The organism is Motiliproteus sp. SC1-56 (assembly GCF_017309075.1).
Lineage (GTDB): Bacteria > Pseudomonadota > Gammaproteobacteria > Pseudomonadales > Balneatricaceae > Motiliproteus.
In genome coordinates, this window is record NZ_JAEMGS010000013.1 from 1 (window position 1) to 57,032 (window position 57,032).

A 57,032-nucleotide genomic window follows, 5' to 3' on the forward strand; every position below is an offset into this window, starting at 1 on the left:
AGCTCATCAACAGATTGCCCTTCAGGCGCTCCTCGGCACCCATCTGAAAGAAAGACATCGATCAACCTCCGTGTTGTCGTCAATGCTCAGATTATGCTGAATTTTGGGCAGTTATGCAGGAGTCTTATTCCTGTCCAGTGTTCTTGCACCTCTTCCCAATTCCCTTGGACGGCAAAACCACCGGCATGCAGCAGCCAGATGCAATCTGCCTTGCGGGCCTGGCCGGCATCGTGGGTGGCGTAGAGCACGGTGCCGGGAAAGTCGTTGATAGCCCTGGCCAAGGCGTTGCGACTGGCGGCGTCAAGGTTCGCGTCGGCTTCGTCGAGAAGCAGTACCTCGGGCTCTGCCAGGAGGGCGCGGGCCAGGGCGATGCGGGCCCGTTCCCCTTTGGAGAGGCCGCTCTGGCGCTCGCTGATCCGTTGCTCGAGCCCCCGCGGCAGGCGGCTGACAAGTTCGGCAAGCCCGCAACGATCGATGGTTTCATTCAACTGGCAGTCATCGCGGGGGGGGCTGCCGATACCATAGGTCAGGTTGTAGCGCAGTGAACCGCGGAGCAGGGGCAGATCCGGCGAAACCAAGGCGAAACGCCGGGTCCCCTGCTCCGCAGTAATCTGTTCGACGCAGCTGTCATTGAGGGTGATGCTGCCTTTGCTGGGCGGTACCAGCCCGGCGATCAAGCGCAGCAGGGAGCTTTTCCCCGCGCCGTTCGGCCCCAGAATGGCCACTTTGCTGCCCTGTTGGACCTGGCTGCTGACTCGCTTCAGCCCCGCCGGGGCGTAGTGGACATTGTCCAGGCGCAGGTGCGCTTGTGGCTTGCCCCCGGCGGCTGTTGCGGTTTCAGTAGCGGCTGCCGGCGCCAGCGGGGGGCGGGTTTGCAGTAGCTTCAGCTGCTTTTCACGGGCGATCAAAAACCCGTTCCAGTATTCGTAAACCCGCCCCAGGTCCTGCAGCCGCGGCGTCAGCAGCCCGCTGATCAACATGGCCGCCACGACGCTTCCGGGCGTGCTGCTTCCCTGCTGGACCAGTCCTGCGCCGACCAGCAGGGCGCAGAGCCCTGCCAGGGACGCGCTGGCCTCGGTCAGCCCGCGCAGCAAGCCGACCACTCGGGCGCGCTCCACCAGGCGGTCGCGTACTTCCCGGCTGTGGCGCTTGAAGCGTCGTTGTTCACGCTCTTGCTGGCCGAACGCCTGGATTACATTGAGGTGGCTGATGCGATCGTTCAGGTTCGCGGCCAGCCGTCCCCGGGCCCGTCTTACCTGTCGGGTGCGATCGCGCAAGAGGGGGCCCAGGGTGAGGGAGAGAAGGCAGGCGCAGCCTGCGGCAACCACCACTGCCAACGCCACCAGCGGCTCTACTGCGGCCAGTAACAGCAGGCTCACCCCCAGTGTCAGGCCGCTCACCGTCAGGCGAGCCAGTCCGAGGCTGACCCAGTTGCGGATCGCGCTCAGATCGCCCACGAAGCGCAACATGACAGCCCCGCCGCTAAAATGACGTAACCCTTCTGGGCCCACTCGGGTCAGGTGACGGAACAGGTGCAGGCGAACTGCATGGACATAGCCCTGTCCTAGTCGCTCGGCATCCAGGTGTCCCCGCCAGCGCAACAGGGCGGTAACGGATAAGCCGACGAGCGTGAGGGCTCCAAGCAGCGCCGGGGGCCAAGCACTCGTTGAGCCATTCGGGTTCAGGGCCTGGTCAAAAAATTGCTTGACCAGCAGGGCCATGGCTACCGCCACCAGGGCCTGGGCAAGGCCGTTCGCGACCAGCCGGGCAAAGCGCCAGCGCCGGGGGCCGGTCAGAATGCGTGGCAGGCTAGCGCTGGGCCGGGTCATGTCAGGCCTCCTCGCGTTGGGCCGCCGGGTAATAGGCTTTCAGCCAGGTGCCGGCGCTCAGCGCCTCTTTGGTCAGCACCGGCGGCTCCAGGCGTTGGGCTGCCTCGCGCATGGCCAGGGGTGAGGCGGTCAGGGTGCCGCTGACGCCCAGTACCGGCAAGCCGAGCTGCTGCAGGTGGTCGACGCCAGAGGTCGCACCGAGGGGGTCGGCAGCGGCGAAGAAAACACCCTCGCAGCGCCGGCGGAACAGGGGAGAGGCCAGCAGCGCTGCAGTTTCCGCCTGATAGACCCCGTCGGCCACTTCCACCACGACCGCGTCCATTCCGGCCGAGGCCTGTAGGTCTACCAGTCCGCTGAACAGCGCTTCCACCCGGGCGGCGGGCAGTTGATAGGTGGAAGGCTCGCCCAGATCGGTGAAGTCGAGCACGCTGTCGGCGCCCGCGTCTTCGTAGACCCAGCGATCGCAACCGGCGCCGGTGCCGGTGACTTTGACCGCACCCACCTTCAGGCCGCGGCTACGCAGGCCGCGCAGTACCATGGCCGCGGTGGTGGTTTTGCCGGCATTCATCAGCGAGCCCGCTACGCCGTAGACGAGAGGGCGGCTGGTAGGGGTTGTCACCGGCAGGGCGTAGCGGCTCAGGTTCAACACCTGGCCTGCGGCGTCGGCGAGCAGGCCGATGGGGGCGATGCGGGTGGGGGCTTTGAGGCTGGCGTGTCGCTCCCGGCAGTGGGCGGCGACGCCGCCGGCGGCGACCATGTCGCACTCGCCCAGGTTGTCTGGTGTTACCGCTTCAAACTGGTCGGGCGCGTAGCGGGAGCCGTAACAGAGGATGACTTCGTCGCCCACGTGCAAGTGGGCGCGGCGTCCGCAGGCCAGCTCGATCCGCTTGTGCTGGCCGATACGCTCGATTCGGGCCAGGACCAAGTCTCCGGAACGGGGTTTGAGCTCGCCCACCAGCAGCGCGCAGGCCTCGTCCCAGCGTACCCTGCGGGTGGTATAGGCCGCCTTGGCGCGTTGCACCCGGTGTGGTTTCAGCGGCACCCGGTGGGCTTTTGATAAGGGGGCATCGTGAGTGCTGAGAGGAATAATTGTCATGGTTCTGCTCCTGCGGGCACCGACTGAAGGGATTTGTCAGATGGTGCGATAAGTCAATGTTCCTTTTTCTTGCCTGTAACGATGGCGCAGCGGCAAATCTGTCGCCAGCAACTTAGGGCCGGCGAATTGGAGGGCTTGGGTCTGATTGATTTTCGGACCATGGTCCGAGGCGTAGCGGCGAACGCTTGGCTAAACTTTTTGTAACCCTTTGATGGAATAACGCAATGCAGACAACTGACGTTAGTCTGGCGCCTCGATTGCCGTCCGCTGCTGACCTGAAGTCCCGGTGGTTTGGGCTCAGCCTCATGCAGCAGTTTGCGCTCATGGGGTCGGTGGTCCTGCTGCTGGGGATGCTGGTTATCGGCTTCTGGGTCAGCAAACAGATCGAGAACGGGGTGCTGAGAAACAGCGCGGCGGCCACCGCGCTCTTTATGCGCAGTTTTATCGAGCCGGAGGTGCAGGAGCTCGGCGTGCAGGCGAACCTGGAGCCCGATAGCGAGCAGGCCCTGACGAAACTGCTTAGTGGAACGGAGTTCAGCCGGCGAGTGGTGTCGGTAAAGATCTGGAAGGAAGGGGGGTTGGTGACGTTCAGCTCCCGTAAGAGTGTGGCCGGCGAGCGGTTCCCAGAAACCGACAACCTTAAAGCGGCTTGGCGGGGCGAGGTAGCAGCCGAGTTTGATGCCTTAAAGGATCAGGAAGATGCCCGGGAGCGGGATGCCGGTATTCCGCTGCTTGAGATATACAGCCCGCTGCGGCAAAACGGGACTGGGCGGATTATCGCCGTGGCCGAATTTTACGAGCGGGCTGATCAGTTGAAGGCGCAGCTTAACCGCTCCATCCTGACCAGTTGGTTGGTGGTGGGCAGCGTCACTCTGCTGATGCTAGCGGCCTTGTCCGGCATTGTGGTGCGGGGCAGTCGCACCATCAAGCGCCAGCGGCTGGCACTGGAAGATCAGGTCAGGCACCTGTCGGAACTGCTGGCCCAGAACAAAGACCTGCACTGGCGGTTGCAGCGGGCCTCCAGGCGTACCGTGGAGATCAATGAGCGCTACCTGCGCCGCATCAGCGCCGATCTGCACGACGGCCCGGCGCAACTGTTGGCTTTCGCGCTGCTGCGTCTCGACAGTTTGAAAAAACGGGTGGGCAAGGACGGCGACCCCAAGGCCCAGGAAGAGCTGGACCTGGTCCAGAGCTCGCTCAGCGATGCCCTCGGTGAAGTGCGCAGTCTCTGCAATGGTTTAACCTTGCCTGAGCTGCAGGCGCTCAGTGCCGAAGCACTGGTGCGTGATGTCACGGCCGCCCATGAACGGCGCACGGGCACGGGGGTGGAGGTGGTCGTGGAGGGGACGGCGCCGACCCTGTCGCAGCCCATCAAGATCGGGCTCTACCGCTTCGTGCAGGAAACCCTGAACAACGCCTACCACCATGCCAAGGGGCAGGGGCAGCGGGTGAGGCTTAATTGCCGGGAGAACCGCCTGGAGGTGGAAGTCAGCGACAGGGGGCAGGGTTTTTCCGCGGAGGCGCGACCCAACGCGGATTGTGGCCTGGGGCTTCCGGGGCTGCGCGAGCGCATTGAGAGCTTAGGAGGAGGGGTTCATATCGACTCCCGACCCGGGGAAGGTACTCGGGTCACCATGTACTGTAGCTTGGATAATACCAGTGAGGCATAGACCAGGATGACCCGTATTCGAGTGGTGTTAGCCGATGATCACCCGCTGTTCAGGGACGGGGTGGCCAGAACTATCGCCGATCACGAGGCGTTTGAGGTGGTGGGGCAGGGCGGCAGTGCCGAGGAGGCGGTAAACCTGGTACAGGACCTGTTGCCGGATCTGGCACTGCTGGATGTAAGCATGCCCGGTAGCGGTATCGAAGCCGCCCGTGTCATCAGCCGGACCTGCCCGGTGGTGAAGATTGTGATGTTGACGGTGTCCGAGCAGGACGACGATGTGATGGCTGCCCTCAAGGCGGGCGCACGGGGCTACGTCCTCAAGGGAATTGGCGGGGAGGATCTGACCGAAGTGCTGCAGGCGGTTTATCGAGGTGACTCCTATGTCTCGCCGTCACTGGCCGCACGCTTGCTGGCGGAGATGCAGGCGCCTGCGGACAAGTTGACGAAAACATCCCAGCCGCTGGAGTTGCTGACCGCCCGCGAAGAGCAGATTCTGCGCCTGGTGGCCCAGGGGCAGAGCAACAAGGAGGTGGGGCGGAACCTGAATTTACAGGAGAAAACCATCAAGCATTACATGACCAATATTCTGCAGAAACTGCAGGTGCGCAACCGGGTGGAGGCGGCGCTGCTGGCCCGGGAGCACTTCTCCGACAAGCTGGTTTCCTGATCACCCGCCGACGGCTGCGCGGGCACGAAAAGCGGGTACAAAAACAAAAAAGGAGCACCAAGGTGCTCCTTTTTTACTTCAAAAGCAGGTCCGTGGACTTAGCTCTTGTTCTCCATCTGCGCCTTGATCAGGTCACCGATGGTGGTGGGGCCGGAGACGTCAGCCTGCTGCTGCTTGTTCAGCTGCTGCATGGCGGCCTTCTCCTCGGCGGCGTCCTTGGCCTTGATGGACAGCGCGATCTGACGGTTCTTGCGATCAACGTTGACGATCTTGGCTTCGACGGCCTCACCTTCCTTCAGCACGTCACGAGCGTCTTCGACACGGTCGACGCTCAGTTCGGATACCTTCAGGAAGCCTTCAACACCTTCGGCCAGCTCGACGATGGCGGCGCGCTGCTCAACGGACTTGACGGTGCCGTTGACGATGGTGCCCTTGGCGTTGGCAGCAGCGTAGTCACTGAAGGGGTCGCCGTCCAGCTGCTTGATGCCCAGAGAGATACGCTCTTTCTCGGAATCGATAGACAGGATGACCGCTTCCACCTCTTCGCCTTTCTTGAACTCGCGCAGGGCGGCTTCGTTGTCAGCTTCCCAAGAGATGTCGGACATGTGAACCAGACCGTCCAGGTCGCCTTCCAGACCCACGAAGATACCGAAATCGGTGATGGTCTTGATGGTGCCGGTGACACGGTCGCCTGCGGCGAACTTCTCGGCGAAGGTGACCCAGGGGTTGCCGGTGCACTGCTTGATGCCCAGGGAGATACGGCGACGCTCTTCGTCCACGTCCAGGATCATCACTTCGATCTCTTCACCTACCTGCACAACCTTGGAGGGGTGAATGTTCTTGTTGGTCCAGGACATTTCGGAAACGTGTACCAGACCCTCGACGCCGTCTTCCAGAGAGGCGAAGCAGCCGTAGTCGGTGAGGTTGGTAACGCGTGCCATCACCTTGGTGTTGGCCGGGTAGCGCTGCTTGATATCCTCCCACGGATCTTCCTGCAGCTGCTTGAGGCCCAGGGACAGGCGGCCGCTCTCTTTGTCGAACTTGATGACCTTGACGGTGATCTCGTCGCCGGGGGTGAGCATGTCGCTGGGGTGGTTGATGCGCTTCCAGGCCATGTCGGTGATGTGCAGCAGGCCGTCAACGCCACCCAGGTCTACGAAGGCACCGTAGTTGGTCAGGTTCTTGACGAAGCCCTTGACTTCCATACCTTCCTGGATGGTGGCCAGCAGCTCTTCGCGCTGGGCGCTGTTGGCTTCCTGAAGAACGGCGCGGCGGGAAACAACGATGTTGTTGCGCTTGGGATCCAGCTTGATCAGCTTGAACTCCAGCTCCTTGCCTTCCAGGTGGTCGACGTCGCGCACGGGGCGTACATCCACCAGGGAGCCAGGCAGGAAGCCCTGGATGTTGCTGATTGCAACGGTGAAGCCGCCTTTGACCTTGCCGTTGATGTAACCCTTGACGGTTTCCTCGGCGTCGAAGGCCTTCTGCAGCTGCTGCCAGGTCTCGGCACGCTTGGCCTTCTCGCGGGACAGCTTGGTCTCACCGAAGCCGTCTTCGACCGCTTCCAGAGCCACGGTGACGTCGTCGCCGACCGCGATCTCAAGCTCGCCACCCGAGCCCATGAACTGATGACGGGGAACTACCGCCTCGGACTTGAGGCCGGCGTTTACGGTAACCCAGTCGTCATCGATATCGATTACGGTACCGGTAACCAGGGCACCGGGCTTCATATCGATTTCTTTCAGGGATTCTTCAAAAAGTTCTGCAAAGCTTTCGCTCATGTCATTTCCTATGGGCGCCGGCGCGCAACCGTCCACCCTTTTTTAGCCCATAACCTGCCAGTCGATACGGGTCCGGTTTGCATATCGCCCTGAGCCACAAACTGGCCTGAAGTGAACCCAAGGCGGAAAAAGAGGCAAAATTATACAGAAAAACGGCCGCGTTAAACAGTCATCAAGACCTTTTGCGGCGGTTAATCAGAGCATGGCGTGAACACGCTCGTCGAGCCCCTGCTGACAGGGGGTGGTGATGGTGCGAACATCCTCTTCGAGCCGTTGGCTCAGCAGGGTGACATCCTCGGTGCGCAGGAATTTGAGCAGCAGTTGCTCCTCTTGCCGGTTGTCGGGGATATAGCCGATGCTGTTGCCCACGCAAAAGCCGTAAACCGGCAGGTGCTGGGCGATAATCACGTCCTTCTGCTGATCGTCAAAGCTCAGCCGGTATTTGCGCAGCATCTCCATGTAGGCGTTGGCCGATGCCAGGGTCATGGCCTCGGTCTGGAAGTCGCTGAAACGGCGAGCATCCGGCGACTCCTGGAAAAAGGACTGTAACTGGGTGATCGCGCGGTTGCGCTCTTTCTGCAGGGGCAGGGGAGCAAAGCGCTGGTTGTCGTCGTTGTAGCCGCGCAGTTTGTTGACTTCCTCCTGCAGCTTGGCAATTTTCTCGTTGGCCACGACAAGTTCGGCGACCAGGGCCTGCTTCTCTTCGCTCAGTGAAATGATGATTTTCTCGGTGGCCGAGAGTTTCTTTTCCCGAATGGAGGGCGGGAGCTGCACCTGTCCGCCGGTACCGATGGTCACCCGTTCAGAGGCTGGCCCCTGGCTGATGGGAACCACCTTGCTGCCGAACCCGGAAAGTTGCTCCACGTTCTCTTCGTGCTGCTTATCGACTTTCTCCCAGAGGAAAAAGCCACCGACACTCACAGCCACGAGGAGCAGGGCGGCGATGGCGCTCAAAAGGATCAGTTTGGAGGTTGAGTTCATGAAAGTTGGGTTACGGCTCTGACTGCATTATGACTAAAGAAGCGTTTTACCAAAGGCGCGGACTCCAGCCAAGCACCGATTTCAGCCAGCCCACCTATCAGCAACGTACCGAGGCTCAACAGGGTGGTGGTGTTGAGGCGTTGGAAGCGGTTACGCAACCGGAATCGGTGCGGGCCATCTGCATCAGGTCCAGCAGCATGTGTGTGCCTTCGCGCAACAGGGCGTCCTTGCTCAGGTCGATCTCCCGGTGGCCGCTGCTCTGGGGTTCCTCTTCGATCTCCGAGAGGGATTCTACCAGCGGTTCCTGCTTGGCAGCACGACGCCGGTTCTCCCACTCCAGTTGCCACTGTTCGTCTTCCTCGCGCAGCTGGCGCATGGCGGCCTCTTTGAGCGGCAGGTGCTGACGCTGGCGCTCGCGCACGTAGCTGATGCGCTCTACCAGCGCGGCGAAGTCGGGCTCATGGCTGATTCGCTCCTGGTGCGCCCGGTCCAGAGGCGCCAGGAGGTGATCAAAACCCGGGAAACTGAGGTGAGGGACGGGTTTGACCTGGTCCCAGGGCAGGGCTTCATCCGCGCTGCTCTCGCCCACCTCCTCCGGGTCATACAGGGAGGGCATCTCGATGTGGGGGTAGACCCCTTTGTGCTGTGTGCTGTCGCCTGAAATGCGATAGAACTTGGCCCGGGTCATTTTCAAGTCGCCGAAGCCCAGCGGTTGCATCACCTGTACCGTGCCCTTGCCGAAGGTCTGGCTGCCCAGCACCAGACCCCGGTTGTAGTCCTTGATGGCGCCGGCGAAAATCTCCGAGGCCGAGGCGCTGAGGCGGTTGACCATCACCGCCAGGGGGATTTCGTAGTGCTTGGGATCATGGTCGAACTCCACCCGCACCCGTCCGGATGAGTCTTTGATCTGGACCACCGGTCCCTGGGGAATAAACAGCCCCGCCAGCTCCACGGCTTCGCGCAGCGCGCCGCCGCCGTTGCCGCGCAGGTCAATGATGAGTCCCTCGATGCCCTCGGCCTGCAGCTCCTGCAGCATTTTTTCCACGTCCTTGGTGGTGCTGCGGTAATCAGGGTCGCCTTCACGCAGGGCGTTGAAGTCCACGTAAAAGGTGGGGATGCTGATGATGCCCAGCTTGTGGGTGCGCCCCTCGTGGTTGATCTCTATCAGCTCTTTCTGCGCCGCCTGCTCTTCGAGCTTGATCTCGTTACGTACGATGCGCACTTCCCGTGTCGCATTGGCCTCCGCGCCCGCCGGCTGAACGGCCAGCCGCACAATGGTCTCCTTGGGGCCGCGGATCAGTTGAACCACTTCGTCAAGGCGCCAGCCAATGACGTCCACCATCTCCCCATCATCGCCCTGGGCAACGCCGACGATGATGTCGGACGGGTGCAGCTGGCCGCTCTTCTCGGCGGGGCCGGCGGGAATCAGGCGAACGATCTTGGTGTTTTCGTACTCGCTGGAGAGCACGGCCCCGATTCCCTCGAGAGAGAGACGCATGTCGATGTTGAAATTCTCCGAGCGGCGCGGGGAGTAATACTGTGTGTGCGGGCCATAGAGGCTGGTCAGGGCGTTGGCGTAAACCTGAAAGGCATCGTCGCTGTTGGTCTGCGCAAGGCGCTGGAGCTGGTTGGTGTACCTTTTGCTCAATACTTCGGCGGTCTCGTCGGTGTCCTTGTCGCTCAAGCGGAAATTCAGCACCGTGCTTTTCAGGCGCTTGCGCCACAGGTCGTCCATTTCGGCCTCGGTGTTCACCCAGGGGGCCGAGCTGCGGTCGGTGGCCAGCTGTTCATCGCGGTCAAAGTCCAGGCTGTCCAGCCCCTCCTCGATCCGTCCAAGCAGGTACTGAAGCCGTTCGCTGCGCCGTTGCTGAAAGCGGTTGAAAATTTCAAAGGCGGGCTTCAGGTCGCTCTCGTCAATGGCGTCGTCAAAGCGGTAACGCCAGGTCTCAAACGCCTCGATGTCCGAGGCCAGAAAATAGATGCGGTTGTTGTCGAGCTGGTCGATGTAAGCGTCAAACAGACGCGAGGAAAACTCGTCGTCGAGCCGCAGCTTGCGGTAGTGCCCCAGGCGCAGGCTCTTGGTCAGGGTCTTGAGCGTCTCCTGGTGAACGTCCTTGGGTGCGAGGGTGACCGGCTCGACGTCGGTGAGTCGGGCCTGTGCAGGGGACAGCGGCCAGGCCAGCACGCTGAAGGCGAACAGGCTGAGCAGGGCGCGAGGTGCGAAACGGTGAAATTGGGCAGGCACGGCGTCTCCAGGTTGTTGTCAGTGCGCGGGCGGGTTGCAAAAATGGGACAAATGAAAACCCGTCGGAGTTCCTCTGGCTAAACGGCTGCAGGGAGATAGCTGCACAAGTATAGCGCCCGCGTTATCATTTGTATCCCTCGAAACGTGGCCGCAGGGCCCCGTTTTTTATCGGATAAAGGAAGCAGTGTATTGAATTTAAGCGGTTTTTTTCGGTGGCTGGCGGTGATGATCCTGGCGCTGTCCGGTGTCGTCGCCTGTGACAGCGAACTGGCGCGTCGCGTGGCCGAGCTTGATGCCCAGGCGGCTGCCAACCTGAAGGAAGGTCAGGCGTTTTTGGCCGAGAACGCAGGGCGTGAGGGGGTGCAACAGACCGAAAGCGGTCTGCAGTACCGCGTGGTACGCCCCGGCGAGGGCGGCCGGCCCTCGGCGGACGACCAGGTACGGGTGCATTATCGCGGCTCGCTGCTGGATGGAACCACCTTTGACAGCTCCTATGATCGGGGCAGCCCGGCGGTATTTCCTGTCAACCGCCTGATTCCCGGCTGGACCGAGGCGCTGCAGCTGATGCGTGAGGGCGCCCACTGGACGCTTTATATTCCCTCGCAGCTGGCGTATGGCAAACGCAGCCCCAGCGCCAGTATCCCCCCCAACTCGACCCTGGTGTTTGACCTTGAACTGCTGGGCATCGAAACATCGACCGAGGAGACCCGGTAATGGACAAGACGGCATTCAACCGCGACCTCAAAACCTTTCTGGCCGCATCTCCCACCCCCTTCCACGCGGTGGCGTCGCTTGCCGCGGCGCTGGAGGGGGCGGGCTTCGAGGCTCTGAAGGAAAGCGACGCCTGGGCGCTGAAAGCCGGTGGACGCTACTACGTCACCCGCAACGACTCCTCGTTGATCGCCTTTTCATTGCCGGATACGCAAACGCTGGTGGAGAAGGGGTTGCGACTGGTAGGGGCGCATACCGACAGCCCCTGCCTGAAGCTCAAACCCCGGCCGGATTTGCGGCGCAGTGGCTATTACCAGTTGGGCGTGGAGGTCTACGGCGGCGCCCTGCTCAACCCTTGGTTCGACCGCGACCTTTCGATTGCCGGTCGGGTCCACTTTCTCGATTCCGAAGGGGTGCTGCGCCAGGCGCTGATGGATTTTAAAGACCCCGTCGCGGTGATCCCCAGCCTGGCGATTCACCTCGACCGTGAAGCCAACAACGAGCGCTCCATCAATCCCCAGAAAGACCTGCCGCTGGTTTTGAGCCTGCACCCGGCGGGCGAAGACAAGCCCGACTTCAGGCACTTGCTTCGGGAACGGTTGCAGGCGCAGGGCGAGCCGGTGGCCGAGGTGCTCGATTACGAGCTGTTTTGCTACGACGTGCAGCCCCCCGCGTACGTGGGCCTGCACCAGGAGTTTATCGCCAGCGCCCGGCTGGATAACCTGCTGAGCTGTTACCTGGGTTTGCAGGCGCTGCTGGAGGCCGCGCCCGGGCAGGGCGCAATCCTGGTCTGCAATGATCACGAAGAGGTGGGGAGCCAGTCCAGTTCCGGGGCGGACGGGCCTTTCCTGCTGCAGGTGCTGGAGCGTTTACTGCCTGAAAACGAGCAGCGGATGCGCACCCTGGCCGCCTCCAGGATGATCTCCGCCGACAACGCCCACGGTATCCACCCCAACTACGCCGACCGGCACGACGCCAACCACGGTCCGCTGATCAACGGGGGGCCGGTCATCAAGATCAATGCCAACCAGCGTTACGCCACCAATTCCGAGTCGAGCGCCCACTTTCGCGCCCTGGCGCGCCAGGTTCAGGTGCCGGTGCAGGCCTTTACCGTGCGCAGCGACATGGGTTGTGGCAGTACTATTGGCCCGCTCACCGCGGCCAAACTGGGGGTGTCGACCCTGGACGTGGGGGTGCCCACCTTCGCCATGCACTCGATTCGCGAGCTGGCGGGCAGCGAGGATGCCTATAACCTTTACCGCGTACTGGCGTGTTTCTTCAGCGGCCAGTAGGCGAAGGGTCGGACCGCAGGCTGCGCGACCGACCCTTCGTTGAACCTGTCAGATCAGCAGTCGCCCAGCCGGTCGTCGCGGCTTGAGCCGGTAAAAGGTGAGCCGCGAGACGGATACCGGCTTGTTGAGCCAGTTGGTCAGCTCGCGGGCGATGTTGGCGCGGTCGGCGATAGTGGGCACCTCCTCGGGCGGGATCCGGCGCAAACGATGCCGGTGGTCTTTCAGGGCGCGCTCCCCGTCCGAGGGAATGTAGAGGCGGCCGGCATCAAGGTCGACTGCGAAGGCGAAGCGGTAGCCGATCAGTCCGATCAGCAGGTGCGAGGGGTCGGGCAGCGTGGTCGGGGACACCTGCGGGCCGCGCCGGTCGGGGTAGAGCAAGTAGCTGCAGGCCCCCGTGTTGATCAGAGCCAGTACCAGTAGTGTTCGAAGCCATCCGTGCATCATCTTGTTTCTCTCCTGCCTGGACCTGGACCAAGCCGATATTTATTTGTTGCCGGTCGCGAGCGGACGAAACGGTGCGTCCTTTTCGCGCTCGCGAGAAGGTCTAGCAGGATGTGTGCCTGTGGATATTTGTGCCTTTAAAAACAAATGTTTATTGTGTTTAAAAGGCTTTTTTCTGCGGTTTTGTCCGGTTCAGGGGAGGGAAATGGGAGCTGGCTGTCTGTTTCTGGCGACGGTTATGCAAGGAGAAAAGCGAAGCGGCGGCGGTCAGCGGCCGGCGCCCGTCGCTTAAAGGAGACAGGCGCCGCTGAGAGCAGTCAGTAGACCTTGGCAAGTTTATTGTGGTCCCGGTGCACCACCTGCTCCTGGGTGTCCGTATTCTCCAGGCGAATCTCCTCCTGATAGCTGAGGGTGTTGGCGTCTTCGATCGACAGGGCCATTCGGTAGGAGAGGGTGCGGCAGTTGCGGTTGAGCGATGGCGTAGAGCTGATTCCGTACTGTTCGGCGCCGGCTTCAGCGGCGATTTCAAAGCGCTCGGCGTCAGGAGCACAGGTACCGGCGGCATTGATCGCCACCCCGCTGTGGTTGGTAAAGCAGCGGATGATCCGTTGCTCCTTGGGGCACCAGAACCAATAGCCGAGCTCCTCGTGAATCGGCTCCTCATCGGACTCTCCGTAGGCCCAGGCCAGGGTCGACGAGCGCAGCCCGTACAGCATTTCCGAGCCGGTATCCACAGGACCGATGGCTTCAAAAGTGATGGTCTCCCGGTAGCTGGTTGACCCAGTTTTGGAGCGGGACTCCTCGCTTTCTTCCCCGTAAATGCCTTCCCAGGACCCAACCAGGTGGGCCAGTGGTCCCAGCTGGATGTTCCTTGTCTCCGGGCTTTGCGGTGCATTCATCTTTGGCTCCTCAGGACCCTTCAAAAGTCCTCGCTTAATGGCGTTGACGCGTGGGGCGCCGGTGGCGCCTTTACCCTATGACGGATGCCCCCGACGGGCGGGGAGCTAAAAAAATCATGGTCGCAGGCGGCCCGGTTCGCCAGTTTGTCGAGTAAATTTGTCGGCTGGAAAGGCGTTGGCTGCCCTTTTTCACGGGGGCGCATTTTCGTCTGCTGGCCAGTGACTTATGCCGACGTCGAGGAGGAGAACAAAAAAACCGGCCACGGGGGCCGGTTATAAAAGGGGGATGAAGAATTCGGATCAGGCGTTGCCGTAATCGGCGGCCTTCTCCTCGATATGGATCGGCTCCTCTGGCGCCTCTCCGGCGTGTTCGGCCAATGCCTTTTTGGTGCGCTTCTCGATCAGCACGTAAAGGATGATACCGGCGGCCAGGCCCCAGGCGGCGCCGTAAACGGCCAGGACTACGCCCATGGTGCCCGCAACCCCCATGGAGGTGGCGTTATCTACCTGCTCCACGGCGACGCTGACACAGAGGTAACCGGTGATCAGCAGGGTGATGGAGAGGGCGATGGGCAGCACCGGCTTGAACAGGGTCACCAGCGGCAGGGCGAACAGGGCCAGGAAGCCCACGATCCAGAACACGCCGGCGCCACTGTAGATGGTGTCCATGGCGCTGCGGCCGTAGCGGTAGCGCTCGGCGATGGTGGCCATGGCACCGGTGAACAGCGGGCCGGCCAGGCCGGGATAAGGCGCGAAGAAGCTGTGGATCAGGTTGCGGATGCCGGTGACGATGTGCACCCGGTCGACGTTGACCTCGATCTTCTCGTCGGGACGCAGGTGGTCCACCCGGTCCAGCAGGCTCTGGCCGACGATGATGTCACCGAAGGCGATGATGTAGGCGATGATCGCGGTGGGGATCGCCATCCACAGGATATCGAGGCTGGGGAAGCCGATAGTGAAGGGCAGGTAGTTCCACATGTCGCCAAAGGCGGGCGCGGAGAACCCGAACTCGACCGCGGGCAGGGGATATTCGCCGATGATCCAGCCGATGCCCATGGCGATCAGGGTGCCGGGCACCATGCCGTAGCTGGAGATGATCTTGGCCCAGCGGTGCTTTTCGATCAGGTCGCGGAACGAGAGCGAGAACAGCATGTAGGCGGTGACGGCAAAGCCGATGCTCAGCGCGTAGGGGGTGTTGGCCAGGCGGCCGCCCTCGGAGATCTCACCGGTGACGGCGGCAATGCCGGCGCCCAGCAGAATGCCGGCCTTCATGGAGCTGGGAAAGAGGTCCACCAGCTTGGTGCCAAGGCGCGTGATGCCCAGGAAAAAGAAGATGAAGGTCACCACCAGCTGCAGGCCGACCAGCGCCTTGATGGCATCGGGACCGGGCTCGAACTGGCCGATGAACAGCAGTACCACGGGGATCGCGGGGGTGATCCAGCCCGGGACAAAGGGGGTGCCGAGCAGGTTGGGCAGCATAAAGCCGATGCCGCACACCACCACGTACGCGAGGGCGACGTCGTAGGGAAGCCCGAGGTATTTCTCCAGCAGCGGGATCATGGCCATGGCCACCACGAACATGATCAAAGCCTGAACGGTTTCCGCCGCTTCCCAGCGGTAGTGGATAAAGGGTAAACGGATCTTGAAGGGGCCGGCGCTCCAGTAGGGGTGCTCCTCTCCATGCTTGCGCTCAATCAAAGCCATAGGTCTGTCCTTTGGATAAATAGCGAATAATTTGGGAATTTCGTACAGCGTTCCGCCGCTATTATTTTTGTTTTGAGCGTACAGCCAGAAAGCCTGCCTTAGCCCCTGAATAGGGTGGGCTATGCGCAGTCAGGCAACGTTAGGGGGATGAAGGTCAATTGTCGATGCGTGACAGTGCGACTTTGGTGTTGCTAGCGACCAAAGTATAAGTGGAAACCCCTAGGGGTTTTGCCGCGTAGTATGGGCCAGGGGGGGGCGGGCTCAGCCCGAGGCGGCCCGGGCGTTCGGCACCGGAATCTCCTCCAGCGGGGTGGGCCGGCCGGTGAGAAAGCCCTGGGCCGAGGAGCAGTCCAGGTCGAGCAGGTACTCCAGTTGCGCCTGGGTCTCCACGCCTTCGGCCACCAGATCCAGCCCCAGCCCCCGGGCCATGGAAACGATGGCGGTGACGATGGCGCTGGTATCTCCCGGGCGCTTGATCTGGTGGATAAAGGAGCGGTCGATTTTAAGGGTGTGCAGGGGCAGGCTCTGCAGGTAGCTGAGGGACGAGTAGCCGGTTCCGAAGTCGTCCACCGCAATACGCACCCCGTGCTGGGCCAGCCGCTTGAGCTTGACGACCGCCTGCTCCATATCCTGCATCAATACGTTTTCGGTGATCTCCAGCTCCAGCCGGTGGCCCGCAACCCCAAAGCGCTCAAGATTGTCGAGAATCTGCTCGCAGAAGTTCACTTGCATCAGCTCCCGGGCCGACACGTTCACTGCCAGGGTCAGGTGTTCGCAGCCGCCATCGGCCCACCGGCGCAGGGTCTGGCACGCCGTGGTGACCATCCACTGGCCCAGCTCGTTGATCAGGCCGGTCTCCTCGGCCACGTCGATGAACCTGTCCGGACCCAACAGGCCCTGTTGCGGGTGGGCCCAGCGCACCAGCGCTTCGTAGCCGGTCACCTGGCGGGTCCGAATATCCACCTGGGGCTGCAGGTACATGCGCAGCTGTTCTTCGGCCACCGCCCGACGCAGGTCGCTCTCCAACTGCAGCTGGCGTGAATGGAGGGTCCGCATCTCGCTGCGGTAGAAGGCGAAATCGTTCTTGCCCCGGGCCTTTACGTGGTACATGGCGGTGTCGGCGTGCTTGATCAGGGTGTCCAGGGAGGTGCCGTCCTCGGGGTAGACGGCGATGCCGATACTGAACTTGACGTAAATCTCGATCCCCTCGAACAGCAGCGGCTTTTCCACCGCCTGGAGGATCTTGCCGGCGACCTGTTCGGCGTCGGCCGCTTGGGCGATTTCGGGAAGCAGCAGGGTGAATTCGTCGCCGCCGACCCGGGCCAGGGTGTCGCTTTCGCGCAGGCAGCCCCGCAGCCTGGTGGCGACCGCCTGCAGCAGCTGGTCACCGGTCTGGTGGCCCAGGGAGTCGTTGATCACCTTGAAGCGGTCCATGTCCAGGTACATCACCGCCAGCTGCGAGCGGTGGCGCGCGGCCAGGGCCATGGCCTGCTCCAGGCGGTCCCGGAACAGCGCCCGGTTGGGCAGCTTGGTGAGCAGGTCGTGGTGCAGCTGGAACTGGATCAGCTCCTCGGCCCGCTTGCGCTCGCTGATGTCCCGGGCCACCCCGTAGGTGCCGACGAAGCGACGGGCGTCGGACGCGGAACTGTAAACCCCCATCGCGCTGAGTTCGATGGTCAGGGTGCGGGATTCGAAGTAGCGGGGCGCCAGGTCGCGGTCCTTGGGTTTAAGGCGAAACTCCACGTTGTAGCTGGCACGCTCGCCGGTGCGGCGCTCGGCAAAGGCGTAAAGGGCCTTGTTGAAATCCTCCTCGTGCACGAGCTCCGCGTAGTGCATCCCCAGCAGCTCGTCCCGCGGGTAGCCCAGCAGGGTCTCGGCCCGCTCGTTGACGAAGGTGAGGCGGCCCTGGTCATCGAGCATGTAGATGATGTCGGGCGAGTTGTTGACGATGAAACGGTGACGCTGCTCGGAGCTGCGCAGTTGCTGCTGCATGCGCTTGAGCTGCCGGCGCTGCTCGCGGCGCTGCTGCACGTTGCGCACCGCCCGGACCAGGGCGTCGGGACTGTAAGGCTTGCGGATAAAGTCCTGGGCGCCGTAACGGAGCACCCGGGTGGCGCTGTCAAAGGAGGCTTCGCCACTGACGACGATGACGTCGGTGTCGGGAAAGTGCTGCTGGATCTGCTCCAGCACCTTAAAGCCGCTGACCCTTGGCATTTCCAGGTCCAGCAGCATCAGGTCCACCCGGTGCTGCGCGAGGTAGTCGAGGGCTTCCTGGCCGCCTTCGGCGATCCGGCTGTCAAAGCCGTAAGCGTCCAGGAGCTGCTGGACGCTGTGGGCCATGCGGGGCATATCGTCAACGATCAGAAGGTTGAACGTATCTTCCTGCTCCACCGCCTGCAGGTGGGCTTCTTCGACGTGTGAGCTGTAGTCAGTCCCGAGCCACGACAATTCTCCGTGCATAACGAATTAGGTCCGGTTTCATTGGGATTTCAGTGTACAGGGCAATCGAATAACGAATTCCGCCCCACCTGTTTTCTGGTTGGTACAGCTGATCGATCCCTGAAGCCGGGTAACCAGGCTGGCGACAATGGCCAACCCCAGTCCCGAGTGCTCCTTGCCTTTGGTGCTTTGCACCGGTGTAAATGCGCGGGACAGAATTTCCGGGGGCAACCCGGGGCCGTTGTCCCGAACGTGCAGTTCGATGTGGGGGTGGCCGTCAACGTTGAGGTGACGGCTGGCAACCTCGACCTCGCCCCCGTCGGTGAGGGCCTCCGCTGCGTTTTTCAGCAGGTTGGTGAGGATTTGTTTTAACGCGCCGGTGTCGGTGGAAACCTGCGCCAGGTCCGGCGCCAGGTCCAGGGTCGCCCCGATTCCGCGGCTGGCGAAGAGCGAGGCGCGGTAGAGCGACACCAGGCGCTCAATCAGCGTGTTGACGTCGGTCAGGCTTGCCTCCCCGGAATCAACGTCCACGGGCTCTTTCATCCGCACCAGGATAGATCCCACCCGCTCCATCTCTTCGCGAATAAATCGCAGTTGCTCATCTACCGCCGGATCCGTGCCCAGCTTCAGGCTCAGCACCTGCAGGTAGTTCTGGATCGCCCCCAGGGGGTTAGCGGCTTCGTGAACCAGGCGCCGGTTGCGCGCCAGCCATTGTGCCTGCTCCTCTGCGCGCTGCTGTTGCCGGCTTTCCCGCGCCTCGAGTTGTTCGACCAGGGCCTGGGTGAAGGCCTTTAGCAGCGGCTTCTGGCTCTGCAGGCGTCGGTGGTTGTCGGCGGTCAGCCCGGCAACCAGAGCGCCCAGGGGGCGGGAGCCGGCCTGCAGCCCGAGGCACAGCAGGTGGCTGGCGCTCAGCAGGCGCTTGAGCTGACCATCGACCACCGGTGCGTCGTCAGCGCTCGCTTGCTCCAGACAGACGTTGTCGGGTGTCTCAAAGCCCTGTGTGATCAGGGATGGGCTGCCGTCGAGGTGGATCGCCAAGGCGTCGGCCGCGGGGCTGACGGAGGCGGTGCGGGCGATGCAGGCGAGCTTGCCGTCCCGGGGCTGAAATTCAAAGGCGAGCGCATCGGGCAGGTCGAAGAGGATGTTGAGGTTGCCCAGCAGCTCAGACCAGAGCGCCGCGCCGGGGGGACTGGTAATCTGCACCGTTCGGGTCAGGGCCAGGCCCTGGACCCGAACACCCAGGGCCTGTCGCGCTTCGGACTCGCCAGCCGCCCTGTGGTCCGCCCCCAGAGGGATGCCAAAGGTACGGGCAATCTCGTTTACCTCGGTCGCGCTATCCTCGTGCAGCTGGAGGATAAGATCCTGGTTGAGCCCCAGTAATTGGTCGGCTGCGGCGAGCAGTTGATCGTCCTCAGCCGGGGCCGTACTCATTTTGCGCGCCAGGTTGATCAGCCGCACCAGGTGCGGTGCGTCGCCCAGGGCGTGGGCGGCACGGCGCTGGTAGCGGATCGCATCGCCGATAAAACTGTCCGGCGCCCAGCGTTCGGCCTGCTCGGCCCCCCACTGGGTGCTGGAGAGGCCAAAGCGCTCGCGCTCCCGAGCGTCGAGCTCAGCATCGGCGAGCGGCGTGTGCAGCAGCTCAGCGTAGGCGTCCGGGCTGCCCTGCAGGTATGCCATCTGTCCCAGGTTGTGCAGCAGCCCGGCCAGGTAAGCCTCTTCGGGAGACGGGTAGGCGCTCAGGCGTGCCAGGGTTCGGGCGCTGCAGGCGCAGCTCAGCGAAGCCCTCCAGAGCCGGCGCCGCAGCGCGGAAGCGCCCTGGTTGAACTGGGCGAAAAATTCCTGGACCGCCGCGGTAAAGGCGATGTGCTTGATGGTGTCCAGCCCGAGTACCACCAGAATGCGGTCGAGATCGTGCAGGTGGTTCCACTGTGCCAGGCTCGAGGCGTGGGCGGCGTTGATGACGCGGGCCGCTAGGGCAGCGTCCTGGCGGATAAGGGTGGCGAGGGTGTCAAAACTGACATCGCGCTGCTGGCAGCAATCAATCAGCCTCAGCAGGGCGTGCGGCACGGCCGGCAGGCTTCCGGGGCCGGCGGGTGTCTGGGTTGGGTGCCTTTGGTCAGACGCTGCGGTCATGAAGTGGGAGTCTGTTAATGTTTATTATTATTGATATCGGTCACTTAACCGAGATCTTTAAGCGGGTTCATTAAACCCGATCCCCGCTGTTCTGACCAGCGTGTCTGTTTATTGGGTCAGCCAGCGGAAGGTTATCAGCAGGAACAACAGGTAGGCGACCAGGCTGGAGGGCACCACTTTTTCTGCCAGAGGGTGATTGTGGCGGCGCAGTCGGGCGGCGATGACCAGGGCGCCGGAGACTGCCGCCATCAGGCACAAAATAAACAGGTAGGCATCAAGGCCACGGCCCGCCGGTTGCAGACCCAGGGGCGCGGCCAGCAGCGCCAGGACCGAGGCCCCGAGGGAGCACCAGCCGAAGCCGGCGAGCAGGCGGGGTGCGATCATGGCGATGGGTTCCCCTGGCTGCGCTGGGCCAGCAGGCGGTCGAGCTGGTTGGCAAAGGCTTGGCGATCGGCCTGGCTGAAAGCCGCCGGCCCGCCGGTGTCCACCCCGCTGGCACGCAGACTGTCCATAAAATCGCGCATGTTGAGGCGCTGGCGAATATTGCTCTCGGTATAGAGCTCACCCCTCGGGTTAAGGGCCAGGGCCCCCTTGGCCACCACCTCGGCCGCCAGGGGAATGTCGGCGGTGATCACCAGGTCTTCCGGTTGGCACTGCTGCACGATGTGGTTGTCGGCGATGTCGAATCCGGCCGCCACCCGCACCGAGCGAATGTAGGCCGAGGGCGGTGTCTGCAGGGGCTGGTTGGCCACCAGCAGCAGCGGTACCTTGACCCGCTCGGCGGCGCGGTAGAGAATTTCCTTGATGACGCGGGGGCAGGCGTCGGCATCCACCCAGATCTGCATAACGTACTCCTTCTGATAAGGGCCTTGACCTGCCGGCCGTGAACCCCGGACCGGCCTATGGTAGCCTATGCGGCCCGCGGTTTGGATGCCCCCGACCCGGTTTCACCTTCACCCCGTTTCCCGAACGCTTTGCCGCTACCGAGGACTCTCCCTTGTTTGCCGATTTTTCCCTGCACGAACGCCTGCTCAAAGCCCTTGAGGCCGAGGGGCTCACGCAACCCACCCCGGTCCAGGCCCAGGCGATCCCGCTCGCGCTGTCCGGCCGCGACCTGCTGGTCAGCGCCGAGACCGGCAGCGGTAAGACCGCCGCCTACCTGTTGCCCATGTTGGACCGTTTTCTGCGCGAGAAGGCGCCCGGTTCCGCCACCCGCGGGTTGATACTGGTGCCGACCCGGGAGCTGGCGCGCCAGGTGCTCAAGCAGTTCAAGCTGCTGGCCGGGCTCACCCCGTTGCAGGCCGGCGCCATTACCGGCGGCGCCGAGTTCAAGTACCAGGCGGCGCTGCTGCGCAAGAACCCGGAGGTGCTGGTGGCGACCCCGGGGCGGTTGATCGAGCACCTGGACCGGGGAACGGTGGAGCTGGGCGACCTTGAAGTGCTGGTGATCGACGAAGCCGACCGGATGCTGGACCTGGGGTTCAGCGAGGACGTGCTGAAGCTGGCCGACGCCTGTCGGCGTGAGCGCCAGACCCTGCTGCTTTCCGCGACCCTGGATCGGCGCGGCCTCTCCGACGTGGCGGGGCGCGTTCTGCGCGAGCCGGAGAAGCTGTTGCTTAGCGGCGCCCGGGACCAGCATGAGAACATTCACCAGCAGATCGTGCTGGCCGATGATTTCAAGCACAAGTCGCGGCTGCTGGTGCGCCTGCTGCAGGAGGAGAATTTCGACAAGGCGCTGGTCTTCACCAACACCAAGGCGCAGGCGGACAAGCTCTGCGGTCTGTTGCGTTACCACCAGTGGCGGGCCGGGGTTCTGCACGGGGACCTGACCCAGGACGAGCGCAACCGGGTGATGGACCTGTTGCGGCGCGGCTCCATCCAGGTGCTGGTGGCGACGGATGTCGCGGCCCGGGGTCTGGATGTCAAAGGCATCGACCTGGTCGTCAGTTTCGACATGGCCCGCAGTGGCGACGAACACGTGCACCGGGTGGGGCGCACCGGGCGCGCCGGGGCCCAGGGGTTGGCGATCTGCCTGATCAGCGCCTCGGAATGGAACCTGATGGCCGGGATCGAGCGTTACCTGCGGATCAGCTTCGAGCGGCGCACGGTGGCGGGGCTCACCGGCAAGTACAAGGGCCCGGAGAAACTCAAGCGTTCGGGCAAGGCGGCGGCTCTGGGTAAGCGCAAGCCGCGCACCAAGAGCGCCGACAAGGACAAGAAAGCGGAGAAGGTGAAACAGCGTCACCGGGACCGCAAGCAGATCGGTAAGCGCCGGGCACCGAGCGGGACCGGCAGTCTGGGGGACGGTTTTGCCCCCCTGAAGAAGCCGCGCCGCAGCGACCCGGAGTAAGGCCCCGGGTTTTTCGCGGCGCGATAGCGGCGGACGTTAGTCCTGGCGGCTGGTCACTTCCAGCAGGTGGTAGCCGAACTGGGTCTTGACCGGCCCCTCGACGCTGCCGATATCGGCGCTGAAAACGACCTGGTCGAACTCCGGCACCATCTGGCCGCGGCCGAAGGAGCCCAGGTCACCGCCCTGGCGGCCGGACGGGCACTTGGAGTGCTGGCGGGCCAGGTCGGCAAAATCGGCGCCGGCCTCGATTTGGGCTTTCAGGTCGCGGCATTGCTGTTCGTCTTCGACCAGGATGTGACGAGCGGTTGCAGTGGCCATGTGATTTCCTTGTGTTGAAGTGAGCGTTGAAGGTTAGGTAACGGGGGCTTTCGCCGGCGCCCCCGGGGCCGGAATCTCGGGCAGAGTTTGCCTGTCACTTCAGGCAAGGGCAAGCCGCCCGCTCAGGGCGCGCTGCGGCCGGTTGCCTGCTCAGCCGCCTGCAGCAGAATCGGGGCGATGGGCCTGTCTGTGTGGGCAGTGGCCTCCAGCGCCGCTCTGAGCGCCTGCCAAAAACGCCTCATCTCCGGAATGTTGGGCATCATCTGTCCGGTCACTGCGCTGTGAAAGGTGGTGTCGATGTGGGGGTTCGCCGCCAGTACACCCATCAGTTCGATATTGGCCGGCGCCCCCAGGGGCGAGGCCCGGTTCAATGCGTTCAGCCCCTCCGGTTGCAGCAGGTAGTTTTCCACAAAATTCCGGGCTTCTGCCTGCTGGTCGCTGTTGGCGTTGATGGCGGCGGCCCAGACGCCGACAAAAGGGACGCCCGGATTGCCGTTGACGGGCGGCAGCGGAGCGACGGCAAAGTCGATGCCGGCGTCGCGAAATGCCGCCCACTGCCAGGGGCCTGCGATGGTCATGGCGGCCTGGCCGGCTAGAAACGGCGCCGCGGAGTCGCCCTTTTCCAGTACCCCCTGCTCCCGCAGCCGGCGCAGCAGTGCCGCCCCCTGTTGGGCCCCCGGGCTGTCCAGTCCGGTGTGCCCGGTATCGTAGCCGGTGCCGGTGCCGGTGCCGGTTTCGGCAAAGGCGAATGCGCCGCCCGCCGCCAGCAAGGGCCAGCTGAAGTAGGGGGAGGTATAAGGCCAGCTGATGGCCCGAAGTCCTGATGCGCGAAGGGCCTGATCCAGGGGGATCATGGCTTCGAAGGAGGGCGGGGGCGCCGGTATCAGCTTGCGGTTGTAGACCAGCGTTACCGCTTCTACCGCCAGCGGGTAGCCCCAGCGCTGCTCCTGGTAGGTGACGGCTTGCCAGGTGAAGGGGGCGATGGCGTTTGTGATCGGTTTGCCGGGCGAGATCGGCGCCAGCAGGCCCCGTTCTGCCCACTCACCGTAGCGGTCGTGGGCCCAGAGGAGAATATCGGGACCGCCGCCTTCGCGAGCCGCGGCTTCGAAGCGCGAAGGCAGCTGCGGCAGGGCGCGCACCCGCACCTGTGTCCCGGTCTCCTGTTGGTAGCGGCGGGCTGCGTCGGTCAACCCCTGCACCCCCTTGTCGTCGCCGATCCAGACCGTCAGGGCCGGGGCGGACCAGCCATTCACGGGGATGAGCAGGATCAGCAGGAGCAATATCAGGACGGGCATGATGAGTGGCTATGGTCGGGCGTAGGGCGGCTTGGAATAGGAGAAATGTTAACACCTAAACCGGGCTTGCGGTGACAAAGCGCAACCCCGCTGCCGGCTTTTTTCCGGAAATGAATGGGTCCCGCGCGCCCCGCTAAATTGATGAGAAATGCTCAAGCTTGGGGGCGGCAGGGACGTTAGGCTGTGAGTAGGAGAAGTCAAAATTTGGAAAGGGAGGCAAAACGCCATGTTAACTTATGATGATTGCCTGGATCTCTGCGAATTGTCGCAGGAAGAGATCGACGCCATCGCCGAACATGAGCATTGCCAACGGTTACAGGCGCTGGCGAAGGCGGAGTATCTGGTCCATACGCCCGGTGGTGAGCTGAAGATCCGGCGGATGATTCTCGATGATATTCGGCATGCCCAGCAGCACGGAGACCGTCAGCACGAGATGGAGCTCAAGCGGGTGCTGGCCTGCTTTATCAAGAACCATCCCCAGCACGGGGCCCAGGCCTAGACAGGCCTAAACGCAAAGGGCCGGACGTGCTGCGTCCGGCCCTTGAGTAACGCCGAAAGCGCAGGGGGTTACAGGTTGTAACCCTTCTCCTCGTGTTCGGCCGTATCCAGGCCGGTCACTTCCACTTCCTCGTCGACACGCAGGCCTACCAGGGCGCCCACCAGCTTGAGAATGATCCAGGTCACCACCGCGGTGTAGACCAGGGTGGCGAGGATGCCGACCATCTGCACGCCGACCTGGCCGCCCATGCTGGTGATGCCGTCGGCAAACCCGTAGCCGCTGAAGAGGCCAAGCCCGGTGCTGGAGAACACACCTGCCATGAACGTACCCAGGATGCCGCCGACACCGTGGGTCGGCATGACGTCCAGGGAGTCGTCGATCTTCAGGGTGCGCTGAATGAAGTGGGTGGCGGTAAAGCAGACCGCGCCGGCGACAATACCGATCACCAGGGCGCCGCCGGGGCCGACAAAGCCCGAGGCCGGGGTAATGGTACCCAGACCCGCGATCATTCCGGTTACGGCGCCCAGCACGCTGGGCTTGCCGAAGCGGATCCATTCGATGGCGGCCCAGGTCAGCACGCCCGCGGCGGCGGAGATGTGCGTGACCAGCATCGCCATGGCGGCGTCGCCGTTGGCGGCCAGGGCGCTACCGCCGTTGAAACCGAACCAGCCCACCCAGAGCATGCCGGCGCCGGTTACGGTGAGGGTCAGGTTGTGCGGAGGCATGGCCACCGTGGGAAAGCCCTTGCGCGGCCCCAGCACGATGGCGGCGGTGATCGCCGCGACCCCGGCGGTGATGTGGACCACGGTACCGCCGGCGAAATCGTACAGGCCCATGGCGCCCAGCCAGCCGCCGCCCCATACCCAGTGGGTGACCGGGGCGTAGACCAGGATCAGCCAGATGCAGCTGAACAGCAACATGGCGCTAAAGCGCATGCGCTCGGCAAAACCGCCGATGACCAGGGCGGGGGTGATGATGGCGAACGTCATCTGGAACAGCATGAAGAGGGATTCGGGAATATCCCCGGACAGGGTTTCGCGGGTGACGCCGGCCATCATCACGCGGCTGAAGTCGCCGATCCAGGCGTTGCCCTCGCCGAATGCCAGGCTGTAGCCCACCACCAGCCAGATCAGCGAGGCGGCACCGGCGATGGCGAAGCACTGCATCAGCACCGAGAGCACGTTCTTGGAGCGAACCAGGCCGCCGTAAAAGAGGGCCAGTCCCGGCAGGGTCATAAACAGTACCAGTGCCGTCGCCGTCAGGATCCAGGCGGTATTGGCGCCGTTCAGTTCCGACGCCAGGGCGGTGCCCGGAAGCAGCGCCAACGTCAAAATAGCAAGCTGTTTCAGCATCATGAATCTCTCGTATTGGTTGAATCTTGGGTTAAAGGGCGTCGTTACCGGTCTCGCCGGTGCGGATGCGGACCACCTGGTGGAGGTCGGTGACAAACACCTTGCCGTCGCCGACCTTGCCGGTGCGGGCGTTGCCGACAATGGCTTCGATCACCGCATCGACCTGGTCGTCGGCCACCGCGGCTTCCACCCGTACCTTGGGTACGAAGTCCACCACGTATTCAGCTCCCCGGTAGAGTTCGGTGTGCCCCTTCTGGCGGCCGAACCCACGGACTTCGGTGACAGTGATGCCGTTGACTCCCGCTTCGGACAGGGCTTCGCGTACATCGTCGAGCTTAAAAGGCTTGAGAATTGCGCTGACAAGTTTCAAGGCAAGCACTCCTTTTGGTGCAAAAAAGGGACCTTCGCCTGTTATCAGGCGGCGTGCTCTTTTTAAGCACAAGCCGTGCCACAAATTAATGCACAATTAAAACAGATGGTTATGCGCATTTTGAGCGATTGAGCACTGTTTGGATGCACGGAAAGAGTGCGGCGAATGTGGTGACGCCCGATTATGGTGCGAACAAGAGGTGGGTGTTCTGTTTTGGGGCGAGGGCGGCGGGGCGTGGAGGAGGTCGCCGGGCGGCGACCTCCGGGAGGGCTCAGTTCGATGCCGGCAGCGCGGCCTCGATCGCCTCGATCAGGCGGGTCTGCAGCGGTCCATGCTCGTGGGGCAGGGGGCGGCCGTTGACGAAGAAGGCCGGGGTGCCGCTGATTCCCAGGCTGCGGGCTTCGGCCGCTGAGGCGGCGACGCGGGCCTGACCCGGGTTTTCAGTCAGGCAGGCATCAAACGCCTTCATGTCCAGCCCCAGCTCCTCGGCCAGCATGTCGGCCGATACGCTCTTCAGGAACTGCTGGCGCTCGAACAGCAGGGCGTTGAAATCCCAGTAACGGTCCTGCTGTTCAGCGCACACCGCCGCCTCGGCAAGGGTCTGGGAAATGCCGCCGGGCTGGAGGGGAAAGTCCTTGAACACGAAGCGGATCCGGTCGCCGTAGTGTTTCACGATCTCGCTCACCACGGGCTTGGCCTGCTTGCAGTGGGGGCACTGGTAATCGGCAAACTCGACCAGGGTCACGGGGGCGTCGGCCGGGCCCTGGCTGGGGTAGCCCTCTAGGGTGATCTCAAACTGCGGCGGGGTGGGGGGCGCCTGTTGGAAGCGGTAGTCCTTCTCTTTGCGGACCTGCTCCAGCAGCTGCTGTTGCTGCTGCTGGATCCGCTGGTTCTTCAGGTAGGTGGCCATGTTGTCGCGCACCTGCTCGAAGCTGCCCTGGATGCGCGACTGGTTGGCGTCGTACAGAGCGCGCAGTTCGGCCTCTGTCGGCTCCTCGGGCGCCAGCAGCTCCTCCTGCAGTTCGCGCACGGACACACCCTGCTTCTCGGCTTCTTCTTGCAGGTAGCGGTTGAAAATATACTGATCGGCGGCCTGCTGGCGTTGCTCGTGCTGTTGCAGTTCGAGCTCGTAGAAGCTTTGCCGCAGGGCGCCGGGAAGTTCGTCCGCGCGGTAGGTTTTGCCGTCGTAGTGCAGCGTCGGCTGCGCGCTGGCCAGCAGCGAAGCGGAGATCAAGCCGGTGGTCAGGGCCAGTCGTCCAAAAAAGCGTTTCATAAGCGGTTTGTCCTTCTCCAGTAATGAATGACCGGATGCGAACTATAGAGATTGTGGCGGCTTACGGCCAGGGGGCGGTGCTGAAACCGTGGCGGGTTAACTGGAACCGGGGTGTAGCTGGATCAAAGGGGGATCTTGGAAAAAGGGCTGGCTCCCCGAGCTGGACTCGAACCAGCGACCAATAGATTAACAGTCTACTGCTCTACCAACTGAGCTATCGGGGATCGGCCGAAATGATACGGTTGAAGGAGCGGTGGCTCCTCGAGCTGGACTCGAACCAGCGACCAATAGATTAACAGTCTACTGCTCTACCAACTGAGCTATCGAGGAATCGCTCAACCGTGGGCGCGAATAGTAAAGGGGTTTTCCAGGGCGGTCAAGGCCGTATAAGGAGGAAAAGCAATTCCCGGCGTAGCCGGTATAATGGCCCCTTTTCACCGCCGGATTCACTGCCTTGATGATGCGCCTGTTTCCACTCCTCGTTGTCTGCAACTCCCCCCGCAACCTCGCGTGCTCTTTCACCGAGGGGGAGGCGGCGCTGTGAGCGGCGAACAGCCGCACCTGCTGCTGGTCGATGCGCTGAACCTGATTCGGCGTATTCATGCGGCGGTTCCGGGTGACGGTGAGGCGGCGATGGAGGGGGCGCTCACCTCGGCAGGGCAGGCGGTGGGGCGTCTGTTGAGCCGTTTTCAGCCCAGCCACGGCGTCTGCGCGTTCGACGGCTGGGAGAAGAGCTGGCGTCACCAGGCCTATCCGGAGTACAAGGCCGGCCGCAAGCCCATGCCGGATGATCTTAAGCAGGGTATGGAGCGCTTTCACGCCCTGTTCCGCTACAAGGGGCTCACCAGCCTGACCTACGTTGATCTTGAGGCCGACGACATTCTCGCCACCCTGGCGATGAAAACCCTGTCCCGTGGGGGGCGGGTGACCCTGGTCTCCACCGACAAGGGCTTCGCCCAGCTGTTGGGAGGGGATTACCCGGACCTGTTGATCTGGGATCACTTCGCCCGCCAGGCCGTGGACCGGGACTTCGTGGTGCGCCGCTTCGGGGTCGAGCCGGGTCAGCTCGCGGATTACCTGGCGCTGTGCGGCGACACCACCAACCACATTCGCGGCGTCGACGGCATCGGCGCCAAGACCGCGGCCAAGTTGCTGGCCGAGTACGGGAACCTTGAGACGCTCTACGCTCATCTCGAGGAGCTGCCCAAGGGACAGGCGGCGAAACTGCAGGGCACCCGCAACTGGGCGTTGCAGGCGCGCCACCTGGTGCGCCTGCGCACCGATCTGGAACTGGACTGCCGGCTGAAGGCGTTCCGCCTCGGCGCGGCCATGAGCCTGCCGCAGGTAAAGGAGAAGGGGTAGCGAAGCGCTCTTGCGGGTAGGGTCGCAGGCCCTTTGCCGGAGGCCTGTCAGGCGTCACCGGCTCGCCCGGGATACTCACCGCCCGCTTCCGAAATTGACCGCTTCCCTCTTGGCTATACTGCCGCTGCAACGGCTGGCGCTGCAACGGAAGGGAGGGGAGTGACATGGCTGACCGACCGAGCGCAGTATTCTTCGATGTTCTCGAGACCTTGATTGACCTTGCTCCGCTGGGGGACCGCCTGGAAGAGGTGGGCCAACCGGCGTCTTTACTCGGCCCCTGGTTCATGCGCTTTCAACGCGATGCCATGGCCATGACCCTGGCCGGTGATGCCGCGCCCTTTGAGCCTTTTGCCCGCCAGGCGCTGCGGACGGAAACCCGGCACCGGCTCAGCGAACCTGAGATCGAACACGTGGTGGCAGGGTTCGCCACGCTGCCCGCCTTCGACGATGCCGCGCCAGCCCTGGAGCAGCTCGCCCGGGCCGGGGTGGACGTTGGTTGTCTGACCGTCAACAGTCCGGACAACACCCGCCGCTTTCTGGAGGGCGCGGGGCTTGCCCGGTTCGTCGCGCACGTGGTCACCTCCCGGGACGCCGGCGTCTGGAAACCCCACCCAGAGATCTACCGTTTCGCTGCAAAGCAGATCCGTACTCCCATCGAGCGCATGGCGCTGGTGGCCGTGCACGCCTGGGACTGTCATGGCGCCAAGCGGGCCGGGGCCCTCGCGGGCTGGTGTGCGCGCCTTGAATACGCGCCCGGCGACGTTTTTCTGCCCGCCGATGTGATCGGCGACAACCTCGTCGAGGTGGCCGAGAAACTCATCGCGCTGCATTAGGCCGGGGGCGGGTTTGCGCTTCAGGCGCCGGATCCGCGTCTAGAAAAGGGCGGCGGGGGGCGGCAGCGGCTGCGGCTGCTTGGGCTGCCCATCCACCCAGATTTGGTAACGGTAGTTGGCCCGCCGGTTGACCGCGGCGCCGGCGTCGTCGGTGAAGTTCCAGTAAAACCGGTATTGCCCGGCGGGCTGCACCCCGTTGACCAGCTCCCGGATCGGCTGGTCTTCGGCGTTGTAGATCACCAGCCGCACGGGGGCGGGCGCGGGCAGGTGCAGCCAGATACGGGTAAAGGGCGGTCGCTGTTGCAGCACCTCGGCCAGACTGAGCCTGACCAGGCGCCGAGCGATCTCGGCGTCGCTCAGCCCCGCGAAGCGTTGCTGCAGAAAGCGGCGCAGCTGCCGTCGCTCGGCCGCCCGGCGTCCGGGCAGGGTCTCCAGCCGCTGCTGCAATATCGATGCGGAGGCGGTGGCGTTGCTGACGCCGCGCAGTCCGTCCTGCAGGCGTTTGATGTCGCGGCGGGTGCGTTCAAGCCAGATCACCTCCTCGGTGATAAAACCGCCGAGTCGGCTGTCCAGCTCCAGGTACCGGTCGGGGTTGCGAAAGTCCAGGGCCAGCTCGCGCTGCAGCTCGGCGAGGTTGTTGCGATCCACCGCCAGCGAGGCGAGTGCGTCCACGGTTTTGCCCTGAACCGCCGCCGTCGGCTGCAGGAAGGCGGGAAGGGTGTAGCCGAACTTGATGTAAGCCACGGTCAGCGCCAGGCCGGTGACGAGGCCGGCCAGCCAGCTTCCGGCGTTGAAGGTCTTATCTTGGGACACGCAGCGGCTCCCGGGACAGGAGAGATGGCTGGAGTATAACGCTCACCCGGCACCTCAGCCGGGCTCGACCAGCGGGGTGAACGCGGCGGCGATCTCCAAAAAATGGGCCGCGGGATCGGTGCTGTAGCGGCGCGAGAAGTGGAAGGGAACCAGCTGTTTCACCCCGGCGGCGGCGGCTATTTCACCGCAGGCGCGGGTGGTGAGGTGGCCGTGCTGTGCGGCCCGGGGCTGGTCCTGCTCGGAAAAACAGGCCTCCAGGAACAGGGTGTGAGCGCCCCGGGCGAAGCCGCTCAGGCGTTGGCGATTGGCCGGGCTGTCCGCCAGGTCCGTGGCGTAGACCAGCGTATCTACCGCCTCTTCGCGCAACAGCCGTTGACTCAGCGCCCCGGCGCTTAAGTGCTGGCCGTCGGGAAGGGCGATGGGGCGCGTCATGTCGCCGGCCTGCTGTGCCTGCTTGAGCGCCCCTAGCCAGGGGCCGGGAGGCCAGCCCTGGGCCGCCAGCCGGTCCCTGTCCACGTGCAGCCGGGGAGTGGGGCTCAGGGCGTAGGCCAGCACCGGCGTGCGGTGGTCCAGTTCCACGCAACGCACCTTCAGCTCAGCTGCTTCCAACAGAACGCCGTCGTTGCAGGGCGTCGTGCCCAGAGGCCGGGGCGTGGGGGTGCCTGCTCGCAGTAAAAAGCGGTGCAGCCGGTCGCCGTGGCGCTCGGTGACCTCGAAGGCGGGGCCCTGGTCGCCGATGCGGTCCCAGAGGATGCCATTCAGGTAACCCTGAACCTGCCCCGCCAGTCCCGCCGGTCCCCAGAGACGGCAAGTGCCCGGCGCCCCCAGGCGGGCCCGCAGCAGGCCCATAAAACCGCCGATGTGGTCGATATGGGCGTGGCTGATAAAGACATCGCTGGCCCGGTGCAGCAGCCGCAGGGGCACGCGGCTGCTGTCGCCCAGGTCAAACAACAGGCAGCGCCCGCCCCGCTTGAGCTGCACCACCAGGAGCGGGTCGGCGAAGATGCCGTTGGCGAGCTCGGCGACCGCGTCCCGGGTGACGACCCGCGGCCCCTGGGTCAGTTCCTGTCCCGCCGGCGGGTGGACCAGGGAGGGCGTGCTTTTCGGCTCGGGTCGTGGCGGGCGGGTGGTCAGCCCCCGTTTGGCGTCGACCCGGGCGTCGCGTACCAGCAGGGTCTTGGGCTCGGGGCCCAGGGGAGGGGCGCGAAAGCGCAGGGTATCGCCCTCTAAAGCGAGTGCTTCGCCCATCACGCAGTCGCCACCCGGTGAGCCGAGGGCGATCACCGCGCCGGGCCAGAACGCGCAGGTGCCGCCCGGCGGGGGCGTTCCCAGCAGGTCGAGGGTGGAGAGCGGCAGCGTTTGCTCGACGGCGGAACTCATGTAATCCCGCCACCGGCGGCTGCGTCGATGCCGGTTCTGGTGCCGCGGGGGTGGCCGTGCCGCGGCAGCGGCCTGCACCGGCTGGATGTTGAGCGCCCGGCACTCGTGGCGCAGCGGCACGCTGTCGGTGCTCAGTAGCCACGAGTGGGAAGGGTGGAGCGCGGTGACCAGGGCCTGCAGAAGCTCCGCCGCCGCCACCCCGCGAATCAGTCCCGGGGTATCGATGATCAGGGGCAACTGCGCCTGTGCGACCAGTCGCTGGGCGGCGCTGACCAAAGGAAGGCGAAAGCGGGCGGCATCCAGGCTGCAGAGCGGCTCCCGGGCGATCGGCCGCCAGCCATCGCCCTGCCACCGCCCCAGGTTGGCCGCCGCGGGAAGTCCGAACGCCGGGTTGCCCGGGTCGAGGCTCAGACACTGGCTTTGAACCCCGCGCGCGGCCAGGGCGGCGCCCAGTCGCCGGGCCAGGGCGCTTTTGCCGCTGCCGGTGGCGCCAAGCAGCAGCACCCTGGCCGGGGTTTTCGCCAGGCTGTCGGCCAGTGGCGGCAGCAGGCTTTCGAGGTTGGGAAGCGGGGTGGCGGGCATCTCGGGGCTCCCGGCGCGCGGTCGCTGTTCGGCTTCAGTATATGCGCCCAGGCGACAACAAGGCGGTCGCGGGTCCATGGGCAGGCAGCCCGATTGCGCCCCGGCTATGCTTCAGGTCGCTGTCGGCAAGCCATCGCCGTGCAACCAAGCAGAACGCCGTGCAACCCAGGAGACCGCCCATGGAAGATGCCCCTATTCAAACGGACCCCCGACGGGACGATCCCGACCAGCCCGAGCGCCTCCCTGGCAAGCGAGTGTCATCGTTTCTGCAAGCGGGCGACGCCCATCCGCTGCTGCCCTGGCTGCCACTCCCCCTGCGCGGCTTGCAGCTGGAGTACCAGGTTACGGAAATTCGGCTGACGGGAAGCGGCGCCCGGCTCCGCAGCCTGCGCCGGACGCTCCGCGACGGGGAGATCCGCGAGGAACGGCTGCAGGCGAGTCTGGGGCCCGAGGCGTTCGCCGAGGCCGCCGAGCAGATGCAGCGCCAGAGCCTCGCATTGATGGAGGGGATGATGACGGGGCTGATGGCCCCCTGGCTGGCCCCGTTCAGCCTGTTCGGGGGCGCGCCGGGGCGGGCGGTTGACGAGGCGGCACAGGCCGCAAAGGGCAGCAGCGAAGGAGAAGACAGTAAGGGCAGTAAGGACAGTGAGGGTAGAGAGGGCTGACGCCTCAGCCCCCTCGCAGGCGCGCGCCCAGGCTGATCAGGACGAATACCGCCAGCCCCGCCAGAATACCGACGACTGCGTTGATCAGCACCGGCGTCACCGCGGCGGCAATGCCGCCGATGGCGGGCAGGGCGTGGGCCGCCTCGACCGCCAGCTCCACCGGGTGGTGCATAAAGGGCAGGCCGTGCACCAGGATGCCGCCGCCGACCAGGAACATGGCGGCGGTGCCCACCACGGACAGCCCCTTCATCAGCCAGGGGGCGCCGCGCAGCAGCACCTTGCCCAGCCCCCGCTTGAAATCATCCCAGGCGGAGACGCCCTCGCTCTTGAGCAGGTGCAGGCCCGCGTCGTCGATTTTGACGATGGCGGCGACGATGCCGTAGACCCCCACCGTGATCGCCAGGGCGAGCCCGGAGACGACCAATAGCTGGGTGGTGAAGGGGGCCTCCTGCACCGCCCCCAGGGTGATGACGATGATCTCCGCCGAGAGAATAAAGTCGGTGCGGATCGCCCCCTTGATCTTGTCTTTTTCAAAGGCCACCAGATCGACCTCGGCATCCCCCACGGCCCGCAGCTTGTCGGCGTGGTCGGCCGGCCCCTCGCCGCGGTGCTGGTAGCTGTGGATCAGCTTCTCCACCCCCTCAAAGCAGAGGTAGAGGCCGCCGATCATCAGCAGCACGGTGACCGCCCAGGGGGCGAAGGCGCTGATCGCCAGCGCCGCCGGCACCAGGATCACCTTGTTCAGCAGGGAGCCCTTGGCCACCGCCCAGACCACCGGCAGCTCCCGTTCGGCACGTACCCCCGAGACCTGCTCGGCGTTGAGGGCCAGGTCGTCCCCGAGCACCCCGGCGGTCTTTTTTGCCGCCACCTTGGAGAGCACCGCCACGTCGTCGAGCAGGGTGGCGATATCGTCAATCAGGGTGAGAAGGCTGCTGCCGGCCATGGGGGCCCTCCTTGGGTGGCTGAGGAAACGGGGGTTGATGCACTATGGCCCGCCGCCCGGGGTGGGTCAAGGCAGGGAGAGGCCCGTCTCATTGGCTGCTTTGCCGGTGTTTTGGCCCTGAAAATTAGGGTAGAATCGGCCCCTTTATAATAGCCTTCGGTGCCCGCCTCCGGGCCCCCGAGACCGCCCTTCCGGGCGCAGATATTCCGGGATATTCGATGCTTTTCAATAAGCTGCCAGACGACCTCTTTACTCCGCTGTCGGGCCAGAATCGCCAGATCTACCAGGTGGTGCTGATCGAGCTGGCGGACCTCTTTTTCGACGAGGATCTGATCGATCCCTTTATTCCCAAGGACTTGGTGCGCTCCACTATCGAGGAGGCCGTGATCAAGCACGGTATCCGCAGCTGGAGCCCCGAGTCCGACGACGAGGGCGAAGGGGGCGAAACCCCGGTGCCCAGGTCCTCGGCGGAGTACACCAACCGCATCTACCGGCGCCTGGTCAAGACCGGCTGGCTGGACGAGGAGCAGCAGATCTATCGCACTTACGTGCTGATGGCGCCCTCGGTGAGCTACGTGCTGCGCACCCTGATCGACGTCGCCACCTTCCAGAAGAAGAGCTACGGCGGCGCCGTGCTGAACGTGCTCAGCTCCGTGGAGGCGGCGATCAAGGACCCGGCCGGGCGCGGCCTGACCCTGCAGGAGGCGGCCCGCACCGCCGCCGACTTCAGCGCCCACCTCACTGACATGCTGCTGGGGCTGCGCGAACTCAAGCAGGGGTTTGCCGCCACCAGCAACGCCCAGGACATCGTCCGGGGCTTCTTTGACCATTTCGTCGAGGCGATCCTGGTCTCGGACTACAAGACCCTCAAGACCCACAACAACCCCTTCCGTTTCCGGCGCCAGCTACTGGGGCTGCTCAAGGAGCTGCAGTTCGATCCGGTGCGCCTGGGCCAGCTGATCGACCACTACCAGGAGGTGCTGGAGCTGGGTAACGCCGAGGCGGAGGTGCTGGTCAACAAGCACATCACCCGCATCATCCGCATCTTCGAGTCCGTGGACGAGCGCCTGCAGGCCATCGACGACTTCCGCTTCCGGCTGGAAAAGCGGGTGGCCGACACCGTGCGCTACATGGACAAGACCACCCCGGGAATGAGCGCCCGCCTCTCGCGGCTGATCACCCAGCTGGCGAAAAAGGACGACGCCGAGATGCCGCTGCCCGACACCCTGGAGGAGTACGGCTTCCTGTCGCCGCGCAGCGTTCGCAGCGCCCCGCGCCGGCGCACCCCGCCCAGCCTCAAGATCATTCAGCAGCGCATCATCGACCCCGAGGTGCTGCTGCTGCGCCAGCGCTTCAAGGAGTACAAGGAGCGGCGCCAGATCACCGGGGCCAAGCTGGAGGCCTTTATCGAGCGCCAGCTGGACGGGCAGGACGCCCTCCACGCCCAGCAGTTCTCGATCAACACCATCGAGGACTACATCGCCTTCAGCTACCTGCGCCACATGCCGAGCCTGGGGAAAAAGGCCAAGGCGGTGGCGGCCAAGTACGAGCTGCGCTTTGAAGACCGTTACGTCAACGTTGCCGACATGGTGAAGTGCCGCGCCTTCACCCTGGAGCGCAAGAAGGGGCAGGCCAACGCCCCCAGCCCAACTGAACATTAAAGGAAACCCGCATGCTAGGTGATCTCAAGAAAATTCTCAGCCGCTTCGAGCAGGTGGACGAGGAGGCCATGGTGGCGGCGGCCAACAAGCTGCTGGTCAACCAGTTTCTCTACGCCGACAAGCCCTCGCACCGGCCCCACTACTTTTTGATCTCCACCCACGTGGACTACTTCACCGACCTCTTTGCCGCCATCGGCTGGTCGCTGACCCACCAGCCCGACGAATCCTTTATCGGCCTGATCCCCAAGGGCGAGGAGCGCTACCTGCGGCTGCGCCTGGACGAGTCCCTGTTCCTGCTCTGTCTGCGCCAGCAGTACGAGGAGCGGCTGGAGAACTTCGACGTGGAGGGGGGCAAGGCCTTTCTCAGTTCCGAGGAGCTGCTGCGCCTCTACGAGAACCTCACCTCCAAGGAGATTCCCAACGAGACCCGGTTCAAGGAGATCCTCAGCCTGTTCAACCGCCACGGCATCATCGAGCGGGGCAAGGCCCCGGAGACCGACCCCAAGAACATTCCGCTGATGATCAACCCCAGCATTCGCCAGGTGGTGGTGGAGGACTGGGTGCGCCAGCTTGAGGAGCTGGCCGAAGACGGCGCCGGCGGCGAACAGCGAGCCCTGGAGGAAGAGGAGCTGGCCGCCCAGGATGCCGAGGACGCGGCCGCCGCCGAAGACGCACAGCCAGCCAGCTCAGAGCAACCGGCGGCAACCCCCGAACCCAAAGCGGCGGGCGACAGCGCCTCGCCCGAGAGTACTAGCGAAAACGCGGACACCGAGAAGACCGCCGAGGAGATCGCGCAATGAAGTCGTTGAACAAGATCGTTCTGGTCAACTGGTACGTGCTGGGGGCGGTGGAGATCCCCATCCGCGGCAACGTCGCCATCGTCGGCCCCAACGGCTCCGGTAAATCCTCCCTGCTGGACGCCATCCAGACGGTGATGGTGGGGGGCAACAAGCGCTTTCTGAGCTTCAACGCCAGCGCCGGGCAGAAGTCCGAGCGGAGCCTGCGCACCTACTGCCTGGGCTTTCTGGACGACAGCACCGCCAAGACCAACAACGCCCGCGAGGACTCCATCACCTACCTGGCGCTTGAGTTCAAGGACGACGAGAGCGGCCGGGTGGACACCGTGGGCCTGGCCATCAGCGCCAGCCTCGCCTCCCCGGAAGAGGAGGTGGAGGGGCGCTTTATCCTGCCCGATACCGAGGTGACCCTGGACGACTTCACCACCCAGACCGACGGCGGGCGTCTGCCCCGGGCCTGGCTGGAGGTGCGCGACCACCTGCGCGCGCGCTGCCCCGAGATGCTGCTGGAGAAGCGCTCCAGCCGCTTCCTGCGCGAGGTGATGAGCGTGCTCAGCCACGACGCCAACCTGCCCATCGACGAGGAGAAGTTCCTCAAGAACTTCCGCAACGCGATCAAGTTCACCCCCATCGACAGCCCCACCCGGTTCGTGCGCGAGTACGTGCTGGACCACAAGCTGGTGCAGGTGGGGGATTTCCGCAAGTCCCTGGAAGAGTACCGGGCCATGGAGGCCAAGACCAAGGAGGTCTCCGGGCGCATCGAGGAGCTGGAGAAGGTCCAGGAGCTGTGCCAGGGGGTGCATCGCAACGCCCGCAACGCCATCGAGTACGAGTGGGTGGTGCACGAGACCCGCTTTGAAGAGGCCGACCTGAAGAAGGAGTCCATCGAGGAGAAGCTCGAGGAGGACAAGGAGAAGGAAGCCAGCCTGCAGGCCGAGGCCGACAAGCTGGAGGCCGAACTCAACCGCCTGATGCAGCAGCTGGCCGACACCCGTGCCGAGCTCAACAACTCCGACAGCGCCGCCCGCATCAAGGAGCTGGAGCTGAAGATCGACGCCAAGGGCCACGAGCTGGGGGTGGTGCGCGACAAGATCCAGTCCGTCTACAACCTGCTGCGCTCCACCGTCGGCTTTGCCCACCACGAGAAGCAGCTGCCCAGCGCCTTCATGGACCTGGTCAAGGAGGGGGTCGAGCTGTGGCGCGAGGGTGAGAACCTGATGAACGGCGTCTGGCCCCTGGAACCGATCAAGGTGGACAACTGCCTGGAGCAGATGAAGAAGCAGATCGATAACGTGCGCCTGGAAGTCTCGCGCCAGTTCGAGGGCTCGGTGATCGAGCTCTCCAGCCTGCGCGAGAAGCTGCAGGGTCACCAGGGGGCCATTGAGCAGCTCAAGGCCGGCCGCGCGCCCCTCAAGCGCAACACCCAGGAGCTGATGAAGATCCTCGCCGAGTACGGCATCGACTCCACCCCCCTGTGCGAGCTCACCGAGATCGTTGATGACCGCTGGCGGGTGGCCATCGAGAGCTTCCTCGGCAACCGCCGCGAGGCGCTGATCGTCGACCCCGACCGGGTCAAGGACGCCATCACCCTCTACCGGCGCCGCGCCCGCCATCTCAAGGGCTGCCGGATCGTCAACACCACCAAGTCCGACCACTGGCTGGACCGGGCCAAGAAGGGTTCCTTGGCCGAGTTCGTCGACTGCGACAACAGCCACGCCCTGGCCTACATCAACCGTACCCTGGGCGGGGTGATGGCGGTGGAGACCGAGGCCGAGCTGCTGCGCCAGGAGCGGGCCCTGACCCCGGACTGCATGCTGCAGAGCGAGGGCACCACCACGGCGATCCACGAGCAGAACCCGATGATGGGGATCAAGCACCGCCAGAGTCAGCTGGCCCGCCAGGACCAGGATTTTGACCGCCTGCGCGCCAAGTTCGCCGAGCAGGAGAAGGAGCACGAGGCCCTCAACGGCCTCAAGGAGAACCTTATCCGCCTCACCGCGGCCCTGGCCGGCGTCACCGAGAAGACCTACGCCCTGGCCAACCAGCGCGAGATGCTGGACGCCGAGGTGGAGGGCTACCGCCAGGCCATCACCGATCTTCGCAACCAGGACGACACCGGCATTCAGCAGCGCCTCTCCACCCTGGTGGAGGAGCAGACCAACGCCCAGACCGAGCACCAGAAGTGCCTCGATCAGCTGCGCACCCTGCGCACCAAGATGATCAAGGGCGAGGCTAACCTGGAAGTGCTGGAGCAGGAGCTCGAAGAGCACGGCAAGGCCCGCGCCCAGTGCGAGGAGAAGCCCGAGTTCGACGCCAACGCCGCCCAGGAGAAGCGCGACTACCTGGAGGAGTCCTGCGCCGGGGAGCTGGAGCGGATCATCTTCGAGGCTGCCCGCAAGGCCCAGAACGAACTCACCCTGGTGGAGAAGAAGAAGAACTCCGTGCGCGACGGCGTGGCCCAGTACAAGGCCCGCTACCACGGCTCCGGCAGCAGCCACGGGGACCTGGACGCCATCACCCCGGATTCCACCCACCTGGACCTGGAAGCCTTCGTCGGCAAGACCGTCGAGGCCCTCAGGCAGACCGAGCTGGCCCACTACACCCAGAAGGCCGAGCGCGCCCGCATCGAGGCCGAGACCGCCTTCCGCTCGGATTTTGTCGCCCACCTGAACGACCAGATCGACAAGATCAAGGAGCTGATCCGCGAGCTCAACAACCACCTGAAGCACCGTCCCTTCCACAAGGAGATGTACAGCTTCACCATGACCCCTAACCCCGAGCTCAAGGACATCCTCAAGCTGGTGGAGACCTACTCGCGGATCGACCAGGCCAACGCCGGCGGGCTGTTCGACGCCACCGTGGACCAGGACAGCCCCCACCGCGAGGCCCTGGAGAAGATCCACGATGTGCTCAAAGACGAGGGCGAGTCCAGCATTCTGCAGGACTACCGCAACTTCTATAACTTCGAGCTAGTGATCAAGGACCTGGACGGCAACATCAAGACCAACCTCAGCCAGCGGATCAAGACCGGTTCCGGGGGCGAGCACCAGGTGCCCTTCTACGTGGCCATCGCCGCCGGTATGGGCGCCACCTACCGCCTGAAGATGACCCCGGACGGGCGTCCCCAGGGGGGCATCAGCCTCTCCATGTTCGACGAGGCCTTCAACAAGCTGGATGCGGAGAACACCCAGACCAGCCTCGGCTTCATGGGCGACCTGGGCCTGCAGACCCTGATCGCGGCGCCCGACGACAAGTACTCGCTGATGGCCTCGACCATGGACACGGTGATCAACGTCTGCCGGGATGGCGCCATCGTGGATCTGGACGTGGAGTTTCCCATGCCCAAGGCCAAGGCGCTGTTGAATTCCGATAATCCGTATCGGAAGGATCGCGGTGAGGTTGAGGGGGATTCCGAGACCGAGGAGGAGGCTGAGGCGGTTTAGCGGCAAGCTACATGCGGTAAGCTGGCACCGCATAGTCCCTTCTCCCTCGGGGAGAAGGTTGGGATGAGGGGGCGGCGGCGCAGCCCCTGCCAAGGATGATGATGCCCGAGCAACCACTCGGGCTTTTTTGTGCCTGGGCCGACTTTTATCGGTTTCGAAAGGGAACCTAGGAGTCAATTGCCGCTATTGGTCGATCATAACGCATAGATGGACCGTGAAAGAAAATCTACCCTGCTTTTTTATATCTAATTGTTACTCAACTCCATTTTACTTCTCGCCTCAGATATAACGTATGCGATCCCTTTTATGGTTTCAATGTCAAAATTCTCTCCTAGCTCGTAATGTCCAGAAACTTCTAGACCTCCATCTATTATTTGGCATTCCACTCCTTTGAATCCAAATGAGGTGAGAGCCGTTTTTGTTTTCTCCTTGGCTGTAGGGAGATATTTTTTAAGATTTCGGTTGTCGGCAGGGCCGCGTATTTTTGATATTTTCAGTCTCGCAACTGCTTTTCCAAAGTTGTCTCCGATCTGTATGTCAATGTTTTTTGATTCGTCTGCGCTATTTATTGTTATATGTTTTCCGTTTTCTTTTATTGCTATTTTGTGTGGGTTTGTTTCAATTTGATATGCGATTTCTAATGCAAAAAGAGGATGGGTGCTGCTTATTTTTTCAGTTTCCAAACATTTGTTTATAATGCACAGCCTATCCAGAAGTGCATCGAACGGTATCCTGATCGACTGATCGTCAAGTGTCGATAAATATATTGTGTCAGCGGCAAATACCGGTAGCGATTTGATCTTGGATGTGTATCTTTTTCTGATGAGATTTTCTGTTTCGTTTCTGAAATTTTCAAACCTATGCTGGTTGGGTATTGGCGTGTTTCCAGTTAGCGCAAAATAACAAACCATACCCATGCCGAAAGTATCCACAGCCGTATTTCTTAGCTCTTTTAAAATAGCTTTGTCCGATAGTTGCTCAGGTGCAGCAAATCCTTTTGCGAGTACATCCTGTATAATAGGTCCTTCGGTGGCACCTTTATGCCAGGATAGATCAAAGTCTAAAACTTTTACATCTGGATTTTCTGGGTTTGTGAAGTATTCGCTAATGATTATGTTTTCTGGCTTCAAGTCTCTGTGTAAAACTTGCTCTTTAAGAGAGTGAGCTTCGTTAATGGACTTGGCGGTTTTATACAAAATATCCGCTGCTGCGTTAAAGTCCAAAAAACGTTTGTCAATTCCTTCTCTTAGAGTTATTCCGTCGATAAAATCCATGACTATACAAGAAGGGATTTCAAAAGCTTCCTTTATTCCAACCATGCCGCCAATGTTATTTTCTTTTAAAATGCTCATTGATTTGACCCCTCTGCGGAAGCAATTGGAAAAGTCAAACTCTTTACGAACATCTTCCATTAGCACTTTTATAGCAATGTGTTCATCGGTTCTTTTGTCCTTAGCCTTGTAGACATGCCCAAAGGCTCCCTTACCAAGCTTTTCTATTATTTGATAGTTAAATAGGATGGAGTTGTCTTCATCAGTTCCAATGTCCCAGCACATTCTTATGGCGCCGTTGTACTGGGAGTTGAAATCTCTCATTTTTTCTTTTTTTGTGTCTATGCTGTCTTGCTCATTGTTTATAATTTTCTTCAGTTTGTTGTTTAGTTTTTTTCTGCATGAGTTGATGTCGTCAATTGCAAGAATCTTTAGGGTCCTTGGATCTTCTAATGTTTCCTCTTCGGATGTGTTATTTAAAACACTTGTGAAATATTTTTGTTCGGGTTTGAAATTGATTAAGTAGCGTAGAAGTTCCTCGATTTCTGGGTGTTTCTCATTCGAAGGAGTGTACGGAATAACCTTAAATCCAATTCTGGTCAGCCTATCTATTTCTGATTTCTTGTTGTTAGGGAAAACTATGAAGTTTTTGTTGCCAAAAGTATTCCGTCTTTCTAGTTGGTTTAACATTAATTCAAAGGAAATGTCGGACACATCGAATCCGATTGTAAGGGTTTTTTTGGTTGACCATATCTTGTTGTTGAAGTTTATGAAATTCTCGTTTTTATCATATAGATTTCTTTTTTGTGTGTCTGTTAGTACCCAAGATTCATGATCAATTAGTTTGCCATGAATGTGATATACAAAGTCAACTCCATCGGAGAGAATGTTGAAATAGCTTGGTTGATTGTTGCTGAAGGACGTTACAGCCATGTTTTTTGATTTTGAGTAGGCCTGTTCTGAGAAGTCATCTAGGTTATAAGTAAGAATTCCATTAATTCCGCACTTCCACAGTAACTCGCAGCATGTTGGAATCTTTCTGCCTTGTGTTGAAAGGATTTCTTTTATTGTTGATTGAAATATGTTTTTACTTATTGTGTTTTCGCAGTGTTCAAATACATGCCAATAGTCGCAATGTGATTCAAGATCTTTGGTTTGTCTGATTATGAGTTTTCTTTCATCTTCATCTAAAGAGAAAGCTCTATCCCTTACTGCCGATAGAACTCGATCTCTAAGATCTTTCCAACTAGGAATGCCTGATGGCCTTGATATCCCTGCACCCGTAATAGCGACAAAACCTTTCGGGTCTTCACTAATTGATTTGGTCAACTCCTGTATCACAGGGTCCTCAAAATTTATTGTCATTTTTTGCCTCGTTTTCATTTAAAAGTTTTGGGTCATTTATGCGCTACGCAGCTATTTACTCTTTCCTCTCCGGCCCTACCCGCTTCTCCAGCGCCGCCAAACTCGATTGAAACTCCCCGATCCAAGTCTGCATCTCGTCCCCCATCACCTGCAGCACTTCCAGGCGAAACGCCTTGATCCGTGCAAGCATGGTCTGTTCATGCTGCGCCGGGTCGGGGTGGTTTTCCTGCCGGCGCTTCAGCTCCACCCACTCCAAGTGGAACTCGGTCAGCAGAATTTCCAGGCGGTGCTGGGTGGTCATGAAGCGCATCCACTTGCGGGAATAGCCGTAGAAGCGGTCCAGGCTCAGGCTGGCGGCGCCCAGGGCGAGGGCGATGTAGCCCAGCTGGGCGAACTGGGCGGGGTCGAGTCCCAGCCAGCCGGCGGGGCCCACTAGGCCCGCGCCGGAGATGAGGGGGATGAGGCCGCCCACGGCGCCGCCGAGGATGGCCACCATGCGACAGCCCCGGGACCAGCGTTTGGGGCCCGCCTTCTGGGTCAGGTACCAGTCGATGGTCTCGCTGGCGTGAGCATGGGCCTGGGTATAGAGGCGGTCAAGCTGGCGCTCGTCCCAGGTGATGGGGACGGGATCGGTATGCAGGTATCCCCGCAGGTTGTCTCCGGGCGGGGCCGGTTTGGGTAGTTTTGCGTTCACAGCCATTACTTCCTGTAGGTCTGAACGAAAGGGCAGAGCGACTGGATGCGGGTGGCCGGGTGCCAAAGTCTGCCTGCTGCCGGTTAAGGGCGGAGGGGAGGGCGATTTATTCTGGGGGCCGGCATCTTCCCTGATCCGCAAAAGTCCACTCTAACAGACAGGCTTTTTGCTGCAACTACATGAGTTAAGGCTGATTTGCGGCGTTGGCCGAGGCCTTGGTTCCGCCCCGGCCGGGCGGGCTAAGGGGATGCGTCGCCATCCCCTTAGCAATCCCAGGCGACCCTTGCGAAACCGCCCTTACGGGTACGCGCCTACGGCGCTATCAAAGCCAGCTTGGGCTGGCCGACGGGGCGTCCTGCCCCGACGTCCAGGGCCAGCATCCTTGCTTCCCCCCTTCGGGCCTGATCAAACTGACTTTGATCGGTTTCGAAAGGGAATAGGGTGCCAGCAGCTGGCGTTTTGCCATATGGAAGTCACACAAGGCATGAAGCACATTCGTCCAGTGTGCACATTCCCCCTCTCCGCCGGCGAGCACGAGGCCGGCGAGGCGATAGGGCCCGCAGGGGCGACAAATTGGCAGGATTGCCAATTTGCACAGCCGTAGGCTGCCCGAAGGGTGATGCGCAAGGACGCGCCGAATGAGCCATGGTGGCCGAGCCAGAGCGCTGGTGCAGGGAAGCGCCGTCGCTCTGCCCTCAGAATCGGCACCGCGCGCATCGCACCCGAAGGGCGGCGGAACGGGGCTTGGGTGCGCAATTAAAGCGCTTTTGATGAATAGGGATATTCGAATGCCGCGAGACCAGGGGTGGCCAGGGGGGGGTAGGGGTAGCCAGGAGCGGCCACCCCCCTTCTCTGGAATGCGCGCTCAGAGAAGGGGGCGGCGGGGGCAGGGGGTTAGAGGGTTAACGACCCGGCTCGACCGTTTCAGGCCGCATCAGGCCGCTTCGCTCAGGGTGCCCAGCGCATTTACAATGCGCTCGGTCTGCGCCGGGGTGGTCATGGCGAAGAGTACGTCGGCGAAGCGCTTGATCTGGGTGCCGGAGAGAATGTACTGCCAGCGGTAGGCGGCCAGCAGCGTGGACTCAACCGCCCGGCATTGTTCGGGGCTCATCCCCTGGCCGCAGTGCCGAATAAAGTAGGCCGCATCTTCCCGGGACTGCATCTGCACGATGCCATCCACCGCCAGCACCAGCTCGATCAGATCGTCCACCGCCCGCTCCCGTTCTTCCGGGGTCAGCTTGGCGTTCTCCCGGACGAATTCCAGTTCGTCCAGGATGGCGTGCTGGGACTCCTCCTTCCAGTGGAACAGGAACACGTCTTTCCACAGCTCCGACAGCGCCGGGTCCTTGTGGATGCTCTCCCGGTAATGGACCTGGGTGAAGAGCTCGATGCACAGGGTCAGCGCCAGCACCGCCCAGCTGGACTTGCCCAGCACCGCGCGGGCCACTTCATCGGGCTGGGGCGCGAACCGGTAGCCGGCGGGCATCTGCTCTCCGGCGAGCGCTTCCATGCGGCGGAACAGGGCCTGGTGCTTGAGTTCCTCGTCGCTGAACCGGACCAGGGCCTCGAGGGCCACCTGGTCGCCCAGGGCGTAGTCCTGGCTGACCTCCATCACCTTGGCGCAGATAAAGCGCTCCACCAGGCCAAAGATGTTGGCGTAGGTGCGGCCCTGCACCTGGCTCAGAAAGCGCTGCTGGTCCGGGGTCAGGAACGCCAGTTCGTGAACCTTGGAAAGACCGTCGGGGAGAAACTTCTTGCCCAGGTCCAGGGTGCGGCCCCGGATTACATCCTGCTCGATCTCCCAGCGGACGCGCTTGGAGACGTCGATACACTTGGCATAACGGTCGGTATTGAGGGTGGCGGGCATGTTCATGGTTGTATCCTCATGCGGTTAGACAGACAGGTCTGTCTGGTTACGGGGCAAAAAATTTTGCCCCGTTATTTGCCGATCAGCCGTTTTGCCCCCTGCAGGGCGTGGTCGATCGGCCAAATGGCGTGATAGATCTCCGCCAGGGCGATGGCGCCGGCGTAGAGCGTCATATAGGTATCGGTGACTTCATCCACGTCGAGGTGGCCGTAGGTCTCGGGATCCGAGGCGATCAGCTCCCCGGTCAGGATCCGGGTCTTGTCGCGGGTGAAGTCATAGAGCTTGGTCCCTTCCCGACGGAGCGGGCTGGCGGCGTCCGGCACTTCGGAGGCGAGGTTGATAAAGGGGCAGCCCCGGAACTCGGTCTCCAGCAACCAGGGGCGCAAGGATTCGATTACCGCCAGAAAGCGCTCGACGGGGTCGCGCTTGCCGGCGAGGCAGCCCTCGAGGTAGGCCACTTCGGACTCTTTCATCGCCTTGATGTAGGCGGCGCCGAGTTCATCCTTGGTGCGAAAGTGGTTGTAGAAGGTGGCCTTGGCCACGCCGGACTTCTCGATCACCTCGTTGATGCCCGTCGCCTTGAAGCCCTGGGCGTAAAACAGCGCCTGCGCAACGGTCATGATTCGCTCCCGGGGGGATCCCAGCGGTTTTTTATCGGATCGGTTCATGGGTTTCAGGTTAGGTCGAACAGACAGGTCTGTCTAGTTTGTTTTTCGGAAATCTTTCATGATCGGTGGAATGGGTCATCAGGTGACATCAGGTTAGTTCGTGGCGGAGCCAATGGCCGCCGCGAAAATGCCGCCGTGGCCCCGGCCGAAGCCTGGTCCCCGCGCCAAGCGCAATTGGATGAATGAGGGTATGGGACTGTCTCGGGGTGGGGGTAACGCAGGCCCGGGAAGTGAGGCCGTGAAGTCCCCGGGATCACACCGGGGACTTCGGTGACAGCCGACGCGCTGTCGGCTTATTGACGTTGCAGCTCTAAGGACTCGCCTGGGTCAATGGTCCCATTCAGGTTTTCATCAATCTGCAGGGTCAGGACGTCGCCGTTAACCTGCGCGAACAGGGGGATCACCCCAGCGGCAAAGTCGGTCAGCCCGGTATCCCCGTTACCGTCAAAGGTCTGGGTCACCGTCAACTGGCCGGTTTCGCTGTTGCGGGTGTAGGTTCCCCACTCCATGCCGGAGGTCTCGTTCGGCGAATCGATGGGCAGCGCCTCGTCGACTTCCAGGTGCAGGTAGGTGCCATCGGCAAAGAAGACGAACGCCAGCAGGTCGTTATCCGTCGCACTCGTCGCCCACGCGCCCACCAGGCCAGAGGGTTGCGAGCGCAGCAGCTCCAGGCTCTCCCCTTCGTCGATTGTCCCGTTGCCATTGTCATCGAACTGCAGGGTGAGCAGATCCCCTGAAACCTGGGTGAGCAGCAGGGCGTCGCTGCCTTCGAAGCCCGAGATCCCGGTATCGCCATTGTCGTCAAAGGTCACCGACACCGTAACCTGGCCGGTTTCGCTGTCTCGCGAGTAGGTGCCCCACTCCATACCGGACATCTCCCCGGGAACGTCGATGGGATCATCCTCGTCGACCTCCAGGTGCACGTAGGTGCCATCGGCGAAGAAGATGAACGCCAGCAGGTCGTTGGCGGTCGCATTCGAGGTCCAGACGCCGCTGATATTGGCGTTGGCCACGAATGTCTCGCCCTCGGACACCAGAGTGTCTTCGAAATGGGCAATCGCCTCGCTTTCCGATACCAGCGTCGTGTTCGCGGCGCCGGAGTTCGCCACCAGGGTGGTCACGGCGGCCGACGCTTCGAAGTCGCTGACCGATTGGCTGAAGTCCACAGCGGATGCCCAATCCTCCGCGCCGCTGGCGATGCTGATGCCGTTGTCGGGATCGCCGTCGTCATCCAGAGACTGGAGCAGGCGGGTGATGTTGACCACGGTCGAGTCGGCGGTGTTGTCGGTCCCCGCCAGGTCCAGCGGCGTGACGGTGCCCGAGGCGGTCACCGGCGGAAATTCCAGCTCGCCGATGAAAAAGGTAACGGTCTCACCGTCGGAGTACTCGTATTCACCGTTGGCGTCGGTCACCCCTTCTTTGGTTGCCGTGCGGTAGCCGATATTGGCAACCGGGCTATCCAGAAACACCCCGGTGTTCGATGAGGTCTGCGAGCTTGAAGAACTCCCGCATCCAGAAAGTGCAAAAGCGATGGTTGATGCAGATACAACGATTCCGATTTTCGTCATCATGCCTTCCCCTGTGGGTTCATCGAGATCGATTACTTAACCACAGAATAAAGTGACATAAAACAATTAATTGGTCGTAATAACTGAGAATTCAAAGCAGCAGTGGGCGCTATGTGCGGTTGGAGAACTCAGGGATCCAGGCATGCCGGGCGTAACGCTCCTTTATCCCGTGCCGAATTAAGCCGCGTGCGGAATTAAGTCGCTTGCTGAATCAGGGGGCTTGCTGAATCAGGGGGCTTGAATGCCGCGAGGCCAGGGCAGGAGGCAGACGCAAAAGCGCTTGCCCCCTTCTTCGGGCGGCTTGTTGACAGAAGGGGAACAGACCGGACAGGCGACAATACCGGGCAGGCGACAGTTGCCCGAGCTGCTACCCGGATCGGACGCAGCCCCTCCCGGTTACTGCGCCTGCGAAGGGCGTCCGAAGAAGCCGCCGAGGGCGGTGCCCAGCGCCTCGCTGCGCTCGGGGTTGCGAAAGCTCTCCATCACCGGGCCGCGCATGCCGGGCAGGAACACCAGGTCCGCGACCACCCGGTTGAAGCAGGCCTGGCCCGCCTTGTTCAGCGCCAGGGCCTCGAAAAAGGCGGTGCGCAGGGAGGCCTCGGTCAGATCCCGCCAGCAGCGGCTGGCGATGGCGGCGATCACCTCGGGCTCGTGGGCGTAGGGGGTCTGCAGCACCCGCTCGATGGCCTGCTGGCGCAGCGTTGCCGGGCGGCCCTGGGAGAGGCCGCGCAGCAGGGCGCCGATCAGGTTGGGGCTGGCCTGGCCCTGCAGCAGTTCGGTCTCCAGGCGCTGGCCCAGGGCTTCGCTCAGGCGGTGGCCGGGTTCGGCGTGCTCAAGGCTGGCGGCCAGGGCTTCCAGCGGTGGCGTCGGCAGGTGGTGCAGGGCGTTGGTGAGGCGCGCCTCGTTGTCTTGCTCTTCGAGCCGGGCCGCCATGTCGGCGATGCCTTGCAGCCCCAGCTGGTCCCAGCCCTCGTAGCCCGCATCGCCGCCGAAGTAGGCCCGGGCGGGCTGGTAGTAGGCGGAAACGGGCTGCTTCAGGGTCAGGGTGGCGCGGGCGTGGAAAGCGGCCATCTTCTCCTGGTCGGGGGTGAAGGAGAAGGGGTTGTCCTTGAGCGGATCCTCTTCGGCGCTGCGTTCGAGCAGCTGGTCGCCGACGCTGCGGGCCAGGCGGTGGAGGAAGTCGTCGCGGGCGGCCTGCACCAGCAGGCCCTGCTCATCGAGGGGCAGCTTGAGGAACCACACCAGGTGCTGGTCCACCTGCTTGGGGTTCCAGAGCAGCACCGCGATCCAGGCCTGGTGCAGAAACGGCAGCGGGTAGGGCAGCTCTGCGCGCTCAAAGCGCAGGAAAGTCTCGGGGGAGAGCTTGCTCACCCGGCGGCCCATGTCGAACAGGCGAAACTGTGCGTCGGTGGAGCGGAGGAATTCGGTGAGGGTTTGAATCGGCTGCATGCAAGAGGTCCGGCTTGGGGTAAACTGGCGGGCCATTCTAGCATTCTCAGGCAGTGATCGGGACCGGGGTTTTGGCGGAGCAGATTTCCCAGGATTGGTACCTCTATATTGTCCGCACCCAGGGCGGGCTGCTCTACACCGGCATCACCACCGACGTGGAGCGGCGCTTCAAGGAGCACGCCAGCGGGCGGGGGGCCAAGTTCTTCCGCCGCGACCCGCCGGAGGCGGTGGTCTACCGGGCGGCGTTTCCCGACCGGGGGGCGGCCAGCCGCGAGGAGGCACGGATCAAGAAACTGTCCCGGATCAAAAAACTGCACATGATCGCCGGTAAAAAGGCTTAATTGTCATATGTCTATAGAACTTTGACCGGGGATCCCTATAATCGGCCGGGAAATTTTGGTTGTGGAGGTGACAGGACTTGAAACGGTCCATGCTGGCACTGGGGCGATCGATGGTCGGCAGTTTGCGCGATTTGGCCCCCATTATCCTGGTGATCGGTTTTTTTCAGCTGGTGGTGCTGCAGCAGCCCATTCCGGACCTCGCCGGCCTGCTGGTCGGGGTCGTGTTCGTCGTCCTGGGCCTCACCTTCTTCATCTTCGGCCTGGAGATGGGGCTCTTTCCCATCGGTGAATCCATGGCCCACGCCTTTGCCCGCAAGGGCAGCGTGGTCTGGCTGATCGTCTTCGCCTTTGCCCTGGGGTTCGGCACCACGGTGGCCGAGCCTGCGCTGATCGCGGTGGCCGCGGAAGCGGCCCAGGTGGCGGCCGGGGGCGGCATGATCGAGGACAACGCCGACGCCCGCGCCGTGTACGCCACGGGGCTGCGCTTTACCGTCGCCTTCTCGGTGGGGCTGGCCATCATCCTCGGGGTGCTCAGGATCCTCAAGGGCTGGTCGATCCAGTACATGATCATCGGCGGTTACATCCTGGTGGTGATCATGACCGCGGTGGCCCCCCGGGAGATTATCGGCATTGCTTACGACTCGGGCGGGGTGACCACCTCCACCATCACGGTGCCGCTGGTGACCGCGCTGGGGGTGGGGCTGGCTTCTTCCATCGAGGGGCGTAACCCCATGACCGACGGCTTCGGCCTGATCGCCTTCGCCTCGCTCACCCCGATGATTTTCGTAATGGCTTACGGGATGTTGATCTGATGGAGCTGCTGACGAGTCTGCTGGGGATCTTCCTGGCCACCCTGAAAGACGTGCTGCCGATCGCGGCCATCATCTTCGGCTTCCAGCTGTTTGTAATCCGCCGCCCCATCCCCAACCTGAAGCGGGTGCTGGTGGGGTTCGGCTACGTGGTGGTGGGGTTGGCCTTCTTTCTGCTGGGGCTGGAGAAAGCGCTCTTTCCCCTTGGCCGGCTGATGGCCGAGCAGCTCACCGACCCGGAGTTTATCCGCCAGGGGGTGGCCGATGCGGCGCAGGCGCTGCGCTGGGAGGATTACTACTGGGTCTATATCTTCGCCTTCGCCATCGGCGCCAGCACCACCATCGCCGAGCCGTCGCTGATCGCGGTGGCGATCAAGGCCAACGAGGTGTCGGGCGGGGCCATCGGCGTCTGGGGACTGCGCATCGCGGTGGCCCTGGGGGTGGCGGTGGGAATCGCCCTGGGCAGCTATCGCATCGTCACCGGGCTGCCGATTCATTACTTTATTATTGCCGGCTACATCGTGGTGGTGATCCAGACCTGGTTCGCCCCCAAGATGATCATTCCCCTGGCCTACGACTCGGGCGGGGTGACTACCTCCACCGTGACCGTGCCCCTGGTGGCGGCCCTGGGGCTGGGGCTGGCCGAGACCGTGCCGGGGCGCAGTGCGCTGCTGGACGGCTTTGGCCTGATCGCCTTCGCCAGCCTGTTTCCGATCATGTCGGTCATGGCCTATGCCCAGTTGGCCGAGTTCCGCGCCAAGCGGGCGCGGCGGTTGCAGGCGGATGATGAGAGTTAAACCTTTGCATCGGGAGAGCACCTATGCACTTTAAACTGATCCTCGCTTTCGTCGAGGACTCCGAGACCAACTCGGTGATGAAGGCGGCCCGGGAAGCGGGCGCCACGGGGGCGACGGTGATCACCAACGCCCGCGGCGAGGGGTTGAAGCAGTCGAAGACCTTCCTGGGGTTGAGTCTGGATACCCAGCGCGACGTGGTGCTCTTTATTGTCGAGGAGCACCTGAGCCGGCAGATTCTGGAGACCATTGCCGAGGTGGGCTGTTTCGACTCCAAGCCCGGCACCGGCATGGCGGTGCAGATCGACGTTGAAGACGCGGTGGGGGTGGCCCACCAGGTAGAAAAGCTATCAGGTCAGATTGAGGAAAAGCTATGAGTGAGTCATCGATCACCCGGGCCCGGGATGTAATGAAGTCGGACTTTGCCCTGGTGGACGGGCTGATCACCGTGGCCCAGGCACTGGAAACCGCCCGGGAGCAGCGCATCCGCGTCCTGGTCGTTAAGAAGCGTCACGTAGACGACGAGTTTGGCTTGGTGCTGCTCTCCGATATCGCCAAGCAGGTGATTGCCAAGGACCGTTCCCCCGAGCGGGTCAACGTCTACGAAATCATGGCCAAGCCCGTGATCGCGGTGCGCTCCACCATGGACGTGCGCTACATCGCCCGCCTGTTCGAAAACGTGGGCATCTCCATGGCGCCGGTGATCGACGGCGACGAGGTGCTGGGCGTGGTCAGCTACAACGACATCGTTCTGGACGGCCTGATCTAAGCGCCGTCCATTCAGCCAGGCGTGGCCTCAGTGAGGCCGCGTCAGGGTCCGGTCGAGGGCGGCCAGCGCCTCCAGCAGCGCGGAACAGTCCTGCTCCAACTCTTTGAAACTCTCCTCGGCGATCGCCTGGATGTTGCAGCTGGAGGGCAGCGGGTGGCCGCCCTCCAGCAGCGCGTGCATGCGCGGAATCAGCAGCCACTGCAGCCACTCGCTGAGGCTCAGGGTATCCACGCAGAAGGGCTCGGTGCTGGCCAGGGCCTCGGGGCTGGGAGGGGTCTCCCGCCACAGCTCCAGCTCTTTGAGCTCGGTTTCGATCTGCACCAGTAGGGTGCGGACTTCGTGCCTGTGCTGCTCCATGGTCAGCTCCTGCGCGCCGACTTGAGGGTGTCCGCAATCAGAAAGGCCAGCTCCAGCGCCTGGTCGGCGTTGAGGCGCGGGTCGCAGTGGGTGTGGTAACGGTCCCCCAGGCGCTCCTCGGTGATGCGGTAGGCGCCGCCGATACACTCGGTGACGTTCTGTCCGGTCATTTCAAAGTGCACGCCGCCGGCGTAAGTGCCTTCTGCGCGGTGCACGTCGAAAAACCCTTTCATCTCCGCCAGGATGCTGTCCACCGCCCGGGTCTTGAAGCCGTTGTGTGCCTTGATGGTGTTGCCGTGCATGGGGTCGCAGCTCCAGAGTACCTGCCGGCCTTCTGCCTTGACCCGCCGTACCAGGGGCGCGAGCTTCTCGGTCACCTGCTCGGCCCCCATCCGTGAAATCAGGTTGAGCCGGCCCGGGGCGTTCTCCGGGTTGAGGATGTCGATCAGCTGGATCAGCTCGTCCGGGTCCATGGTCGGGCCCACCTTGACTCCCACCGGGTTATGCACCCCGCGCAGGAACTCGACGTGGGCGCCGTCCGGCTGGCGGGTGCGATCCCCGATCCAGAGCATGTGGGCCGAGCAGTCGTACCAGTCGCCGCTGAGGCTGTCGCGGCGGGTCAGGGCCTGCTCGTAGTTGAGCAGCAGGGCCTCGTGGGAGGTGTAGAGGGAGGTTTCGTGAATCTGCGGCGTGTTGCCCGCCTCGATGCCGCAGGCGGCCATAAAGGCCAGGGCCTGGTCGATCTGGTCGGCAAGGTTCTGGTATTTCTCGCCCAGGGGGCTCTTTTCGACGAAGTCCAGGTTCCACTGGTGCACCTTGCTCAAATCGGCAAAGCCGCCCTGGGCGAAGGCGCGCAGCAGGTTCTGGGTGGCGGCGGCCTGGTGGTAGGCCTGCAGCAGCCGGTCGGGGTCGGGCACCCGCGCCGCCTCGGTGAACTCGATGTCGTTGACGATGTCGCCGCGGTAGCTGGGCAGTTCCTGGCCGTCCTGGGACTCCATGTCGGCGGAACGGGGCTTGGCGAACTGGCCGGCCAGGCGGCCCACCTTGACCACCGGGCAGCTGCCGGCAAAGGTCAGCACCACCGCCATCTGCAGCATCACCTTGAAGGTGTCGCGAATGTTGTCGGCGTGAAACTCGGCGAAGCTCTCGGCGCAGTCACCGCCTTGCAGCAGGAACGCCCGGCCCTCGGTCACGGCCTCGAACTGCTGGCGCAGGGCGCGCACTTCCCCGGCGAAGACCAGGGGCGGGCGTTGGGCGAGGATGCTCTCGACGCGGTTGACCGCGTCCGCGGAGGGGTAGTTGGGTTGCTGCAGGATGGGCTTGCTGCGCCAGCTCTCGGGGGACCAGGGGGTCATAACTCCAAACCTTGTTCAGACGACGGGAAAGAAAAGAGCTAGTGTACGCGCTGGACCGAATGATACAAGGGTGGCGCCAGGACCCGTGGGCCTTTGGGGGCCTCGGGACTGGCAGGTGACTGGACCGGTGGGGCTATCGGCTTAGCGGGCGCTGGCGCGAATGCCGCTGAGGGACTGGAAGCAGGTCTCCCGCGCGGTGGCAATGAAATCGCGCATGAACTCGGCGTCGCGCTGGTCTTCGCGCAGGGCGGCGTAGAGGGTGGACCAGAGGCCTTTGCTCCCCAGTGGCCGGGCGACCACGTAATCCCGCTCCAAATACTCGGTGAGCGCCCAGTTGGGCAGGGCGCTGAGTCCCCGGCCGCTGGCGACCAGCTGCAGCATCATGACTGTGAGCTCGGCGGTGCGCACCTCGGCGGGCTCGGTGTCCGCCGGGTCCAGGAACTTGGTGAAGACATCCAGGCGGTTGCGGTCCACCGGGTAGCAGATGAGGGTCTGGTCCTCAAGGTCGTGCGGTTCAATGTGGTTCTTTCGGGCCAGGGGGTGATTCTTGGCCATGGCCAGCAGCATCTCGTAGGCGAACAGGGGTTCGTAACAGATGCCGTTGATGGGCTGGGGGTCCGAGGTGATCACCAGGTCCAGCTCGCCGCGGGCCAGCACCGGCAGCGGGGAGAAGTTGAAGCCGCCGGCCAGGTCCATCTCCACTTCCGGCCAGTTCTCGCGGAAGTGGTCGATGGTGGGCATCAGCCACTGGAAACAGCTGTGGCACTCGATGGACATGTTGAGGCGTCCGGCCTCGCCGTCGGCGAGGCGGGCGACATCCCGCTCGGCGTTGCGCATCATGGGCAGCACTTCGTCCGCCAGGGTGAGTAAGCGCTGACCGGCGCTGGTGAAGCAGATGGGCTTGGTCTTGCGGATGAACAGCGAGCAGTTGAGCCGTTCTTCGAGATCCTTGATCTGGTGGGAGAGGGCGGACTGGGTGAGGTAGACCCGTTCGGCCGCTTCCACCAGGCTTCCGGTGTCACGCAGCGCCGCCAGGGTCTTCAGGTGTCTCAGCTCGATCATCACTGCCTCTCGAGGTTGAATGTCGCTTATTAGGTTGGCTGTTGTATGAGCGAAATTCAAGCATTGGCGACAACCCGGCGGCGCCCGCTCCTAGCGCGCGCCGACCGGTGCCGCCGCCGTTTTCTCAGCGGTGGCCGAACAGCAGGAACTCCATCAGTGCCTTCTGGGCATGCAGCCGGTTTTCCGCTTCGTCAAAGACCACCGAGCGGCTGTCTTCGAGCATGTCCTCGCTGATCTCTTCGCCCCGGTGGGCGGGCAGGCAGTGCATGAAAAGGGCGTCCTCGGCGGCACCGTTCATCAGCGCGGGCGAGACCTGGAAGCCCGCGAAAGCCTGCATGCGGGCGGCCTGCTCTTCTTCCTGGCCCATGGAGGCCCAGACGTCGGTGACCACCAGGTGGGCCCCGCTCACGGCCTCTTGCGGGGAACGCAGCAGCTGGACCCGATCGGCGTTGGCCGCCATCAGTCCGGCGTCGGGTTCAAACCCCTCGGGGCAGGCGATGCGCAGCTCGAAGCCGAACTGGCGGGCGGCGTTGATGTAGGAGTTGCACATGTTGTTGCCGTCCCCGATCCAGGCCACGGTTTTGCCGCGAATGCTGCCGCGATGCTCCACGTAAGTCTGGATATCGGCCAGCAGCTGGCAGGGGTGGTAGTCGTCGGTCAGGGCGTTGATCACCGGGACCTGGCTGTATTCGGCGAAGCGTTCCAGCTGCCCGTGGTCGAAGGTGCGGACCATGATGATATCCAGCATGCGGGAGATTACCCGGGCGCTGTCCTCGATCGGCTCGCCCCGGCCCAGTTGGGTGTCCCGCGGGGAGAGAAAGATGGCGCTGCCGCCGAACTGGGACATGCCGGCCTCGAAAGAGACCCGGGTGCGGGTGGAGGATTTCTCGAAAATCATGCCCAACACACGGCTTTTCATTGGCTCGTAGACTTCGCCCCGGGCGCGCATCGCCTTGAGTTCGATGGCGCGCTGGATCACCTTGTCCAGCTCGTCGGGGGTGAGATCCAGCAGGGTCAGAAAGTGTCGGGTGGCCATATAAAATACCTCAAGCCCCCGGCCTGCGGGGGCTTCTCGAAGGGTTATCTGAAATTGTCAGAGTCAGGCGCTGGCGCCGTCGGACTCATCTGCAGCGAAAATCTTGATCAGCTTGGAAACGACCCCCACGATGAGGCTCGCTTCGGTATCGGAGAGCGTCAGCGGCGGCAGCAGGCGGATCACCTTGCCGTCACCGGTCACGTTCAGGAGAATCCCCTTGACCTTGGCGAGTACGCCAAGCTCGGTGCAGGGCTGGTTCATTTCGATGGCCAGCATCATGCCTTTGCCGCGAATATCGCGGATGTAATCGGCGCCGTCCAGCTCCGTGCGAAAATCGTCGAGCATGCGCGCGCCGAGTTCCGCGGCGCGTCCCATCAGGTTGTCCTTTTCCAGGGTGTCGATCACCGCCAGGGCCGCCGCGCAGGCGAGGGGGTTGCCGCCGAAGGTGGAGCCATGGTGGCCGGGCTTGAGCAGGTGGGCGGCCTTGCCTCGGGCCAGGCAGGCGCCGATGGGAACGCCGTTGCCCAGTCCCTTGGCAGTGGTGACCACGTCGGGCAGGATGCCGCTTTGCTGGTAGGCAAAGTAGCTTCCGGTGCGGCCGTTTCCGGTCTGTACCTCGTCGAGCATCAGCAGCCAGCCGTTCTGGTCGCACAGCAGCCGCAGGCGCTCCAGGTAGTCGTCATCGGGCACGCGGACCCCGGCTTCGCCCTGGATCGGCTCGACCAGCACGGCCACCACGTTGGGGTTGTTGCCGGCGATGGTCTTGACCGCTTCCACATCGTTGAAGGGGGCGCGCACGAACCCGGATACGAGCGGCTCAAAGCCCGCCTGGGCCTTGCGGTTGCCAGTGGCGCTGAGGGTCGCCAGGGTCCTGCCGTGGAAGGATTGTCCCATCACCACGATGGCCGGGTTTTCGACACCGCGGCTATGGCCGTAGAGGCGGGCCAGTTTGATGGCCGCTTCGTTGGCTTCCGCCCCGGAATTGCAGAAGAAGGCGGTGTCCATGTCCGCAATCTGGGTAAGGCGGTCGGCCAGCTGCTGTTGCAGCGGAATGGTGTAGAGATTGGAGGTGTGGATCAGCTTTGCCGCCTGGTCGCTGATGGCTCGGGTCACCGCCGGGTGGGCGTGGCCCAGGCCGCAGACGGCGAGCCCGCTCAGGGCGTCGAGAAACTTGTTTCCCTTCTCATCATAGAGCCAGGCGCCTTCGCCACGCTCAAAGGCCACGGACAACCGTGCGTAGGTATTCATCAGAGGCTGGGAAGCCATAGACTTCATCTCCTATACAACGCAAAAAGGCAGCCCGTGCTGCCAATAAAAGGGACCCATTCTAGCCGTGGGGCGGTGCCTTGGCAAACGCACGCTGATGAGGCATGTTAACGGGGAGTATAGACCCTGGCGCCCCGCCAAGCGGGGTTGCGAAAATGACAAAGATCATTTGTAATGCGCTCGCCGGAGGGTCTTGGCATCAAATCCGACTGTCCAGGTCGGCTTTGTGTATAATAGGTATTTTTCGGTTCCGGCCGAACTTCCCAACAGTCCATACCCATACAAGGTGTTTGAATGTCGACCGTCGTTGAAACCATCAAAGAGCAGATCGAGTCCAACAGTATCCTGCTTTACATGAAAGGCACGCCCAAGTTTCCGCAATGCGGCTTCTCTTCGCAGGCCGCCCAGGCGTTGATGGCTTGCGGTGAGCGTTTCGCGTTCGTGAATATCCTGGAAAACCCGGAGATCCGCGCAGAGCTGCCCAAGTACGCCAACTGGCCTACGTTTCCCCAGCTCTGGGTCAAGGGGGAGCTGATCG

General features: G+C 62.8%; 49 protein-coding genes and 2 tRNA genes (1 of these 51 running past the window's edge). 18 read left to right on the forward strand and 33 right to left on the reverse strand.

Annotated elements, in window-relative coordinates; genetic code table 11:
* Window positions 1-86: 86 nt before the first annotated feature.
* Window positions 87-1,829, reverse strand: a complete 1,743-nt coding sequence (locus JGZ97_RS14120; RefSeq protein ID WP_207063297.1) for an ABC transporter ATP-binding protein — start codon at window positions 1,827-1,829, stop codon at window positions 87-89.
* A gap of 1 nt (window position 1,830) precedes the next feature.
* Window positions 1,831-2,925, reverse strand: a complete 1,095-nt coding sequence (locus tag JGZ97_RS14125) for a hypothetical protein (RefSeq protein ID WP_207063298.1) — start codon at window positions 2,923-2,925, stop codon at window positions 1,831-1,833.
* A 305-nt stretch (window positions 2,926-3,230) separates the two neighbouring features.
* On the opposite strand from JGZ97_RS14125, the gene JGZ97_RS14130 reads away from it, so the two are divergent.
* On the forward strand, window positions 3,231-4,595 hold the full coding sequence (locus tag JGZ97_RS14130; protein ID WP_207063299.1) for a sensor histidine kinase: 1,365 nt from the start codon (window positions 3,231-3,233) through the stop codon (window positions 4,593-4,595).
* 6 nt (window positions 4,596-4,601) lie between these two features.
* On the forward strand, window positions 4,602-5,261 hold the full coding sequence (locus tag JGZ97_RS14135; RefSeq protein ID WP_207063300.1) for a response regulator transcription factor: 660 nt from the start codon (window positions 4,602-4,604) through the stop codon (window positions 5,259-5,261).
* Window positions 5,262-5,359: 98 nt separating this feature from the next.
* Here the strand turns inward: JGZ97_RS14135 and rpsA are convergent, their stop codons facing one another.
* The 3 genes from rpsA to JGZ97_RS14150 all read right to left on the reverse strand — a co-directional run bounded on the left by rpsA (window position 5,360) and on the right by JGZ97_RS14150 (window position 10,268).
* Window positions 5,360-7,042: a 30S ribosomal protein S1 gene (gene rpsA, locus JGZ97_RS14140; protein WP_207063301.1), complete on the reverse strand. Its 1,683-nt coding sequence runs from the start codon at window positions 7,040-7,042 to the stop codon at window positions 5,360-5,362.
* 195 nt (window positions 7,043-7,237) lie between these two features.
* Window positions 7,238-8,023 (reverse strand): hypothetical protein, encoded by a 786-nt coding sequence (locus JGZ97_RS14145; protein ID WP_207063302.1) that lies wholly within the window; start codon window positions 8,021-8,023, stop codon window positions 7,238-7,240.
* A gap of 115 nt (window positions 8,024-8,138) precedes the next feature.
* Window positions 8,139-10,268, reverse strand: coding sequence for a carboxy terminal-processing peptidase (locus JGZ97_RS14150; protein ID WP_207063303.1), 2,130 nt, complete (start codon window positions 10,266-10,268; stop codon window positions 8,139-8,141).
* Between the two features lie 189 nt (window positions 10,269-10,457).
* On the opposite strand from JGZ97_RS14150, the gene JGZ97_RS14155 reads away from it, so the two are divergent.
* Window positions 10,458-10,982 (forward strand): FKBP-type peptidyl-prolyl cis-trans isomerase, encoded by a 525-nt coding sequence (locus JGZ97_RS14155; protein WP_370584073.1) that lies wholly within the window; start codon window positions 10,458-10,460, stop codon window positions 10,980-10,982.
* Window positions 10,982-12,271, forward strand: coding sequence for a M18 family aminopeptidase (locus JGZ97_RS14160; RefSeq protein ID WP_207063304.1), 1,290 nt, complete (start codon window positions 10,982-10,984; stop codon window positions 12,269-12,271). Before JGZ97_RS14155 ends, JGZ97_RS14160 begins: the two co-directional genes overlap by 1 nt.
* Before the next feature lie 48 nt (window positions 12,272-12,319).
* Here JGZ97_RS14160 and JGZ97_RS14165 read toward each other — a convergent pair whose 3' ends face one another.
* The 7 genes from JGZ97_RS14165 to JGZ97_RS14195 all read right to left on the reverse strand — a co-directional run bounded on the left by JGZ97_RS14165 (window position 12,320) and on the right by JGZ97_RS14195 (window position 20,732).
* A complete protein-coding gene (locus JGZ97_RS14165; protein ID WP_207063305.1) occupies window positions 12,320-12,715 on the reverse strand; it encodes a hypothetical protein in 396 nt (131 codons plus the stop codon).
* A 314-nt stretch (window positions 12,716-13,029) separates the two neighbouring features.
* Window positions 13,030-13,611: a heme-binding beta-barrel domain-containing protein gene (locus JGZ97_RS14170; RefSeq protein WP_207063306.1), complete on the reverse strand. Its 582-nt coding sequence runs from the start codon at window positions 13,609-13,611 to the stop codon at window positions 13,030-13,032.
* Between the two features lie 300 nt (window positions 13,612-13,911).
* Complete coding sequence (locus JGZ97_RS14175; protein WP_207063307.1) at window positions 13,912-15,315, reverse strand: solute carrier family 23 protein; 1,404 nt, start codon at window positions 15,313-15,315, stop codon at window positions 13,912-13,914.
* Window positions 15,316-15,576: 261 nt separating this feature from the next.
* Complete coding sequence (locus JGZ97_RS14180) at window positions 15,577-17,775, reverse strand: bifunctional diguanylate cyclase/phosphodiesterase (protein ID WP_207063308.1); 2,199 nt, start codon at window positions 17,773-17,775, stop codon at window positions 15,577-15,579.
* An 18-nt stretch (window positions 17,776-17,793) separates the two neighbouring features.
* Entirely contained in the window at window positions 17,794-19,821 is a 2,028-nt protein-coding gene (locus JGZ97_RS14185; RefSeq protein ID WP_207063309.1) for an HDOD domain-containing protein, read from the reverse strand.
* A gap of 174 nt (window positions 19,822-19,995) precedes the next feature.
* On the reverse strand, window positions 19,996-20,271 hold the full coding sequence (locus JGZ97_RS14190; RefSeq protein WP_207063310.1) for a hypothetical protein: 276 nt from the start codon (window positions 20,269-20,271) through the stop codon (window positions 19,996-19,998).
* Complete coding sequence (locus JGZ97_RS14195) at window positions 20,268-20,732, reverse strand: YaiI/YqxD family protein (RefSeq protein WP_207063311.1); 465 nt, start codon at window positions 20,730-20,732, stop codon at window positions 20,268-20,270. Before JGZ97_RS14195 ends, JGZ97_RS14190 begins: the two co-directional genes overlap by 4 nt.
* A gap of 152 nt (window positions 20,733-20,884) precedes the next feature.
* Here JGZ97_RS14195 and JGZ97_RS14200 point away from each other — a divergent pair, with 152 nt between their 5' ends.
* Window positions 20,885-22,237 (forward strand): DEAD/DEAH box helicase, encoded by a 1,353-nt coding sequence (locus tag JGZ97_RS14200; RefSeq protein ID WP_207063312.1) that lies wholly within the window; start codon window positions 20,885-20,887, stop codon window positions 22,235-22,237.
* A gap of 36 nt (window positions 22,238-22,273) precedes the next feature.
* On the opposite strand, the gene JGZ97_RS14205 is transcribed toward JGZ97_RS14200, so the two are convergent.
* Window positions 22,274-22,555: a peptidylprolyl isomerase gene (locus tag JGZ97_RS14205; protein ID WP_207063313.1), complete on the reverse strand. Its 282-nt coding sequence runs from the start codon at window positions 22,553-22,555 to the stop codon at window positions 22,274-22,276.
* Between the two features lie 122 nt (window positions 22,556-22,677).
* Entirely contained in the window at window positions 22,678-23,850 is a 1,173-nt protein-coding gene (gene malE / locus JGZ97_RS14210; RefSeq protein ID WP_207063314.1) for a maltose/maltodextrin ABC transporter substrate-binding protein MalE, read from the reverse strand.
* 226 nt (window positions 23,851-24,076) lie between these two features.
* Between malE and JGZ97_RS14215 the strand changes: the two genes are divergently transcribed.
* The gene (locus JGZ97_RS14215) at window positions 24,077-24,349 is read left to right on the forward strand and encodes a hypothetical protein (protein WP_207063315.1); all 273 of its coding nucleotides are present in this window, start codon (window positions 24,077-24,079) and stop codon (window positions 24,347-24,349) included.
* A gap of 68 nt (window positions 24,350-24,417) precedes the next feature.
* On the opposite strand, the gene JGZ97_RS14220 is transcribed toward JGZ97_RS14215, so the two are convergent.
* The 5 genes from JGZ97_RS14220 to JGZ97_RS14240 all read right to left on the reverse strand — a co-directional run bounded on the left by JGZ97_RS14220 (window position 24,418) and on the right by JGZ97_RS14240 (window position 27,674).
* On the reverse strand, window positions 24,418-25,704 hold the full coding sequence (locus JGZ97_RS14220; RefSeq protein WP_242521793.1) for an ammonium transporter: 1,287 nt from the start codon (window positions 25,702-25,704) through the stop codon (window positions 24,418-24,420).
* A 28-nt stretch (window positions 25,705-25,732) separates the two neighbouring features.
* Complete coding sequence (locus JGZ97_RS14225) at window positions 25,733-26,071, reverse strand: P-II family nitrogen regulator (RefSeq protein WP_207063316.1); 339 nt, start codon at window positions 26,069-26,071, stop codon at window positions 25,733-25,735.
* A gap of 271 nt (window positions 26,072-26,342) precedes the next feature.
* A complete protein-coding gene (locus JGZ97_RS14230; RefSeq protein WP_207063317.1) occupies window positions 26,343-27,344 on the reverse strand; it encodes a thioredoxin domain-containing protein in 1,002 nt (333 codons plus the stop codon).
* A gap of 148 nt (window positions 27,345-27,492) precedes the next feature.
* Window positions 27,493-27,568: transfer RNA gene (locus JGZ97_RS14235), tRNA-Asn, on the reverse strand.
* Between the two features lie 30 nt (window positions 27,569-27,598).
* Window positions 27,599-27,674, reverse strand: a tRNA-Asn gene (locus JGZ97_RS14240).
* Window positions 27,675-27,884: 210 nt separating this feature from the next.
* Between JGZ97_RS14240 and xni the strand changes: the two genes are divergently transcribed.
* Both xni and JGZ97_RS14250 read left to right on the forward strand, forming a co-directional pair.
* Window positions 27,885-28,706 carry a flap endonuclease Xni gene (gene xni / locus JGZ97_RS14245; protein WP_207063318.1) on the forward strand — a complete coding sequence of 274 codons (822 nt, stop codon included), beginning with the start codon at window positions 27,885-27,887 and terminating at the stop codon, window positions 28,704-28,706.
* Between the two features lie 164 nt (window positions 28,707-28,870).
* Window positions 28,871-29,539: an HAD family hydrolase gene (locus JGZ97_RS14250; protein WP_207063319.1), complete on the forward strand. Its 669-nt coding sequence runs from the start codon at window positions 28,871-28,873 to the stop codon at window positions 29,537-29,539.
* 39 nt (window positions 29,540-29,578) lie between these two features.
* Here JGZ97_RS14250 and JGZ97_RS14255 read toward each other — a convergent pair whose 3' ends face one another.
* Both JGZ97_RS14255 and JGZ97_RS14260 read right to left on the reverse strand, forming a co-directional pair.
* Entirely contained in the window at window positions 29,579-30,352 is a 774-nt protein-coding gene (locus tag JGZ97_RS14255) for a hypothetical protein (protein WP_207063320.1), read from the reverse strand.
* Between the two features lie 54 nt (window positions 30,353-30,406).
* Window positions 30,407-32,314 (reverse strand): Clp1/GlmU family protein, encoded by a 1,908-nt coding sequence (locus JGZ97_RS14260; RefSeq protein ID WP_207063321.1) that lies wholly within the window; start codon window positions 32,312-32,314, stop codon window positions 30,407-30,409.
* Window positions 32,315-32,493: 179 nt separating this feature from the next.
* Here JGZ97_RS14260 and JGZ97_RS14265 point away from each other — a divergent pair, with 179 nt between their 5' ends.
* A complete protein-coding gene (locus tag JGZ97_RS14265; RefSeq protein ID WP_207063322.1) occupies window positions 32,494-32,979 on the forward strand; it encodes a hypothetical protein in 486 nt (161 codons plus the stop codon).
* Window positions 32,980-32,983: 4 nt separating this feature from the next.
* On the opposite strand, the gene JGZ97_RS14270 is transcribed toward JGZ97_RS14265, so the two are convergent.
* On the reverse strand, window positions 32,984-33,922 hold the full coding sequence (locus JGZ97_RS14270) for a DUF808 domain-containing protein (RefSeq protein WP_207063323.1): 939 nt from the start codon (window positions 33,920-33,922) through the stop codon (window positions 32,984-32,986).
* A 218-nt stretch (window positions 33,923-34,140) separates the two neighbouring features.
* Between JGZ97_RS14270 and JGZ97_RS14275 the strand changes: the two genes are divergently transcribed.
* Genes JGZ97_RS14275 through JGZ97_RS14285 form a run of 3 tightly spaced genes read left to right on the forward strand, consistent with a single transcriptional unit; the run spans window position 34,141 to window position 39,823 of the window.
* Window positions 34,141-35,583: a Wadjet anti-phage system protein JetA family protein gene (locus JGZ97_RS14275; protein ID WP_207063324.1), complete on the forward strand. Its 1,443-nt coding sequence runs from the start codon at window positions 34,141-34,143 to the stop codon at window positions 35,581-35,583.
* A gap of 11 nt (window positions 35,584-35,594) precedes the next feature.
* Entirely contained in the window at window positions 35,595-36,383 is a 789-nt protein-coding gene (locus JGZ97_RS14280; RefSeq protein ID WP_207063325.1) for a DUF4194 domain-containing protein, read from the forward strand.
* A complete protein-coding gene (locus JGZ97_RS14285; protein WP_207063326.1) occupies window positions 36,380-39,823 on the forward strand; it encodes an SbcC/MukB-like Walker B domain-containing protein in 3,444 nt (1,147 codons plus the stop codon). Before JGZ97_RS14280 ends, JGZ97_RS14285 begins: the two co-directional genes overlap by 4 nt.
* Window positions 39,824-40,068: 245 nt before the next feature.
* Here the strand turns inward: JGZ97_RS14285 and JGZ97_RS14290 are convergent, their stop codons facing one another.
* From JGZ97_RS14290 to JGZ97_RS14315, 6 genes are all read right to left on the reverse strand, one after another.
* Entirely contained in the window at window positions 40,069-42,459 is a 2,391-nt protein-coding gene (locus JGZ97_RS14290) for a protein kinase (RefSeq protein ID WP_207063327.1), read from the reverse strand.
* Window positions 42,460-42,514: 55 nt separating this feature from the next.
* Window positions 42,515-43,153, reverse strand: a complete 639-nt coding sequence (locus JGZ97_RS14295) for an SLATT domain-containing protein (RefSeq protein ID WP_207063328.1) — start codon at window positions 43,151-43,153, stop codon at window positions 42,515-42,517.
* A gap of 934 nt (window positions 43,154-44,087) precedes the next feature.
* A complete protein-coding gene (locus JGZ97_RS14300; protein WP_242521796.1) occupies window positions 44,088-45,026 on the reverse strand; it encodes a hypothetical protein in 939 nt (312 codons plus the stop codon).
* 65 nt (window positions 45,027-45,091) lie between these two features.
* Window positions 45,092-45,640: a TetR/AcrR family transcriptional regulator gene (locus tag JGZ97_RS14305; protein ID WP_207063329.1), complete on the reverse strand. Its 549-nt coding sequence runs from the start codon at window positions 45,638-45,640 to the stop codon at window positions 45,092-45,094.
* 341 nt (window positions 45,641-45,981) lie between these two features.
* Window positions 45,982-47,157 (reverse strand): hypothetical protein, encoded by a 1,176-nt coding sequence (locus JGZ97_RS14310; RefSeq protein ID WP_207063330.1) that lies wholly within the window; start codon window positions 47,155-47,157, stop codon window positions 45,982-45,984.
* Between the two features lie 495 nt (window positions 47,158-47,652).
* Window positions 47,653-48,705, reverse strand: a complete 1,053-nt coding sequence (locus JGZ97_RS14315) for a DUF3549 family protein (protein WP_207063331.1) — start codon at window positions 48,703-48,705, stop codon at window positions 47,653-47,655.
* Between the two features lie 71 nt (window positions 48,706-48,776).
* Between JGZ97_RS14315 and JGZ97_RS14320 the strand changes: the two genes are divergently transcribed.
* The 5 genes from JGZ97_RS14320 (at window position 48,777) to JGZ97_RS14340 (ending at window position 51,418) form a co-directional block, all read left to right on the forward strand.
* Window positions 48,777-49,046, forward strand: coding sequence for a GIY-YIG nuclease family protein (locus JGZ97_RS14320; protein WP_207063332.1), 270 nt, complete (start codon window positions 48,777-48,779; stop codon window positions 49,044-49,046).
* A gap of 110 nt (window positions 49,047-49,156) precedes the next feature.
* Complete coding sequence (locus JGZ97_RS14325) at window positions 49,157-49,858, forward strand: DUF1538 domain-containing protein (protein WP_207063385.1); 702 nt, start codon at window positions 49,157-49,159, stop codon at window positions 49,856-49,858.
* Window positions 49,858-50,652: a DUF1538 domain-containing protein gene (locus JGZ97_RS14330; RefSeq protein ID WP_207063333.1), complete on the forward strand. Its 795-nt coding sequence runs from the start codon at window positions 49,858-49,860 to the stop codon at window positions 50,650-50,652. Before JGZ97_RS14325 ends, JGZ97_RS14330 begins: the two co-directional genes overlap by 1 nt.
* A 23-nt stretch (window positions 50,653-50,675) precedes the next feature.
* Complete coding sequence (locus JGZ97_RS14335) at window positions 50,676-51,026, forward strand: P-II family nitrogen regulator (protein ID WP_207063334.1); 351 nt, start codon at window positions 50,676-50,678, stop codon at window positions 51,024-51,026.
* Entirely contained in the window at window positions 51,023-51,418 is a 396-nt protein-coding gene (locus JGZ97_RS14340) for a CBS domain-containing protein (protein ID WP_207063335.1), read from the forward strand. The genes JGZ97_RS14335 and JGZ97_RS14340 overlap by 4 nt, the downstream gene beginning before the upstream one ends.
* A gap of 27 nt (window positions 51,419-51,445) precedes the next feature.
* Here JGZ97_RS14340 and JGZ97_RS14345 read toward each other — a convergent pair whose 3' ends face one another.
* The 5 genes from JGZ97_RS14345 to JGZ97_RS14365 form a co-directional block, all read right to left on the reverse strand.
* On the reverse strand, window positions 51,446-51,775 hold the full coding sequence (locus JGZ97_RS14345; RefSeq protein ID WP_207063336.1) for a YqcC family protein: 330 nt from the start codon (window positions 51,773-51,775) through the stop codon (window positions 51,446-51,448).
* 2 nt (window positions 51,776-51,777) lie between these two features.
* Window positions 51,778-53,130, reverse strand: a complete 1,353-nt coding sequence (locus JGZ97_RS14350; protein ID WP_207063337.1) for a class II 3-deoxy-7-phosphoheptulonate synthase — start codon at window positions 53,128-53,130, stop codon at window positions 51,778-51,780.
* A gap of 141 nt (window positions 53,131-53,271) precedes the next feature.
* A complete protein-coding gene (locus tag JGZ97_RS14355) occupies window positions 53,272-54,192 on the reverse strand; it encodes a LysR family transcriptional regulator (protein WP_207063338.1) in 921 nt (306 codons plus the stop codon).
* 124 nt (window positions 54,193-54,316) lie between these two features.
* Window positions 54,317-55,228 (reverse strand): ornithine carbamoyltransferase, encoded by a 912-nt coding sequence (gene argF, locus JGZ97_RS14360; protein ID WP_207063339.1) that lies wholly within the window; start codon window positions 55,226-55,228, stop codon window positions 54,317-54,319.
* 63 nt (window positions 55,229-55,291) lie between these two features.
* The gene (locus JGZ97_RS14365; RefSeq protein WP_207063340.1) at window positions 55,292-56,494 is read right to left on the reverse strand and encodes an aspartate aminotransferase family protein; all 1,203 of its coding nucleotides are present in this window, start codon (window positions 56,492-56,494) and stop codon (window positions 55,292-55,294) included.
* Between the two features lie 294 nt (window positions 56,495-56,788).
* Here JGZ97_RS14365 and grxD point away from each other — a divergent pair, with 294 nt between their 5' ends.
* A protein-coding gene (gene grxD / locus JGZ97_RS14370) for a Grx4 family monothiol glutaredoxin (RefSeq protein WP_207063341.1) crosses the window boundary here: on the forward strand, window positions 56,789-57,032 show its 5' portion. 92 nt of this gene lie beyond the right edge of the window; only the first 244 of its 336 coding nucleotides appear in the window; it begins with the start codon at window positions 56,789-56,791; its stop codon lies beyond the right edge, outside the window.

Coding starts and splice junctions, on each gene's coding strand:
- JGZ97_RS14120 (WP_207063297.1), bottom strand. CDS start 1,829: ATGACCCGGCCCAGCGCTAGCCTGCCACGCATTCTGACCGGCCCCCGG.
- JGZ97_RS14125 (WP_207063298.1), bottom strand. CDS start 2,925: ATGACAATTATTCCTCTCAGCACTCACGATGCCCCCTTATCAAAAGCC.
- JGZ97_RS14130 (WP_207063299.1), top strand. CDS start 3,231: ATGCAGCAGTTTGCGCTCATGGGGTCGGTGGTCCTGCTGCTGGGGATG.
- JGZ97_RS14135 (WP_207063300.1), top strand. CDS start 4,602: ATGACCCGTATTCGAGTGGTGTTAGCCGATGATCACCCGCTGTTCAGG.
- rpsA (WP_207063301.1), bottom strand. CDS start 7,042: ATGAGCGAAAGCTTTGCAGAACTTTTTGAAGAATCCCTGAAAGAAATC.
- JGZ97_RS14145 (WP_207063302.1), bottom strand. CDS start 8,023: ATGAACTCAACCTCCAAACTGATCCTTTTGAGCGCCATCGCCGCCCTG.
- JGZ97_RS14160 (WP_207063304.1), top strand. CDS start 10,982: ATGGACAAGACGGCATTCAACCGCGACCTCAAAACCTTTCTGGCCGCA.
- JGZ97_RS14165 (WP_207063305.1), bottom strand. CDS start 12,715: ATGATGCACGGATGGCTTCGAACACTACTGGTACTGGCTCTGATCAAC.
- JGZ97_RS14170 (WP_207063306.1), bottom strand. CDS start 13,611: ATGAATGCACCGCAAAGCCCGGAGACAAGGAACATCCAGCTGGGACCA.
- JGZ97_RS14175 (WP_207063307.1), bottom strand. CDS start 15,315: ATGGCTTTGATTGAGCGCAAGCATGGAGAGGAGCACCCCTACTGGAGC.
- JGZ97_RS14180 (WP_207063308.1), bottom strand. CDS start 17,775: ATGCACGGAGAATTGTCGTGGCTCGGGACTGACTACAGCTCACACGTC.
- JGZ97_RS14190 (WP_207063310.1), bottom strand. CDS start 20,271: ATGATCGCACCCCGCCTGCTCGCCGGCTTCGGCTGGTGCTCCCTCGGG.
- JGZ97_RS14195 (WP_207063311.1), bottom strand. CDS start 20,732: ATGCAGATCTGGGTGGATGCCGACGCCTGCCCCCGCGTCATCAAGGAA.
- JGZ97_RS14205 (WP_207063313.1), bottom strand. CDS start 22,555: ATGGCCACTGCAACCGCTCGTCACATCCTGGTCGAAGACGAACAGCAA.
- malE (WP_207063314.1), bottom strand. CDS start 23,850: ATGCCCGTCCTGATATTGCTCCTGCTGATCCTGCTCATCCCCGTGAAT.
- JGZ97_RS14215 (WP_207063315.1), top strand. CDS start 24,077: ATGTTAACTTATGATGATTGCCTGGATCTCTGCGAATTGTCGCAGGAA.
- JGZ97_RS14220 (WP_242521793.1), bottom strand. CDS start 25,704: ATGATGCTGAAACAGCTTGCTATTTTGACGTTGGCGCTGCTTCCGGGC.
- JGZ97_RS14230 (WP_207063317.1), bottom strand. CDS start 27,344: ATGAAACGCTTTTTTGGACGACTGGCCCTGACCACCGGCTTGATCTCC.
- JGZ97_RS14250 (WP_207063319.1), top strand. CDS start 28,871: ATGGCTGACCGACCGAGCGCAGTATTCTTCGATGTTCTCGAGACCTTG.
- JGZ97_RS14260 (WP_207063321.1), bottom strand. CDS start 32,314: ATGCCCGCCACCCCGCTTCCCAACCTCGAAAGCCTGCTGCCGCCACTG.
- JGZ97_RS14265 (WP_207063322.1), top strand. CDS start 32,494: ATGGAAGATGCCCCTATTCAAACGGACCCCCGACGGGACGATCCCGAC.
- JGZ97_RS14270 (WP_207063323.1), bottom strand. CDS start 33,922: ATGGCCGGCAGCAGCCTTCTCACCCTGATTGACGATATCGCCACCCTG.
- JGZ97_RS14275 (WP_207063324.1), top strand. CDS start 34,141: ATGCTTTTCAATAAGCTGCCAGACGACCTCTTTACTCCGCTGTCGGGC.
- JGZ97_RS14280 (WP_207063325.1), top strand. CDS start 35,595: ATGCTAGGTGATCTCAAGAAAATTCTCAGCCGCTTCGAGCAGGTGGAC.
- JGZ97_RS14285 (WP_207063326.1), top strand. CDS start 36,380: ATGAAGTCGTTGAACAAGATCGTTCTGGTCAACTGGTACGTGCTGGGG.
- JGZ97_RS14290 (WP_207063327.1), bottom strand. CDS start 42,459: ATGACAATAAATTTTGAGGACCCTGTGATACAGGAGTTGACCAAATCA.
- JGZ97_RS14300 (WP_242521796.1), bottom strand. CDS start 45,026: ATGAACATGCCCGCCACCCTCAATACCGACCGTTATGCCAAGTGTATC.
- JGZ97_RS14305 (WP_207063329.1), bottom strand. CDS start 45,640: ATGACCGTTGCGCAGGCGCTGTTTTACGCCCAGGGCTTCAAGGCGACG.
- JGZ97_RS14315 (WP_207063331.1), bottom strand. CDS start 48,705: ATGCAGCCGATTCAAACCCTCACCGAATTCCTCCGCTCCACCGACGCA.
- JGZ97_RS14325 (WP_207063385.1), top strand. CDS start 49,157: ATGGTCGGCAGTTTGCGCGATTTGGCCCCCATTATCCTGGTGATCGGT.
- JGZ97_RS14330 (WP_207063333.1), top strand. CDS start 49,858: ATGGAGCTGCTGACGAGTCTGCTGGGGATCTTCCTGGCCACCCTGAAA.
- JGZ97_RS14335 (WP_207063334.1), top strand. CDS start 50,676: ATGCACTTTAAACTGATCCTCGCTTTCGTCGAGGACTCCGAGACCAAC.
- JGZ97_RS14340 (WP_207063335.1), top strand. CDS start 51,023: ATGAGTGAGTCATCGATCACCCGGGCCCGGGATGTAATGAAGTCGGAC.
- JGZ97_RS14345 (WP_207063336.1), bottom strand. CDS start 51,775: ATGGAGCAGCACAGGCACGAAGTCCGCACCCTACTGGTGCAGATCGAA.
- JGZ97_RS14350 (WP_207063337.1), bottom strand. CDS start 53,130: ATGACCCCCTGGTCCCCCGAGAGCTGGCGCAGCAAGCCCATCCTGCAG.
- JGZ97_RS14355 (WP_207063338.1), bottom strand. CDS start 54,192: ATGATCGAGCTGAGACACCTGAAGACCCTGGCGGCGCTGCGTGACACC.
- argF (WP_207063339.1), bottom strand. CDS start 55,228: ATGGCCACCCGACACTTTCTGACCCTGCTGGATCTCACCCCCGACGAG.
- JGZ97_RS14365 (WP_207063340.1), bottom strand. CDS start 56,494: ATGGCTTCCCAGCCTCTGATGAATACCTACGCACGGTTGTCCGTGGCC.